General features: G+C 51.1%; 57 protein-coding genes and 4 tRNA genes. 21 read left to right on the top strand and 40 right to left on the bottom strand.

What is annotated here, in order from left to right; all coding sequences use genetic code 11:
• The first annotated feature begins 81 nt into the window (after window positions 1-81).
• A complete protein-coding gene (locus Q8P05_00305) occupies window positions 82-396 on the top strand; it encodes a carboxymuconolactone decarboxylase family protein (GenBank protein ID MDP2665933.1) in 315 nt (104 codons plus the stop codon).
• Here Q8P05_00305 and Q8P05_00300 read toward each other — a convergent pair.
• On the bottom strand, window positions 390-956 hold the full coding sequence (locus tag Q8P05_00300; GenBank protein ID MDP2665932.1) for a hypothetical protein: 567 nt from the start codon (window positions 954-956) through the stop codon (window positions 390-392). The genes Q8P05_00305 and Q8P05_00300 overlap by 7 nt on opposite strands.
• Window positions 957-1,004: 48 nt before the next feature.
• On the opposite strand from Q8P05_00300, the gene Q8P05_00295 reads away from it, so the two are divergent.
• Window positions 1,005-1,193, top strand: a complete 189-nt coding sequence (locus Q8P05_00295; protein MDP2665931.1) for a hypothetical protein — start codon at window positions 1,005-1,007, stop codon at window positions 1,191-1,193.
• 62 nt (window positions 1,194-1,255) lie between these two features.
• On the opposite strand, the gene Q8P05_00290 is transcribed toward Q8P05_00295, so the two are convergent.
• The 5 genes from Q8P05_00290 to tgt all read right to left on the bottom strand — a co-directional run bounded on the left by Q8P05_00290 (window position 1,256) and on the right by tgt (window position 5,670).
• Window positions 1,256-1,966, bottom strand: coding sequence for a hypothetical protein (locus Q8P05_00290; GenBank protein ID MDP2665930.1), 711 nt, complete (start codon window positions 1,964-1,966; stop codon window positions 1,256-1,258).
• A gap of 243 nt (window positions 1,967-2,209) precedes the next feature.
• A complete protein-coding gene (locus Q8P05_00285) occupies window positions 2,210-2,590 on the bottom strand; it encodes a hypothetical protein (GenBank protein MDP2665929.1) in 381 nt (126 codons plus the stop codon).
• Between the two features lie 4 nt (window positions 2,591-2,594).
• Window positions 2,595-3,329, bottom strand: coding sequence for an FAD-binding oxidoreductase (locus Q8P05_00280; GenBank protein MDP2665928.1), 735 nt, complete (start codon window positions 3,327-3,329; stop codon window positions 2,595-2,597).
• 24 nt (window positions 3,330-3,353) lie between these two features.
• On the bottom strand, window positions 3,354-4,499 hold the full coding sequence (locus Q8P05_00275) for a CBS domain-containing protein (GenBank protein ID MDP2665927.1): 1,146 nt from the start codon (window positions 4,497-4,499) through the stop codon (window positions 3,354-3,356).
• Between the two features lie 34 nt (window positions 4,500-4,533).
• Window positions 4,534-5,670: a tRNA guanosine(34) transglycosylase Tgt gene (gene tgt, locus Q8P05_00270; GenBank protein ID MDP2665926.1), complete on the bottom strand. Its 1,137-nt coding sequence runs from the start codon at window positions 5,668-5,670 to the stop codon at window positions 4,534-4,536.
• 50 nt (window positions 5,671-5,720) lie between these two features.
• On the opposite strand from tgt, the gene Q8P05_00265 reads away from it, so the two are divergent.
• On the top strand, window positions 5,721-5,987 hold the full coding sequence (locus Q8P05_00265) for a hypothetical protein (GenBank protein ID MDP2665925.1): 267 nt from the start codon (window positions 5,721-5,723) through the stop codon (window positions 5,985-5,987).
• A gap of 12 nt (window positions 5,988-5,999) precedes the next feature.
• Here Q8P05_00265 and Q8P05_00260 read toward each other — a convergent pair whose 3' ends face one another.
• The 3 genes from Q8P05_00260 to Q8P05_00250 all read right to left on the bottom strand — a co-directional run bounded on the left by Q8P05_00260 (window position 6,000) and on the right by Q8P05_00250 (window position 8,937).
• Window positions 6,000-7,106 carry a Glu/Leu/Phe/Val dehydrogenase gene (locus Q8P05_00260; GenBank protein ID MDP2665924.1) on the bottom strand — a complete coding sequence of 369 codons (1,107 nt, stop codon included), beginning with the start codon at window positions 7,104-7,106 and terminating at the stop codon, window positions 6,000-6,002.
• An 82-nt stretch (window positions 7,107-7,188) separates the two neighbouring features.
• Window positions 7,189-8,133, bottom strand: a complete 945-nt coding sequence (gene trxB / locus Q8P05_00255) for a thioredoxin-disulfide reductase (protein MDP2665923.1) — start codon at window positions 8,131-8,133, stop codon at window positions 7,189-7,191.
• 120 nt (window positions 8,134-8,253) lie between these two features.
• Complete coding sequence (locus tag Q8P05_00250) at window positions 8,254-8,937, bottom strand: hypothetical protein (GenBank protein MDP2665922.1); 684 nt, start codon at window positions 8,935-8,937, stop codon at window positions 8,254-8,256.
• A gap of 156 nt (window positions 8,938-9,093) precedes the next feature.
• On the opposite strand from Q8P05_00250, the gene Q8P05_00245 reads away from it, so the two are divergent.
• Window positions 9,094-9,930, top strand: coding sequence for a winged helix DNA-binding protein (locus Q8P05_00245; protein ID MDP2665921.1), 837 nt, complete (start codon window positions 9,094-9,096; stop codon window positions 9,928-9,930).
• Here the strand turns inward: Q8P05_00245 and Q8P05_00240 are convergent.
• From Q8P05_00240 to Q8P05_00205, 8 genes are all read right to left on the bottom strand, one after another.
• Window positions 9,917-11,110: an NADP-dependent malic enzyme gene (locus Q8P05_00240; protein MDP2665920.1), complete on the bottom strand. Its 1,194-nt coding sequence runs from the start codon at window positions 11,108-11,110 to the stop codon at window positions 9,917-9,919. The two genes, Q8P05_00245 and Q8P05_00240, sit on opposite strands and share 14 nt — an antisense overlap.
• Window positions 11,111-11,515: 405 nt before the next feature.
• Window positions 11,516-11,962, bottom strand: a complete 447-nt coding sequence (locus Q8P05_00235) for a metal-sulfur cluster assembly factor (protein ID MDP2665919.1) — start codon at window positions 11,960-11,962, stop codon at window positions 11,516-11,518.
• Window position 11,963: 1 nt separating this feature from the next.
• A complete protein-coding gene (sufC, locus tag Q8P05_00230; protein MDP2665918.1) occupies window positions 11,964-12,710 on the bottom strand; it encodes a Fe-S cluster assembly ATPase SufC in 747 nt (248 codons plus the stop codon).
• Between the two features lies 1 nt (window position 12,711).
• Complete coding sequence (locus Q8P05_00225) at window positions 12,712-13,134, bottom strand: iron-sulfur cluster assembly scaffold protein (GenBank protein ID MDP2665917.1); 423 nt, start codon at window positions 13,132-13,134, stop codon at window positions 12,712-12,714.
• A 1-nt stretch (window position 13,135) separates the two neighbouring features.
• Entirely contained in the window at window positions 13,136-14,362 is a 1,227-nt protein-coding gene (locus Q8P05_00220; GenBank protein MDP2665916.1) for a SufS family cysteine desulfurase, read from the bottom strand.
• Window positions 14,359-15,516, bottom strand: coding sequence for a SufD family Fe-S cluster assembly protein (locus Q8P05_00215; protein ID MDP2665915.1), 1,158 nt, complete (start codon window positions 15,514-15,516; stop codon window positions 14,359-14,361). Before Q8P05_00215 ends, Q8P05_00220 begins: the two co-directional genes overlap by 4 nt.
• A gap of 11 nt (window positions 15,517-15,527) precedes the next feature.
• Complete coding sequence (gene sufB / locus Q8P05_00210; GenBank protein MDP2665914.1) at window positions 15,528-16,976, bottom strand: Fe-S cluster assembly protein SufB; 1,449 nt, start codon at window positions 16,974-16,976, stop codon at window positions 15,528-15,530.
• Window positions 16,977-16,978: 2 nt separating this feature from the next.
• Window positions 16,979-17,359 (bottom strand): PadR family transcriptional regulator, encoded by a 381-nt coding sequence (locus Q8P05_00205; GenBank protein MDP2665913.1) that lies wholly within the window; start codon window positions 17,357-17,359, stop codon window positions 16,979-16,981.
• A 114-nt stretch (window positions 17,360-17,473) separates the two neighbouring features.
• On the opposite strand from Q8P05_00205, the gene Q8P05_00200 reads away from it, so the two are divergent.
• Together Q8P05_00200 and Q8P05_00195 are read left to right on the top strand one after the other, a co-directional pair.
• Entirely contained in the window at window positions 17,474-18,316 is an 843-nt protein-coding gene (locus Q8P05_00200) for a hypothetical protein (GenBank protein ID MDP2665912.1), read from the top strand.
• Between the two features lie 35 nt (window positions 18,317-18,351).
• A complete protein-coding gene (locus Q8P05_00195; GenBank protein ID MDP2665911.1) occupies window positions 18,352-19,809 on the top strand; it encodes an aldehyde dehydrogenase family protein in 1,458 nt (485 codons plus the stop codon).
• On the opposite strand, the gene Q8P05_00190 is transcribed toward Q8P05_00195, so the two are convergent.
• Complete coding sequence (locus Q8P05_00190; GenBank protein MDP2665910.1) at window positions 19,806-20,288, bottom strand: hypothetical protein; 483 nt, start codon at window positions 20,286-20,288, stop codon at window positions 19,806-19,808. The genes Q8P05_00195 and Q8P05_00190 overlap by 4 nt on opposite strands.
• Window positions 20,289-20,363: 75 nt before the next feature.
• On the opposite strand from Q8P05_00190, the gene Q8P05_00185 reads away from it, so the two are divergent.
• The gene (locus tag Q8P05_00185; protein ID MDP2665909.1) at window positions 20,364-21,608 is read left to right on the top strand and encodes an aminotransferase class III-fold pyridoxal phosphate-dependent enzyme; all 1,245 of its coding nucleotides are present in this window, start codon (window positions 20,364-20,366) and stop codon (window positions 21,606-21,608) included.
• Between the two features lies 1 nt (window position 21,609).
• Window positions 21,610-22,641 (top strand): M42 family metallopeptidase, encoded by a 1,032-nt coding sequence (locus tag Q8P05_00180; protein ID MDP2665908.1) that lies wholly within the window; start codon window positions 21,610-21,612, stop codon window positions 22,639-22,641.
• Between the two features lie 233 nt (window positions 22,642-22,874).
• Here the strand turns inward: Q8P05_00180 and Q8P05_00175 are convergent, their stop codons facing one another.
• The 3 genes from Q8P05_00175 to Q8P05_00165 form a co-directional block, all read right to left on the bottom strand.
• Window positions 22,875-23,117, bottom strand: a complete 243-nt coding sequence (locus Q8P05_00175; GenBank protein MDP2665907.1) for a glutaredoxin family protein — start codon at window positions 23,115-23,117, stop codon at window positions 22,875-22,877.
• A 52-nt stretch (window positions 23,118-23,169) separates the two neighbouring features.
• On the bottom strand, window positions 23,170-23,685 hold the full coding sequence (locus Q8P05_00170; protein MDP2665906.1) for a hypothetical protein: 516 nt from the start codon (window positions 23,683-23,685) through the stop codon (window positions 23,170-23,172).
• A gap of 87 nt (window positions 23,686-23,772) precedes the next feature.
• On the bottom strand, window positions 23,773-24,648 hold the full coding sequence (locus Q8P05_00165; GenBank protein MDP2665905.1) for a thioredoxin domain-containing protein: 876 nt from the start codon (window positions 24,646-24,648) through the stop codon (window positions 23,773-23,775).
• 241 nt (window positions 24,649-24,889) lie between these two features.
• On the opposite strand from Q8P05_00165, the gene Q8P05_00160 reads away from it, so the two are divergent.
• Together Q8P05_00160 and lysS are read left to right on the top strand one after the other, a co-directional pair.
• Window positions 24,890-25,627 carry an ATPase domain-containing protein gene (locus Q8P05_00160; GenBank protein ID MDP2665904.1) on the top strand — a complete coding sequence of 246 codons (738 nt, stop codon included), beginning with the start codon at window positions 24,890-24,892 and terminating at the stop codon, window positions 25,625-25,627.
• A gap of 91 nt (window positions 25,628-25,718) precedes the next feature.
• Complete coding sequence (gene lysS, locus Q8P05_00155) at window positions 25,719-27,185, top strand: lysine--tRNA ligase (GenBank protein MDP2665903.1); 1,467 nt, start codon at window positions 25,719-25,721, stop codon at window positions 27,183-27,185.
• 1 nt (window position 27,186) lies between these two features.
• Here the strand turns inward: lysS and Q8P05_00150 are convergent, their stop codons facing one another.
• The 9 genes from Q8P05_00150 to Q8P05_00110 form a co-directional block, all read right to left on the bottom strand.
• A complete protein-coding gene (locus Q8P05_00150) occupies window positions 27,187-28,086 on the bottom strand; it encodes a hypothetical protein (GenBank protein ID MDP2665902.1) in 900 nt (299 codons plus the stop codon).
• A 33-nt stretch (window positions 28,087-28,119) separates the two neighbouring features.
• Window positions 28,120-28,193: transfer RNA gene (locus Q8P05_00145), tRNA-Phe, on the bottom strand.
• Window positions 28,194-28,298: 105 nt separating this feature from the next.
• Window positions 28,299-29,528: an ABC transporter permease gene (locus Q8P05_00140; protein MDP2665901.1), complete on the bottom strand. Its 1,230-nt coding sequence runs from the start codon at window positions 29,526-29,528 to the stop codon at window positions 28,299-28,301.
• A complete protein-coding gene (locus tag Q8P05_00135; GenBank protein ID MDP2665900.1) occupies window positions 29,528-30,751 on the bottom strand; it encodes an ABC transporter permease in 1,224 nt (407 codons plus the stop codon). The genes Q8P05_00140 and Q8P05_00135 overlap by 1 nt, the downstream gene beginning before the upstream one ends.
• Before the next feature lie 18 nt (window positions 30,752-30,769).
• Entirely contained in the window at window positions 30,770-32,002 is a 1,233-nt protein-coding gene (locus Q8P05_00130; protein MDP2665899.1) for a hypothetical protein, read from the bottom strand.
• On the bottom strand, window positions 31,999-32,724 hold the full coding sequence (locus tag Q8P05_00125; protein MDP2665898.1) for an ABC transporter ATP-binding protein: 726 nt from the start codon (window positions 32,722-32,724) through the stop codon (window positions 31,999-32,001). The genes Q8P05_00130 and Q8P05_00125 overlap by 4 nt, the downstream gene beginning before the upstream one ends.
• Before the next feature lie 64 nt (window positions 32,725-32,788).
• The gene (locus tag Q8P05_00120; protein ID MDP2665897.1) at window positions 32,789-32,977 is read right to left on the bottom strand and encodes a PspC domain-containing protein; all 189 of its coding nucleotides are present in this window, start codon (window positions 32,975-32,977) and stop codon (window positions 32,789-32,791) included.
• A 99-nt stretch (window positions 32,978-33,076) separates the two neighbouring features.
• Complete coding sequence (locus Q8P05_00115; protein ID MDP2665896.1) at window positions 33,077-33,628, bottom strand: Hsp20/alpha crystallin family protein; 552 nt, start codon at window positions 33,626-33,628, stop codon at window positions 33,077-33,079.
• Window positions 33,629-33,972: 344 nt separating this feature from the next.
• Window positions 33,973-34,046: transfer RNA gene (locus Q8P05_00110), tRNA-Lys, on the bottom strand.
• Between the two features lie 63 nt (window positions 34,047-34,109).
• On the opposite strand from Q8P05_00110, the gene Q8P05_00105 reads away from it, so the two are divergent.
• A complete protein-coding gene (locus Q8P05_00105) occupies window positions 34,110-34,913 on the top strand; it encodes a slipin family protein (GenBank protein ID MDP2665895.1) in 804 nt (267 codons plus the stop codon).
• Window positions 34,914-35,186: 273 nt separating this feature from the next.
• Here the strand turns inward: Q8P05_00105 and Q8P05_00100 are convergent.
• From Q8P05_00100 to Q8P05_00090, 3 genes are all read right to left on the bottom strand, one after another.
• A tRNA-Lys gene (locus Q8P05_00100) sits at window positions 35,187-35,260 on the bottom strand.
• Window positions 35,261-35,301: 41 nt separating this feature from the next.
• Complete coding sequence (locus Q8P05_00095; protein ID MDP2665894.1) at window positions 35,302-36,096, bottom strand: hypothetical protein; 795 nt, start codon at window positions 36,094-36,096, stop codon at window positions 35,302-35,304.
• 9 nt (window positions 36,097-36,105) lie between these two features.
• Entirely contained in the window at window positions 36,106-41,328 is a 5,223-nt protein-coding gene (locus tag Q8P05_00090) for a hypothetical protein (GenBank protein ID MDP2665893.1), read from the bottom strand.
• 79 nt (window positions 41,329-41,407) lie between these two features.
• Between Q8P05_00090 and Q8P05_00085 the strand changes: the two genes are divergently transcribed.
• From Q8P05_00085 to Q8P05_00060, 6 genes are all read left to right on the top strand, one after another.
• Window positions 41,408-44,179, top strand: a complete 2,772-nt coding sequence (locus Q8P05_00085) for a hypothetical protein (protein ID MDP2665892.1) — start codon at window positions 41,408-41,410, stop codon at window positions 44,177-44,179.
• A gap of 22 nt (window positions 44,180-44,201) precedes the next feature.
• Window positions 44,202-45,032 (top strand): hypothetical protein, encoded by an 831-nt coding sequence (locus Q8P05_00080; protein MDP2665891.1) that lies wholly within the window; start codon window positions 44,202-44,204, stop codon window positions 45,030-45,032.
• Window positions 45,029-45,577 (top strand): tRNA (cytidine(56)-2'-O)-methyltransferase, encoded by a 549-nt coding sequence (locus Q8P05_00075; GenBank protein ID MDP2665890.1) that lies wholly within the window; start codon window positions 45,029-45,031, stop codon window positions 45,575-45,577. Before Q8P05_00080 ends, Q8P05_00075 begins: the two co-directional genes overlap by 4 nt.
• Before the next feature lie 18 nt (window positions 45,578-45,595).
• Window positions 45,596-46,135: a hypothetical protein gene (locus Q8P05_00070; protein MDP2665889.1), complete on the top strand. Its 540-nt coding sequence runs from the start codon at window positions 45,596-45,598 to the stop codon at window positions 46,133-46,135.
• Between the two features lie 125 nt (window positions 46,136-46,260).
• A tRNA-Met gene (locus Q8P05_00065) sits at window positions 46,261-46,335 on the top strand.
• Window positions 46,336-46,714: 379 nt separating this feature from the next.
• On the top strand, window positions 46,715-47,119 hold the full coding sequence (locus Q8P05_00060; GenBank protein ID MDP2665888.1) for a hypothetical protein: 405 nt from the start codon (window positions 46,715-46,717) through the stop codon (window positions 47,117-47,119).
• On the opposite strand, the gene Q8P05_00055 is transcribed toward Q8P05_00060, so the two are convergent.
• From Q8P05_00055 to Q8P05_00040, 4 genes are all read right to left on the bottom strand, one after another.
• On the bottom strand, window positions 47,099-47,695 hold the full coding sequence (locus Q8P05_00055) for a hypothetical protein (protein MDP2665887.1): 597 nt from the start codon (window positions 47,693-47,695) through the stop codon (window positions 47,099-47,101). The two genes, Q8P05_00060 and Q8P05_00055, sit on opposite strands and share 21 nt — an antisense overlap.
• A 116-nt stretch (window positions 47,696-47,811) precedes the next feature.
• Window positions 47,812-48,126: a PRC-barrel domain-containing protein gene (locus Q8P05_00050; protein ID MDP2665886.1), complete on the bottom strand. Its 315-nt coding sequence runs from the start codon at window positions 48,124-48,126 to the stop codon at window positions 47,812-47,814.
• A 266-nt stretch (window positions 48,127-48,392) separates the two neighbouring features.
• Window positions 48,393-49,274, bottom strand: a complete 882-nt coding sequence (locus Q8P05_00045; protein MDP2665885.1) for a tyrosine-type recombinase/integrase — start codon at window positions 49,272-49,274, stop codon at window positions 48,393-48,395.
• Between the two features lie 38 nt (window positions 49,275-49,312).
• Window positions 49,313-49,555: a hypothetical protein gene (locus Q8P05_00040; protein ID MDP2665884.1), complete on the bottom strand. Its 243-nt coding sequence runs from the start codon at window positions 49,553-49,555 to the stop codon at window positions 49,313-49,315.
• 162 nt (window positions 49,556-49,717) lie between these two features.
• Here Q8P05_00040 and Q8P05_00035 point away from each other — a divergent pair, with 162 nt between their 5' ends.
• Both Q8P05_00035 and Q8P05_00030 read left to right on the top strand, forming a co-directional pair.
• Window positions 49,718-49,873: a hypothetical protein gene (locus Q8P05_00035; GenBank protein ID MDP2665883.1), complete on the top strand. Its 156-nt coding sequence runs from the start codon at window positions 49,718-49,720 to the stop codon at window positions 49,871-49,873.
• Between the two features lie 69 nt (window positions 49,874-49,942).
• Window positions 49,943-50,392: a hypothetical protein gene (locus Q8P05_00030; GenBank protein MDP2665882.1), complete on the top strand. Its 450-nt coding sequence runs from the start codon at window positions 49,943-49,945 to the stop codon at window positions 50,390-50,392.
• Between the two features lie 19 nt (window positions 50,393-50,411).
• On the opposite strand, the gene Q8P05_00025 is transcribed toward Q8P05_00030, so the two are convergent.
• Both Q8P05_00025 and Q8P05_00020 read right to left on the bottom strand, forming a co-directional pair.
• Window positions 50,412-54,143, bottom strand: coding sequence for a hypothetical protein (locus tag Q8P05_00025; GenBank protein MDP2665881.1), 3,732 nt, complete (start codon window positions 54,141-54,143; stop codon window positions 50,412-50,414).
• Between the two features lie 46 nt (window positions 54,144-54,189).
• Complete coding sequence (locus tag Q8P05_00020; GenBank protein MDP2665880.1) at window positions 54,190-54,453, bottom strand: hypothetical protein; 264 nt, start codon at window positions 54,451-54,453, stop codon at window positions 54,190-54,192.
• A gap of 51 nt (window positions 54,454-54,504) precedes the next feature.
• Here Q8P05_00020 and Q8P05_00015 point away from each other — a divergent pair, with 51 nt between their 5' ends.
• Window positions 54,505-54,876 carry a hypothetical protein gene (locus Q8P05_00015; protein ID MDP2665879.1) on the top strand — a complete coding sequence of 124 codons (372 nt, stop codon included), beginning with the start codon at window positions 54,505-54,507 and terminating at the stop codon, window positions 54,874-54,876.
• Window positions 54,877-55,219: 343 nt separating this feature from the next.
• Here Q8P05_00015 and twy1 read toward each other — a convergent pair whose 3' ends face one another.
• A complete protein-coding gene (gene twy1, locus Q8P05_00010; protein ID MDP2665878.1) occupies window positions 55,220-56,332 on the bottom strand; it encodes a 4-demethylwyosine synthase TYW1 in 1,113 nt (370 codons plus the stop codon).
• Window positions 56,333-56,409: 77 nt separating this feature from the next.
• Between twy1 and Q8P05_00005 the strand changes: the two genes are divergently transcribed.
• Window positions 56,410-56,553 carry a hypothetical protein gene (locus tag Q8P05_00005; GenBank protein MDP2665877.1) on the top strand — a complete coding sequence of 48 codons (144 nt, stop codon included), beginning with the start codon at window positions 56,410-56,412 and terminating at the stop codon, window positions 56,551-56,553.
• Window positions 56,554-56,629: the final 76 nt, after the last annotated feature.

The following is a 56,629-nucleotide window of genomic DNA, read 5'->3' as shown; positions in this document are numbered from 1 at the left end:
ACCTGTCAGGCCCATAAATACCCTTGCTCAAAGGCACCCATAAAAAGAGGAATTGAGTTGAGCCAGAAGGTGAATCTAAACATGAGCGAATTATTCTATGAAAATTATATGAAAGCTTCCGAGAAATTCAAGCAACTGGCCCAATCCAGCCAGGCCTATGCCGCATGGAAGAATGCCGCGATGGCCGCGGGGGCCCTGGATAAGAAGACGAAGGAATTGATCGCCTTGGGGGCGTCATGCGCCATCCAATGCGAATACTGCATCGATTCCCACGCGCAGAAAGCCAAGGCCTATGGGGCCACGGAGCAGGAAGTCACCGAAGTCATCCAGGTGGCAACTGTTGTGAAAGCTGGGTCGACCATATCCTATGGGATCAAGGCGCTCGAGCACTACTGACGGCGTTTTCTAATAGGAGTGGTGTACGCGCGGAAATAGCGGTAAAAATGGAAGAGGAATAATCGGGCCTCCAACGGTTTGAAATAGGGTCGGAGCCTATCGAGAACGATCCTACGAATCTGGCGGGGAGATTTACCCTCATAATCACGGTGGGAACGCGGAGTAGGAATTGGTGACGTGAACAATTCTCCATTGTATTTTTCCGGGATGAAAATGATCTCAGATAGTTCGAGTAGTCCTATTTCATTGATTTTTTCGCGAGCCGATTGGGGAAGCATGGAGATTGCCTGCAACGCAGCTCCATGCCTTGCCGCGACGGTGTAATGGGCCTGGACCCTTCCACGTCTTTCCGCGGTTATCATTGCGAGACGATCTCGGACATCCGAGATGAAGGTGTTTAACCGCGAAAGGCGTATTGCTTCACTGGGAGAATCCCAACGTATCTGATTGATCTCACTACGTAATTCCGCCAATCTGGTAGCCGTTACATGACGATCATCCCGCATCACGCGTTTGGTGGATTGAATGGCATCCAATTTCATTCGTCGGCGTTCTTCCATGGGAATCACGGGCTTTTTCACATGAGAGGCTAATTTGACCCAGCTTTGGTGGGGCTGTTCCTGTTCGCGTTCATCGCGAGCGTGAGCGCGGCGCCCATTCGGATGGAAATCACCGCCTCGAATCCTTTACCGAATTTGGAAGTGTTGATAACCGTCATGCCATTCATTCTATACAGCGTGTTGCTGGCGGGTGGGTTTGTGGTGTCTCAAAGGAATAGAAACCAAATAGAGAAATAAATCCTTTTTATCACCGGCGGAAGCCGATGTATTCCTTTTTTTAAATTATTTTTTTCGTTTCGTCATTGGGCCAGCACGGAATAGAATTTCTGGAAACGCCGGTAGAAACGGCGCGCCCCGAGAGGGCCTAGGATGGGAATCAGTCGTTTGATACTCTGTAATCGGGAAGCCGCCACCACGCGTTTGTCGATTTTGTGTGTGGATTGGAAGGGATCTTGGGCGAACAAATGAGGCGCCTGTGTGATTATAGATTCGCGGATGACCTGATGCGCCGGTTTTTGGAACCCGAACCCCATCCAATCGAGCGCCAGATGAGCCGCTTCCATTCTCGCCGAGTACTCATACGTAAGATGGAAAAAGGGTTGCGTTAATTCTCTGATTTGCCGATTAATATTATTTTTTTTTTGCACTGATCGTTGAAGTTCCGATAGCCTTTCTCTATAAACGTCGGTACCTCCTCTCATGGATGAAAGGGCATTTGTTATACCTTCTATTTTGTCAGTCAATTTTTTCCTTTCTTCTACCAGCTCGCGGGCAGGGGACATTGCTTCTACTGATTCAGAAGCATGTTTTCTGAAATTTTCCCGCAATAAAATAGCTCCCGGATCCTGGCGTTGAACAATCTTTCGAGCCTTATCATGTCGGGAAACATCCCTCCCGCTCCAGCGCAATATCGCGCGATGCATTTCTTTCCCCACTCTTTTTGGAAGCATTCCGCGGCCAAGGAGCCTGGCTTTATTCGCCCACCGAGACCCCCACCCTTTTGCCGGCATAGGTTGAGAGGAGTAATATCCAATATAAACGAAGACCTTCCCGGCTGAAAGGCGGGGCATCACTTTAGTACAAAGAATCTCATTCGGCCTACGTGCTCGCTCGCCTAAAATGGGAGATACAAGCCACCCTAAAAGAAGAAGTATTACCCGTTTTTTGATGAAACTTTTTTGTAAAAAGATTTTTTGATCAAACTTTTTCCTAAAAAGTTTGTTTTGATGAAACTTTTTTGTAAAAAGTTTCCGCTACTTGTACCGGAGAACTTTGGCCCCTGCCTTGAGGGGGGCCGCATTGGAAACGGCGTCCAAGGAATAGATTTCAATCACGGGTTCTTCATAGGGATGAATTGATCGGATGATGCGGAGGATGTCTGCCGATTTTTCTTTGGGACACGTGGTCTCGATCCGGACTTCCTGAACCATTTCGCGACGGTTGAGACGCCCTTTGAAAGGCTTACTCCCCTTGAGCGCGATCCATGTGCCATGTCCGAATGTGAGGAAGGCGCGTCCTTCGTATTTGCCGCCGTCTGATTTCCCGCAACCAGTCTGATGCAATGCCTCGAGAATAGGATCAACATGCGTTTTGGGGGCATACACCACGAGCTTCATGAAAAAGGGTTTGGCCATAAATTCACCATTTCTCGATGTGCACATTGGCTGTGGGGAAATGAAGGGTTTCCTGGCAAAAGGTGACCAGTTCCTCTGCGATAGCGGGCTTGCCGCAGATGTATACTTTCGCCTGATTGGATGAGGGAGAATGATAGTCTTTCAACACATCTTGGATGTGTCCTTTAGCAAACCCCCACGAGTCTTCTGGACGAGAGGCAATGGGATAGTAATGAAAGTGGGGATATTGTTCCTGGAGCGCCAAGAGTTCCTCGCGATACATGAATTGCCCGGGAAAACGGAAACCGAAATAAAGAGAGATGGGAACCGTTTTCCCTTTGGCCAGGAGGGTGCGCGTCATGGAGATGATGGGAGCAATGCCCGTGCCCGTGGCGAGCATAACATATTCGGGTGCGTCCTCTTCAAGAATGAATTTACCAAAAGGGCCGCGGATAGCTATCTCTTCCCCTTCTTTGGCCTGCATGAGCCGGTGCGTCACCCCCGTGGGGGAGCCTCCACCGAGGCAGAACTCCAATTTTTCATTTTGGGTGGGGGAAGAGGAGATGGAATAGGACGCCCATTTGGTTTGGGTGGGGTTGGCTAGTAATTTGACTTCCGGATGGGAAATCATGGCGAATTGACCAGGGAGGTAGGGCATTTCAATTCCATCCGGAATGGGACACTCGAACACGCGCGTGGCGCCATTCTCGGGGGCGGGATAATCCAGGATGTTGGAAATTTTGGTTTTGAATTCCACCATACCCATGAGCCGGGATGAATGCTTTTAAACTGCCCTATTCTTGCGGGAGGAATTGGATCTAAATGCCCGTAAAACCTCTTTCTCGATGGTTTTACACGCCTCTACGGTAGCGAGGCGGACCTTCCAATCCGTGGCTTCGGCATGGTAGGAGCGACCCGCGCCTTCAAGGGACAATCGGACATTGGTTCGGGCTCGCAAGCCTGATTTTTGAACCTGCTTGTAGACAGCATGCAAGTGATGATCGCTTTTCAGAACGCGCATGAGCTTCTGGAATGTCCGCTCCAAAGTCTGCTCGATGAACCCTTGATCAATCCCATCCACATCCGGGAGATGAGAGATGGCGATGGGCAGGGTTTGAGGAAGAAGCGCCGCCAGATAATAGTTATACACATCCTGCGTCGCGATGAGCATGTTGTGCTTTACCAGGACGGCCGGATTGTTCTGTTTGGCCATCTGTTTTAGGACATCCCGCATCCGGGCCTCGGGATCCACAATCACGGGGAGATCTTCCATGATGCCCGCGACCTTCATGCTCATAGGGGAGGGTTTGGATATGGATTGGGCATCCTTGCCCATCCGGAAATATTTATCGGGGCCCGTATCCATCTTGGCCAGGATATCACCGGCCAGATCCTCCAGTTTTATCAACCCCACTGGAAGGCCCCGCGCGTCCGTAACGGCAAGTTTGCGCACGTGGTTATCGCGCATGATAGTGAGCGCTTTGCCGAGGTCATCATTTGGGGATACTGAATAGGGAGAAAGGGTGGCCAACCGGGACGCAGTCACTTGGTCAAAAACAGGATGTTTGATGAGGGCTTTCAATATATCTCTGGCGCGCACGATCCCCACGACGTTTCCTCTAACCATGACAGGTAAAACCCGGACATCCGCATCCCGCATGAGGTGAATAGCCGTTTCAAGTGAATCCGAAAATTTTAAGGAAGGCGTTTTCCGGAGGAGGGTGGAAACCTTTGTCCGGGAGGCATTCACATTCCGAAGCAACTCGGAGGCCGTTACGAGGCCGGCGAAATCCTTCCCTTTGAACACGAGAGCAGGGACACCCTTGCTCTTCCCCAAAGCAGTATATAGGGACGTCACCGGCGCGTCGTGCGCCACGCGCTGGAAATCAGGAATCAGAATATCTTGGATTTTGGGAGCTGTGAATGCCATGGAACCACCTTCCCATAACTCCTGTTTCGAGTGTTTATAACTGTGAGGGCACCTGCCCAGAGTGGAAGGATTGGAGGAATTGCGTGGCAAAGGAATGGAATTCGTTTTCACGAATAGCCGTGCGGGCCTCTTCCAGGGTGCGCTGGAGGAACGCGAGATTATGATGCGTTAAGAAACGGGCGCCGGACTCCTCATTATTTTTTGAAAGATGGTGCAGGAAAGCGCGAGAATGGGAATGGCAGATGAGGCATGAACAATCCAAATCAAGTGGGGAAAAATCGGAAGCGTACTTGGAATGGCGGATAGAAATCCTTCCACTGGAAGTGAGGGCGAGGCCATGACGGGCGGTTCGGGTTGGAAATGCCGAATCGAAAATGTCTGCCCCATTTGAAATGGCCTGGATGATATCTTCTGGAGTACCCAACCCCATCACGTAGAGGGGCATATCCGCCGAAATGGTTTTTCTACCCAGGGATATAATGCGTTGCATCGTGGGTTTGGGTTCGCCGATGGCGAGGCCCCCCAAAGCCATCCCGTCGAAACCCATTTCTTTCAAAGAGTCTAAACCCTTTTTTCGCAAATCCAAAAAAGTTCCACCCTGAGAAATACCAAACAACAACTGTTTCTTGGATTCATGCGAGGAACGACAGCGCTGGGCCCACTGCAACGTTCGCTGGAGTGTTTCCGCATAAAACGGTTTACCCTTATCCTCCCCAAACCGGGGAACATCATCCAGACACATGGCCACATCGCTGCCCAAACGCATTTGTACCTCCATGCATCGCTCGGGAGTAAACAAGTCCGGCTTTTTGGTGAAGGGATTGTTGAGCACCACCCCCTCTTCCGTGCGGGCGCGGAGAAACCCTTCGTCCAGGATTTGGAAACCCCCGGAATCGGTGAAAAGGTTGTGCTTCCAACCCATGAACGAATGAATACCCCCCGCTCGCTCAACCACGTCCAGGCCGGGGCGGAGATAGAATATGAAGGCATTGGCAATCAGGCACCGGTAACCTATCTGGGAGGCTTCGTTGATAGTGAGGTGCTTCACGCTTCCTTTGGTGGCCACGGGCATGAAAAAAGGGGTTTCGACCTTCCCATGGGAGAGATTCAATTTCCCTGCACGCGCAGAAGCTTGCCCATCTTCATGGGCAAGAGAAAAGGGAGAAGGCATATCGAGTAAAGGCATATACTATTTTATATCTCCAGATCCTACCGCTGGATATGCCAAAACCCAGAAGATACCGCAAACCTGAAGTAAACAAACAAGGCCCACGACTTGATTCATCTTTTGTGATAGGATTTGGTCTTTTAGGAATGCCCCGGCAAGAGATCGCAAATGGCCTTGTTAAAAAATTAATGGACCAAGGAGTAACAAAGGCAGCCGCGAAAAAACAAGCAGAATCTTTTATGAAAGAACATTACGATCCTATTCGATTACGCCATCCTCGTCCTCGAAGCGGCGGCCCCCATAGTCGAAGCTGGGATTAAAAAAGAACCGAATTACACCTTAGGTCCTTTCCATTTGCCCTGCTTTACTCGCCGGATGGCGAGGCGCATGGCGGCGTCGCGTGGGGATTCTTTATTACGATGCTCGTGGAACATGGCTTTCACGTTCTTCTTGATCTTGGACTCCACCATCCGGAACATCTGGTTTTGGGTGCCCCCGATATGCTCCACATAGGAAGAAATAACGCCTCCCGCGTTGGCCACGAAATCGGGAATGACATACGTGCCACGCGCGTGGAGACGCTTCTCCACACTCAAGGACATGGGGATGTTGCTCCCTTCCACGAGGAGGGAATGTTTGACCTGGGAGATGTTTTCCATCGTCACCAGATCGGGGATGGCCGCCGTGACTAATACGTTGGCGGGCGCGGTGAGGATGTTGGAAGAAACCCGGGCGTATTTCCCTTGGTATTTGGTCACGCTCCCCTGTTCTTTTTTAATTTTGATTAGGCGCTCATAATCCAATCCCCGGTTATCTGAAATGACCCCTTTGGAATCGGAAGCCGCAGTCACCATAACTCCCCATTCGGATAAGTATTGGTGGACGAACGTGCCCACGTTGCCATACCCTTCGATGGCCACGCGTGCCTCCTCGGGGTTCATCCCTATGTGATGAATGCCTAATAATGTGGCATGCGCCACCCCGAAGCCAGTGGATCCTAACTCATGAGGGAGGCCGCGCATGGAAAAGGGTTTACCGGTAACGGCCTTCCGGTTTCCCACGGACTGAACAATCCAGGCCATCTCTTTCTCGGCCATGTTCATGTCGGGCGCCCCGATATACAGATGGGGGGCCATTCCCTTAAGGGCGCGGCCGAATGCTTCGACGATTTGCTTCTTTTTTTGAGGGGAATGGGAATGAGGATCAAAGATAATACCAGATTTGGCCCCTCCGAAGGGGAGATCGGCCATGGCATTCTTCCATGTCATCGTGCGGGCGAGGCGCATCACTTCCTGGAGACTCACACTTCCCGTCATGCGCGTGCCCCCTTTCCCGGGGCCGCGAGCGGTGTTATCAATTACGATTACCCCGCGCATCCCGGATTTGGGATCGTACAACTGGATGATTTTCTCGGGACCGAATGGATCATAAATAGTCATGGAAGGTAATCCCCCCTTCGGGTGATAGCGAGGGAGAAAAATTGAAGTTTAAAAGAAGGATGGGACACGAGTCGAATGGAAATCAGGACTCATATTTACCCTCCGCTTTGAGATGTTCAATATACCATTCGGCTTCAAGCGCGGCCTGGCACCCGGTGCCAGCGGACGTGATGGCCTGCTTGTAACGGGGATCCATCACGTCACCCGCCGCGAACACCCCGGGTTGCGAGGTCTTCACCCCCTGCGTGATGATGAAACCATTGGCATCCAGGGTCAAAAAATCTTTGAGGAAATCCGTGTTGGGAATATGCCCAATGGCGAGGAACATGCCATCAGCGGGGAGAATGGTTTCCACTCCCGTCTTGAGGTTCTTTATCTTCACCCCTGATACCAATTTGTCACCCAGCACCCCCATAGGAACCGAATCCCAGAGGACGGTGACCTTATCCTTCAACCCCACCATCCGGTCTTGCATGATCTGGGAGGCGCGGAAGGTATCTCGGCGGTGGACGATGGTGACTTTCTTGGCAAACTTATACAAGGCCAGGCTTTCCTCCATCGCTGAATCCCCACCCCCGATGACAACCGTTTCTTTCCCCCGGTAGAGGGCCGCGTCGCACACCGCACACGTGGAAACGCCGCGTCCGAAGAATTCCTTTTCTCCCGGAATACCCGTGACACGGGCATCCGCCCCCGTGCTAATGATGACGGTGCGAGCTTGGAAAATTCCTTCGGTCGTGGTCACTTCAAAAAAGCCATTTGGAAGACGTTGAATGGCGGTGGCGCGACCGCTTTGGTATTGCGCACCAAACTTTTCAGCCTGCTGACGCGCATTCGTCACGAGATCAGGACCATTAATCCCATTAGGAAAACCAGGGAAATTCTCCACAAGCGTGGTCAATGACAGTTGGTCAGGTTTCTCCCCTGAAATGATAAGAGGCTGCAAGGCGGCGCGAGCTGAATAGAGCGCCGCGGTGTGGGCGGAGATACCACCACCCAGAATGATGACATCGCGGGGGGAGGGCATGAGAGGATAGAGAGGGTGGATTGATTAAAAATGGGTATTAGACTATGGGATGAAAAAGAGAGAGGAGATGCGGGGGAAATACTAAAATGGGTTTCTTCACCCATACACTTTCCAGCTAATTCAACGGGCTTGCACGACATCTTGCGCGAGCGCGCGATAATCTTCCAGGAAGGATTGGAGACGAGTGATGGAACGCCTCAAGGATTCTTTGGCTTCCCTAATGGAGGGGTCCTTGTTCTGGGAGGTGGCGGCGGCCTCTAATGCCTGGGCGGCCTCGGCGTTCTGAGAACTGATTTCGGCCCACTCAGTCCTAAGTGCCTGGTAGCGGGCGTCGTACGAGGGAACCTGCACCCCCCCGGCGCGCTTGCGCGCATATAATGTGTCGAGGCGGAGCGTCGCTGTTTCCATCCGCTCGGTGAGGAGATTAGTCTTATGATAGATGGTGATGAGGGAATTGAGGATGGCCCCCATGAGCAGCGCCCGGCTATCACTATAGGATTGAATGGCCTCGCGGCGTTCGGACTGGGAAGCATTGGCCAGGTTGGCACGGGCGGCCGCATACGTAGATCGAGCCACCACCTGTTCATTCCTCACGACCTGGCCTTCGGTCTCGACATCAATGAGGGTAGTAGGACCCGAATGAATAGGAAGGGGGGGCGAGATGAGGGATACTGTTCCATCTGGAATACGAGAGGAAGAACTGATGCGGAAGGAGGAAGGGTCGTATTTATTTTCAGCCACGACCGGGGAGAGGGGAAGGATGATTACTAGGAGTAGGAATGAGAAGGCAAAGAGCAGGCGCATGAAGGGTTATTCTCTTTTTTCTTTAAAAGCATTCTTCATGAACCTCGCCAAAGAGTGGTAAAAAAAGTGTCGAAATGCTTTATCTGCCCTCGGATGAAAAGATAAAGGTCGGATTGAGCCGCATTCTTTTAAGGAAGGATAGAGCAAACATAGAGCATGGACTCATCCATTATACGGCACGCTGGACTCGTGGGGCTATCCTTTTTCCTCATCCTTGGAATGGTGCACGCGGCCACGATCACCGGAACGGCTTATGACGGCCTGACCCTAGAGCCATTGGGGAATACCGTCATCACTATTGACACCCAGCCCGCGCAAACCAAGCTTTCCAAGGACGGACAATACGCCTTTACCATTGGACCGGGAGACTATACCATCCGGGCCTCCTATAGCGAGCGGGGAATTTTACTGATGGATACCAACCAAACCATATCCATCACCGGAGAAGGGACATTCGTGGTTGATTTGATCATGCTCCCCACTCTCAATGGGTTGCCTGATGACCCCCTGCCGGACGATGAACCATTAACCATGTGGGAACAGGTCATGCAGACCCCCCTCATCTGGATGGGAATTGTGGGAACCCTCATCCTGGGGGCGGGGTATGCGGTGTTACATGTGAAGCAGAGCGGCAACATCCCCAAATCATTACCGGAAACACAGGATTTGACTCACGTCGAACGGTTGACGGAACAGATGGAACAATGGCCTAAACCATTTAGTGTGGAAGCTTTGGATAAGTATGCGGTGGAAGTCATTCATCATCTTCGACGCGGAGGAAATAGGATGACGCAGAAGGATTTGCGCAGCCACATCACTATTGGAGAAGCCAAGGTATCATTGATCGTGTCGGAATTGGAATCCTATGGGTTGATCAAGAAGATCAAGAAAGGACGGGGGAATATTTTGATATTGACGGAGAAAGGAAGGGAGTTGGAAATGGCCCCGCCGCCTCAAACGGAAACGCCGTCCCAACCCCCTATGGGCGCGTGACATTCTCACGAAGCGCTTGGGCTTTCACCGCGGCTGCCACGACGGCCGCCACATTCTTGTCGTGGAGTTCGGGGAGAATGGATGCTTCCGAGGGGTTAGTCACCATACCCGCCAATGCTAGGGCGGCCGCGGCATTCATGCTTTCCGTAATCCGCATGGCCCGCGCATCCATGGCCCCGCGAAACACCCCTGGAAAGGCGAGGGCATTATTCACTTGATTAGGAAAATCACTCCGCCCCGTGGCCACGATACCTGCGCCCGCGGCCTTAGCCACATCGGGCATGATTTCGGGGGTGGGGTTGGCCAGGGCAAAGATGATGGGTTTTTCATTCATGTTAGCCATCCATTCGGGTTTCAGGGCGCCCGCCACCGAGACACCGATGAATACATCCATGTTTTCCAATGCCTCCCTCAACTTTCCCTCCCGTTTTGAGGGATTGGTCATCCGCGCCAGGGCCTGTTTATCAGGATCCATGTCGTTTCGGCCATCATACAGGATGCCCTTGGAATCCACCACCACCACTTCCTTCACGGATGGGAAGGTGTCGGGAGAACCCATGCCCAAAAGCATTTTTGCCACGGCGTGGCCCGCGGCCCCGGCCCCATTGATGCATACTTTCAATTGGCTGAATGATTTGCCCATCACTTTAGAGGCATTGGTGAGACCGGCATAAACGACCACCGCGGTCCCATGTTGATCATCATGGTAAACCGGAATACCCAAATCCTGGAGGGATTTCTCCACTGCAAAACATTTGGGAGCGACGATGTCCTCCAGGTTGATGGCACCGAAAACAGGGGAAATCTCACGGATGACCCGGATGAGTTCTTGGGTATCCTGCGTGTTGATGCAGATGGGAAAAGCGTCGATGCCTGCGAGCTCCTTAAACAGAACGGCCTTCCCCTCCATCACGGGAATGGCCCCCAAAGCCCCTAAGTTGCCTAAGCCTAAAACTTTGGAGCCATCAGAGATGACGGCCAGGGCATTCTTTTTGAGCGTTAAGTCGAAAGCGCGCGCGGGATTCTTATGAATTTCGAGACACACCTGGGCGACGCCCGGGGTGTAGGCTAACGACAGGTCGTGTTGAGATTCTATTTTCATCTTGGAATACGTGCCCAGCTTTCCCCCCAGTCTTTCATGTAACGCGATGGATTCCTTTCCAATGTCATTTGATGTCATGTCATCACCTTCCGACGCGTATACCTGGGGGTGGCGAAGGATTAAAAACGAACGATTTGAAAGTAAGTCACGAGGGGAGGGATACCATGCCCGATAAGAAAAAAGCCAAAGACGAGAAAAAGGCAAAGAACAAAGACGAAATTTGCGAATTCTGCTAAACCCGCTGTGGCGGGCGGCGGTGATGGGATACGTCGCGGGATTGGAAATTCGGAGGAGGGCCGGGGAGCCTTTTGTTGTGGGAAGTTTATTATTTCCACTCCAGCGTAGTACGTCCGTGAGATTCTGATAATCCCGAAATGAAGTGGATCAATTTTTACAAGGGTTTATTTTTGTTGATGCCCTGCATTAACTATATTCCCCTAAAAAAAAGTTCTCTCTTACCACTTAATACTCCCTAAAGTTTGTTCACAATAGCCCCATCATCGCCTTCAGGTCTTCGGAGGGTTGCCAGGGGGGTTCGAATGAGACTTGTACGTTCACTTGCTTAACCCCTTCAACCTTGGATACGGATTGGCGGACCATCTCCACGAGCATGGGACCATAGGGGCAGGCGATGGACGTCAGAGTCATAGTGATGTCCACGTGGCCGTCATGGATTTTTACATCGTAGATCAATTCGAGGGTCAAAATGTCCACGTGCAACTCGGGGTCCTCGACTTGGGATAAGGCCTTTTTGATGGCATCCAGGAGGGGGTCTCCGGTGGGTGTGGCATCCACGAAAGGATGCGTGGATGCGGGGCCAGGGGAGACGACGGATGCATGAGAGGTTTCGGACTGGGTTTCCGGGAAATTATTGGGGGAGTCCCCCGCATCGGGAGAACGGTTCTCCGGTTGGTTTTGGTGCTCGGGCATATTATACAACCTCCTTCAATACGGTTTCGAAACCGTCCTTCTCGATGGCCTGTGCCAAATCCATTCCCCCAGATTTCACTATTTTACCCTGGTGCATGATGTGCACGCGCGAGGGGGATACATAATGAAGGATTCGGTTATAGTGGGTGATGATGAGGATGCCCATGTCTTCTTTATTAGAAATGGTGGTGATGCCCTCGCCGATGATCTTCAATGCATCCACATCCGTGCCGGAATCCGTTTCATCCAACACGGCCATCTTGGGGAGGAGCATGGCCAATTGCAATATTTCCATGCGCTTCTTCTCGCCCCCTGAAAAACCTTCGTTCAAATAGCGGTTGACGAGCTTGGGATCCACCTTCAACAAAGCAATCTTCTCTTTCAGACGCAAGGCAAACTCGGAAATCTTCAAGGGTTGGGAAAGATGAGTATTGAGGGCGGTGCGGAGGAAATTGGAGACCGTGACGCCTGAAATCTCCGCCGGATACTGGAAGGAGAGGAACAACCCGGCACGGGAGCGTTGATGGGGTTTCATAGCCAGGAGATTTTGGCCCAGGAATAGGACGCTCCCTTTGGTTATCGTGTATTTAGGGTGGCCCGCGAGCGCAAAGGCCAGCGTGGACTTGCCCGAGCCATTCGGACCCATGAGGGCGACAATTTCCCCGCGGTTAATATCCAAGGATATGCCTGAGAGGATTTCTTTATCCCCCACATTCACATGCAGATCGCGGATTTCCAGATCGGCCATGCTATTTTCTCCCCCCATATTCTTCACCAATTTTGATGGCATTCTTAACCGTGTCCAATGACAGCATCGCGCACTTCAAGCGCACCGGTCCTAAAGGGATGCCGAGCAGGTCGAGGATAACCTTCTTGTCCATGTGTTTGATTTGGGGGATGGTCTTGCCTTTCACCTCGTCAGACAAAAGGGAAGCGGAAGCCATGGAGATGGCGCACCCGTGACCGGAGAAACGAACATCTTCCACTTTTCCATGCGCATCCATTTTCAAGGTAAAGGACACCATGTCCCCGCAGACTGGATTCAACTCAGTGTGGGAAAAGGTGCACCGCGTGAGCGCCCCGAAGTTGCGGGGATGTTGGTAATGATCCAGGATGTGCTCGCGGTACATTCCGGCGCCTGCAAACTCTTTTTCGAGGGTCTCGCCATTCATTTCATCCCCTCGCGAAAATCCCTTGGGCTTTTTTCACTCCGCGCACGAGCGCAGCGACATCGGAAGATTGGGAATAGAGTCCCAGACTCGCCCGGACGGAGGATGACAAACCTAAGGCGCGGGTGAGGGGCATAGCGCAATGGTGACCTGCGCGCACGGCAATGCCATCGTGGTCCAAGAGGGAGGCCAGGTCATGAGGATGCACCCCATCGACGTTGAAAGCCACTAACCCCACCCGCTTGGAGGAAGATGGTCCATAGGTTTGGATGGTTGGAATCTGTGCCAAGTCATCGAGGAGGGTTTTCACCAACTCCTTTTCATGAGAACGAATTGGGGCCATGCCAATATCGGATAGGAATTGCACGGCCGCGTCCAGACCAATGGCCTCCGCAATGGGAGGCGTGCCGGCCTCGAAGCGCCAAGGAAGATTATTCCAGGTCGCGGTTTCATAAGTGACCTCGCGCACCATTTCCCCACCGAATGACACGGGGGGAAGGGTTTCCAGGTGCTCCTTTTGGCCATAGAGCACGCCAATTCCCGTGGGACCATACATCTTGTGGGATGAGAAAGAGGCGAAATCGACCCCTAATGCATGAACATCCACGGGAAAATGGCCCACGCTCTGGGCCGCATCAAGGGAGACATAGGCCCCCACGTCATGGGCGCGTTGAGTTATTTTTTGGATGGGAAGAATTGTACCCAAAAGATTGGACGCATGAGCGATGGAAACGATTTTGGTTGTGTCATCGATTAATTGGGAAAATGCGGATTCATCGAGCGTGCCATCCTTTTTGTCGATGGGTAGTATGCGGAGTTTCGCCTTTTTAGCGCGCGCAAGCTGCTGCCAGGGGATGAGATTGGAATGGTGTTCCAACCCAGATACGACGATGGAGTCTCCGCGTTTGACTTGGGAAGAAAGCATGCGAGCGAGCATGTTGAGCGAATCCGTGGTGCCTCGGGTAAAAACAATATTTTCCATGCGGGGGGCATTGATGAAATGGGCAACGTGCTGATGCGCTTCCTCATAGCGGATGGAAGCCTCCTCCGAGAGTTGATGAATGCCACGGTGGACATTGGCGTTGTGGTGGAGGTAGAAATCAGACATGGCATCGATAACCACGCGCGGTTTTTGGGTGGTGGCCGCATTGTCTAGGTAGACCAGGGGTTTGTTATCCCGAATCCTTCTCTGGAGAATAGGGAATTGGTCCCTAATCTTAGGGGAGATCATGCCACGACCTCTGGGGAAATAGGAGCGGGATGATGCAAGTGGAGACGGGAATCGATGATATGCTGGCAATCGGCATGGAAAAAAGTGTGTGGGAATTGAGATAAAATATGTTCTAGAAAACCCCGGATGTAAAGAGCACGGGCCGCATCCTCGTCCAGGCCGCGGGAGGCGAGGTAGAAGAGACGCTCCTTGTCCAGGCGACCCACCGTGGCGGCATGAGAGCAACGCACATCACTCCCCTCTATTTCGAGCGCGGGAACGGGATCGGCTTCCGCATGGGGGGAAAGGAGAAGGACATCCACCCTCTGATTCCCTACCGCCCCGCGGGCTTCCGGACGCATATTGAGGAGACCCTTGTAGACGTTCTTGGAATAATCATCCAAAACCCCCCGGGCCAGGAGGTGGCTGTGGGTGTGGGGGGCGCGGTGGTAGGCGCGGGCATCAATATCCATGGATTGGGAGCCCTTCTCCACGAAGACACCGATGTTTTGGGTGGAGGCGTTCGCCCCTTCCAGAAAAGATATGACATCCAGTTTGGTGAAGGCGGAACCGAATTCGGCCCAATGCCAATCCACGCTGGCATCCTTTCCTATGCGGGCCCGTTTGAAAGAAAAACGATGATCGACCCCCGAAAAATCCTGGAGGGATGAATAATGGATACGCGCCCCTTCCTCAGCGACCATTTCCACGGCTGAACTCCGGAAAGATTTTTGGCCATCATCATTTTCGGGGTGGAAAATAGTGGCGGATGAATGGGGGGAGGCATAGATGAAAAGATGCGACACCGCGTCCGGGAGTGAGGGGATGAGGATGGGTTCTTTCACCTGCACATGCGGGGGGAGGTAGAGGAAAAAACCATTTTTGATCATCGATAAGTGGAAGGCCTCGAATTTATTTTGGGAAGATAACAGAGAGCCGAGGTAGGGCTCGATGATGTGGGAATGGGTGTGCATCGCGGTGGGGAGGTCACAAAAGATTGCTCCATCGGGAAGGGGATGTAACAAAGGTTCTTGCGGGATAGAAGAAGCACGCATATGGGTTTCCACCGGCAACGCTAGAGTGGAACGAATGTCCAAACCATATGTGAAAGTGGGATAAGGGAGCGCGGAAAAACCATTGGCGGCCTGCTGCTGACGCATGGAGAAAGAAGTCATGATCATGTCTCCTAATGGGATTCCATCTCCAAAGCGATGAGACGATTTAGCTCCACCGCATACTCGAGAGGAAGCTCCTTCACAATCGTCTCGATGAATCCCGCCACGAGGAGCTGCATCGCCTGCTCCTCATCCAGGCCGCGGGACATCAAGTAGAACAGATGGTCGGCGTCAATCCTCCCTACCGTGGCTTCGTGCGCCACATCGACCTCGCTGGTGAGGATTTTGAGATAGGGAAAGGTGTTGGAAACTGAGGCGTCGTCCATCTGTAACGCGTCGCACTTCACAGAAACCTTGGCATCCACAGCCTCTTTGTTCACCTTCACATGACCACGGAAGGCGCTGATGCCCCCATCCTTGGAAATGGATTTGGCACGGATGATGGAAGTGGTGCGGGGGGCGAGATGGTAGACCTTTGCGCCCGTATCCTGGTGTTGATTTTTTCCAGCGACCGCGATGGAAATATGATCGGCTTTGGCATCCGCCCCTTTGAGGATGGAGCAGGGGTAGAGCATGGTGACCCCGCTCCCGGTCTGGGCGGAAACCCATTCCATGAGGGAATGCTCATCCACGACCGCGCGCTTGGTGTTGAGGTTATAGGTGTTCTTGGACCAGTTCTCCACGGAAGAATACCGCATGCGGGCATTCTTTCCCACATAGATTTCCACACACCCCGCGTGGAGGGAATTGGGAGAGTATAAAGCGGCACTACAGCCTTCAATATAGTGAAGCTCGGCCCCATCTTCAACGATAATTAGTGTATGTTCAAACTGACCACCCGATTTAGCGTTCATACGGAAATAGGCCTGCAAGGGGAGATCGACTTTCACTCCCTTGGGAACATAAATGAAACTCCCCCCGCTCCACACCGCGGCATGGAGCATGATAAATTTATGGTCGGTGACCGGGATGCAGCGCGTCATGAAATATTTTTTGACTAATTCGGGATATTTTTGCAGCGCTACATCCATGTCTTCGAAGATGACTCCTTTTTTAGCCAAGTCTTCACGGAGGTTGTGGTAAACTACATTTGAATCATATTGCGCCCCCGCGCCAGCCAGATATTTTTGTTCGGCTTTCGGAATGCCCAGGCGATCAAATGTTTTTTTAATATCGGCAGGAACTTCATCCCATTTCTCACTGTCACTTTTTGCATCAGGCCGGGCATAATAAATAATTTCATCAAAATTTAATGCCGATAAATCCGGACCCCAAGTTGGAACAGCTGTTTGTTGAAACGCACGCAAGCCCTTTAGTCTAATATCCAACACCCATTGTGGTTCGTTTTTCTGCTTTGAAATTTCGCGCACGAGCTCTTCGCTTAATCCTGGTTTTGCCTTGTAAATGTGCCGCTCTTCATCCGCGTGATCAAAAACATCCCTATCCAATTCTACTAATGTTTTGGCCGTCTCTCGCCCTTCAATTATTTTGCTCTCCACTGTTTGGGTGTTCGAAGACATAGCTAATGCTCCACCTTATGGGAAACTTCCATGATGCCCAGTCTTTCCTTATCATGCAAAAAATGCGCACACGCGGTACAATGATACTTGGTATAAATCCCATCAAATGTCTCGATGAACTCATGGGATAGTTTGTCGAGGAGGTTTTTCCCCTCATGGGTTAAAGCATACACCTTCTTCTCCCGCTCCCCGGTTGCTGTCACGGCGATGAGGCCCTGCTTCTCGAAGCGGGCCAGGAGAGGGTACAATGTCCCGGGGGTCAGGGGGGACGAACGGTGTTTGGAAAGATCCTGGATGAGGGCATATCCATGCGCTTCCCTGGTGAAAAGGTGCCAGAGGACCTGAAGCTCAAGCATACTGATGGACGATATATCGACAAGCATACTATTTAATTGGGCCTATTGTTTATAAAGGAGGGCGCAATGGGGGAAAAAACACATAACTTGAGGGGGGTGGGGATATGGTATCCTTAAAACCATGAAGCGCGTGAAGAGCCTATGCCATCCTACTCCCACCCCACCAAGAATCAGTCTAGCCTATTTTTCAATGCCCTCGTGCTCTTCTGCGCCGTCCTGGGGATCCTGCTGGTGATCACATTGCTATTCTCATTAGGGTCATTGGCCAACACCGCCAACCTCTCGGCCATCGCATCTGGGAATAGCGTGGGGGTTATCGCCACGGATGACGTGACGCGTGAGGAAGGGGCGTTCGGCAATATCTCCTCGAATGTGGGAATATTCACCGTCGTACGAAGGGGAAGCACCGTGGCCCCATTACGCGTGGATTACGCCTTGACGGGCACAGCCAATAATTATGGGGATGGCATTGACTATGTTCCCCAAACCGGGTATGTTATCATCCCCAGTGGATTTCAATCCGCAGATGTCATCATCGCCCCCATCAAAGACACCGCCACCGTGGGATCGGGGTTCACGGATTTAGTCGAACACCAGGAACAGGTGCAATTGACCATCCTCCCTGGAAACGGGTATACGACAGCTTCCCCCTCCCGGGCTGTGGTAACTATTTTAGAGAACTCCCCCATCCCCAATGGATTGAATCCCCCGGATGGATTACGTGTCACCGCGCAGAACATCCCATGGTCCATTACATTAGGGTGGAACGACAATTCCACCGCAGAATCACGCTTCGAGATATGGCGGGGAATCGAAGCATTGAACCAAGGACAATTCAGGATATGGGACGTGCGCCCGGCCAACGCCGAGGCGTGGACTGATTATGGTATCTCCCCCAGCCAGACCTATTACTATCGCATCGCCGCGCACAACCAGAGCACGGGCAAACGCACGTTCTCGGAAGAAATCATGGTACGCACGTGAGGCGGGTATAAATAGGGAAACAGTTTCCCCTCCGCATGCCGGCATACCTAAACTTCATCGGGGGAAAATGGGTGGCTTCCACTAAGGGGCGCCCATTCCCATCATTGAACCCCGCCACAGAAAAACCCATTGGGACATTTCAAGCGAGCCAAAAGAAAGACGTGCTGGCTGCTATCTACGCCGCGGAATCCGCTTTACCGGGATGGGCAAGCACCCCGGCCCCCAAGCGGGCCGAATACTTGTTTGAAATCTCCCGATTGATGAAGAAAGAAAAAGAAGTCCTCGCGCGGCGCATGAGCGAGGAGATGGGAAAAGTATTGACCGAATCACGGGGGGATGTACAAGAAAGCATAGACATCTTCGAATACATGGGGGGTGAAGGGAGAAGGTTGTATGGGCATACCACTCCGAGCGAACTCAAGCATAAGTTCGCGGCCACCGTGCGTAAACCCGTGGGGGTGGTGGGAATCATTACCCCCTGGAATTTCCCCATGGCCATCCCATCTTGGAAATTGGCGCCCGCGCTCGTGTGCGGAAACACGATCGTGTTCAAACCCGCCTCCGACACCCCGCGAAGCGCCATCGACCTGGTTAAAATAATAGAAAAGGCCGGAGTGCCCAAGGGGGTGGTGAATCTCGTCACGGGAAGCGCGGGGGATGTGGGAAAGGAAATTGTGGAAAACCCCCGGATCCGGGGCCTATCATTCACCGGAAGCCAAGAGACAGGAAAATGGATCACCCAACACGCCGGAATCAAAAAAATAGGATTGGAATTGGGGGGGAAGAACGCCATTATCGTCATGGACGATGCGGACTTGGAATTGGCCGCCGAAGGAATTATCTGGGGGGCGTTCGGCACCACGGGACAACGCTGCACGGCAGCCTCTCGCATCATTGCCCACCAAAAAATTGTGGGGGAACTGGAACGGCTCATTGTGCAAAAGATGAAACGATTACACGTGGGGGAGGGAACAGACAAGAAGACGGATGTGGGGCCGCTCATCAATGGGTCTGCGGTAACGAAATGCGAACGGTACTGCGCCATAGGAAAAAAGGAAGGGAAGTTAGTGATGGGAGGAAAACGAATGGGCGGAAAGGGATTTTTCTTCGAACCCACCTTGTTCACCCATGTCAAGCCGAACGCCATCATTGCGCAGGAAGAGATATTCGGTCCCATCACCTGCCTCATCTCTGTGAAGAACCTGGAAGAAGCCATCCGCGTGTGCAATGGCATCAAATATGGGCTGAGCAGTAGCATCTATACGAATGATGTGGCGAATGCCTTCCATGCCATTGATACTATCGAAGCGGGCATCACCTACGTGAATGCCTCCACCATTGGAGCCGAAGTGCACTTGCCATTTGGCGGGGTCAAACAGACGGGAAACGGCGCACGCGAAGCCGGCATCGAAGGCATCCTCGAATTCTCTGAAACCAAAACCATCTATGTGGATTATTCAGGGAAACTGCAGAAGGCTCAGGGAATCGACTAATCATTCTTTCCTTTATCACTTTTCAATTTATTTATCAACCACCGAATCTCAGCCGTCGCGATACGATCGCGCCCCATCCCGAGAAAGGATTTCCAATTGGTTCCTGTTACCTTCGCGTGGCGGTTCACCAGGATGTACTTTTTAGATTGCAGGAATGTAAACAAATTGGTATCTGTTTTGGCAGCTATGGCCAGTTGCCCGGCGATACTGGCGCGGGCCAGCTCCAATCCTTCAATAAATGCGGCCTCATTTTCCTTCAATTCCCGCAATACCTTCAAATCCACCCCTGTCAAGTGGCGACGGCGCGCATCCACCGATAACCCATTATTCCTCCGGCGGGCATAGTCGGCTACGACACGCTTCGCACCTGAAGGCAACTGGTACACACGGGGACGGCTCCAGGGGAAGGGTTTACCTATTCGGACGCCGGCGTTAACAGCATGATTAGCATTCCGTTTGTTGGGGGTTGAAGCCGGCATGGCGAATAGAGGAGTAAACTCCCATTTAAACGATTCGGGTCGCGTGTTTTTATAGTTGAAATCCGCCCTCCCAGGATGAACGCGCGCATCCGCTCGGCATTGCCGGGGCCATTATCCAAACGGATACTGGAACGATTGAAAAAAGTGAATGGGGGGTATAATATCGACCATCCCTTCGTGCATTCCGGGAAAGGACGTGGGAGCCATTTCGAGGATTTGGACGGGAACTGGTTTCTTGACTTCGGAAGCCAGATCGCGACCAACCCCCTGGGGTATAATCATCCCACCATGATGAGGGTGCTGAAAACATACGCGGGACGCGCCCCCATTAAATTTGGGGGGCAGGATTTCACGGTGAGAGAACATTTGGATATCATCGAGGAACTGCTGAGGATTGTTCCCAAAAAGCTGAATGCGGCATTCCTCATCAACTCAGGGGCGGAAGCCAATGAGAATGCCATCAAGATCGCGGTGCGAAAGAATCCAGCAGCCAAAGTAGGGGTGTCCTTCGAAAACGGCTGGCATGGACGGACCACCGGTGCTCTGAGTCTTACCAACTCGCGAGCCGTTCAAGTGAAACATTATTTTAGGGTTCCCGCGCGACGGTTGCCCTTTACTGAAGCGGCGGGAGACGCGCTCGAAGATATGCTGCGGCGGGAATTCGACGCGAGCGAAATAGGTTTTGTGATCATGGAATGCGTCCAAGGGGAGGGGGGGTATTATCCGGCCCCTCAGGGAATGGTGAAAAGCATTCGGAAGACGACCAAAACGCATGGGATCCCCCTCATCGTTGACGAGGTGCAAGCGGGAATGGGACGCACGGGAAGGTGGTGGGCTTACCAGCATTATGGGGTTGAACCCGATATCCAGACGTGCGCCAAAGCGCTGCAGGTGGGGGCTACCATTGCCAACACGCAGATGTTCCCGCCAGAAGGGAGTGCCATCTCCTCCACCTGGGGCGGGGGACACATTATTGATATGGCGATGGGAGCTGCGATTATCCGGGAGATTAAGAAAAAGCGGTTGATGGGAAATGTGGCCAAACAAGGTAAAACCATCCAGAAGGGAATCGAAGGAATGGCGGGAAAATTTGGGGTTATCCAAAATCCTAGGGGATTGGGATTGATGCAGGCGTTCGATTTGCCCACTGTTAAAATGAGAAATGCCTTTCGGGACGCCTGTTTCAGGGAAGGATTGATTGTTCTGGGTTGTGGGGTCGCGGGAATTCGCCTGGCCCCGGCGCTCACCGTTAAAAACCAGGACATCCAGGAAGGGTTGAGCATCCTTGAAAGAGTGGCTGGCCGGATGAGAGGGGATTGATATGGGGAAACCGGATTTCAAAATACTGCACGAACTCATCGATCTGAACGGCACGTCGGGAAATGAGCAGTACGTGCGCGAATATATAATGAAAACAATCAAACCCCACGTGCAGGAGATGAGGATTGACAAATTGGGCAACCTGATCTGCCACAAGAAAGGGAAAAAACCCACTCTCATGATTGCTGCCCATATGGATGAGATTGGGTTAATCGTCAAGCGTATCGAGGAGAATGGACGCATCTTCGTGAGCGCCCTGGGCGGGGTGAACACGCTGAATGTGGTGGGGCAGACAGTAAGCCTATATGGAAAAAAAGGGGTCGTGAAAGGGATTATTACGACGAAGGAAATAAACAACGATTACGAGACTACTCAACTACCGGAGATCAATGACATTTTTGTTGATACGGGAATGGGCAAGAAACAATTGCTCGCCGCGGGGGTGCAGGTGGGAAATTACCTGGGATTAGAACGCACCGACCATGAAATGGGAAACCCTGATTTCATCTCGGGAAAGGCATTGGACGACCGAGTGGGCTGCTTCGCTTTAATCGAGGTGGCCAAAAGGATGAAGCACTCGACCCACGATCTGTATTTAGTCTTCACCATCCAGGAGGAAGTGGGGTTATACGGGGCGAAAGTATCCGCGTACGCCATTGACCCAGAACTGGCGGTGGCCGTGGACGTGTCCAATGCCAATGACGCGAACGATGAGCCCACGAAAGTAACGGGAAAAGGACCGGTGCTCACCATCAAGGATGATGAACTCATCGGGAATCGGTGCCTCAATGATTATTTTGAAGAAGTAGCCAAAAAGAAAAAGATACCCCTGCAGCTCGAGGTGAGCAATTTCGGGACCACGGATGCTATTACCATCTCCCTGTCAAAAGGAGGCGTTCCCGCGACCGCGCTGGGGGTAGCCGTGCGAAACATCCACACCACGCACTCCGTGGCCTCAATGAAGGACATCACCCAGCTCATTGATATGCTTGAAGAATTCTGCCAACACCCCCCCTTGAAATGTATCGAATAGAAATATTGAAGTGACTTCCTCCCCACCCTAAAGGGTGGGGTATCCAACAAATAGAAAACGTCACCTGCTCGCGTGATCGCTCGCCAAACAATGGGGACGAATGTCGCCGGCCAGTTTCGGCTGGCCGCTGCGATTTTGGTCAACCTTTTCCTAAAAGGTTGAGGGCGAGGAATCCACCTTTTTCCCCGGGCTTTTTTCTAAAAAGCCCGATTGAATAAAAAAAATAGAAAAATTTAGGTGAGCTGCAACGCTTTTTTGAGAGCGGGCTTGTCGAAACCCACAATGAAATGACCATCCACCTCAATAACGGGAACACCCGCCTGCCCTGATTTTTTAATCATATCCTGGGCGGCCTCGGCGTTGGCCGCCACATCGATTTCCGTGTAGGTAATGTGATTTTCCCTAAAGAACTCTTTGGTCAATCGGCAATAAATGCAGGTGGGGGTGGTGTAGATCGTTACTTTGGGATTGTCCATAATGCATCTGGGGTGGGGAAGAATATAAAGAATGGCCCAATTCTGAAGGTCATCAGGGGAATTGGGTTTCCTGCAACAACCGCTCGATCACGGCCTTGAACTCCGCGGCCTCCGCATCCACATCGTTCTGCGTCTCATACGCGTTGCCCACGCGAAAATACTTGCAGCCGAAGACGAATGTTGGGACTGAAAAATTGGGGTTGAAGCTTTCGAACAATTTGGTTTCTTCGGGAGGCACGGCCCCATCAAGACCAGGGGTGAACTGGTCATTCCGAGCATCTACATCCCAATGCATGGCCACAATCTTCCCGACATTCATGTATTCATCCATCACCCCATTGAAGGTAGAATTGATCCAACGGCAGTGGGGGCAGGTCGTGGTGGAATAAAGGCGGATGATGGGCTTCCCGTCCTGGGTGCATATTTCCGCGTCCGCGCGCACATTGAAGGTGCGAATGGATGAGGGTTCAATCGAGGAAGTATCCCGCGTCTGATACGGAGGGGCAGTACAGCCGGCGATGAGAATTAGGAAGAGAAGGGCGAATAAGAGGAAGGGTTTTGGGTTCATGGTGATGGATCAACTCGAAAAGAAAATAAAAAGGGGAAGGGTGGGGGCATGGCCCCACCCTGACTGGTTCATTATATCATACCTGGTTCAGGAGGTGACCACGGTGCAGGAATTGGGGATTTGCTGCCAATCCTTGCCCTCGCGGATAGCGTTGATGGCCGTCTGGAACGCATCGAAGGGACACGCCCCCACGATGAGTTGTCCGGGCTCGCCGCGCAATCCTATGACGAAAGAGGGAGTGCCAGAAACACCCAAGGATTGGCCCTCCGCGAAATTGGCCTGGACCTCTGATGCATAGGTGTTGGCATTGAAGCAAGCGCCGAACTGGGTTTCATTCAAACCCACGCTCGCGATCCAGGGTTGCATGGTTTCCATTGACACCGCCGACCCGCTGGGGAGGGGATTGGTGAACATGGCATCATGCATCTCCCAATATTTCCCTTGATCCCCCGCGCACCGGGCGGCCCGCGCCATGGGTTCAGCTTGGGGGTGGATATTGGCTAACGGAAAATCCTTATAGGCGAATTCCACGATGCCCGTATCCACGAACGTGGAGAAAAATTGACCCTTCGTGCTGGTAAACCAGCGTTGGCAGAAGGGACATTGGTAATCGGAATACTCAATAACCACAATATCAGCCGAAGAAGAACCATCCGAAGCGGGGGCATCCGCGAGGAGTGCGGTCATCGTCTCATTCGTCAAGCGGGGAGGGCCCAAGTCACCCGCGTCCGGGGCGGGGGGATTCACATTTCCCGTTGAGTCACCGGTAAGAGTGATAAGACCCGAAAGAGAGTTTTCTAACGCGGCGCCGGAGGACATGACAGCCCATGCCACGATGAGGGAAGCCAGTAGAATGCTGGCCGGGAGAATGTAGGGGGACACATCCTGCTTATGGTGCGTCGTGGTATGGACGTGGTGCGCCTCAGAATGATGCGCATGGTGTCCCGTATCGGATTCGGACATGATGATTACCTCCATAGATGGAACAAGTATACCGATACCATGGACCTGTATGTTTAAATATAAATGGAGATCGCCAGGTCAAAATAACGACCTCCGGAGGACGAAAGTAGGGATTTCCACGCGGAAGGAAAAAAACAAACCAGGTCAGGGGATCGCTTGCCAAAGAATGAATGGCACTTTCACCCTAACATGGCCCAATAAAAAAACGCAGGCTTTTAATGCGAAAAAGGGTGGATAACGCATGAACCGCGTGCCCACCGGGATCCAAGGGTTGGATACGCTCATCCAGGGGGGGTTGCCGGAAGGGCGGAGTTTCCTCGTGAGTGGGGCTACGGGAACAGGAAAGAGCATCTTCTGCACCCAGTTTGTGTATGCGGGAGCGACCCAATTCCGCCAGCCCGGAGTTTATGTGACACTGGATGAGCGACCTAATTTGTTGCGCGAGGACATGCTGAGCTTCGGATGGGATTTGCGCAAACTAGAAGATGATCATCTCCTTGAAATCATTGATGGATCCGTGGCCAAAATAGGTTTGCCGAGCGAAGAAGAATTCGCCATGCCCACGGGGTTCGACCTCGACAAGCTGTTGCTGGAGATCGTGCGCACCACCCGGCGAATAGGAGCAAAACGATTGGTCATTGATAGCCTGCCGGCGCTGGGTTTCAATTATGATAACGCCAACGATGTGCGAAAGGCCATATTGAAGATCTCATACATGCTGGAACGCACCGGCGTCACCAGTTTATTGGTGAGCGAAATGGACGAAGGAGCACCCGGGTTCTCGCGATTCGGAGTGGAAGAATTCGTGGCGGACGGAGTGTTTGTCATGCACTACTTGGGAGTGGGAACGCAATCCAATAGGACACTCCATATTAGGAAGCTAAGAGCGACCCACCACTCGGAACAACTGCACCCGCTCGAGATCACGCCCAAGGGCATCGTAATCAAGGGCTCGGATACTCAACTGATGGACGTATGAGAAAACGGGTTAGGAAATCATGACCCAAAATATAAATTTTTTTGGTGAATCAAGCCTCTCTTTTTAAGCCCGCCCGCGTGGAGAAATCTCTATGGCGACTTATGAAGAATTGCGGGCAAGCAAAATAGCTAAGCTGAAGGCCGCGCGGGAGAAGGGTATCAACCCCTATCCGTATGCGTATGAACGCACCCACCTGGCACGGGCCATTCAGACGGACTACGCCTACTTGAAAGAGGGGGAAGCATCCGGAAAGAAAGCCAAAGTGGCCGGAAAGCTCATGAGTGTCAGGGGATTTGGAAAACTGGCCTTCTTGGATGTCCATGATGATTCTGGAAAGATACAGATACAACTGAAACAGGAAACGACTCCTAAAACGGCCTGGGAAATCCTCTCCCTCTTGGACGCCGGGGACTATATCGGGGTGGAAGGGGAAATCGTGCGCACCCAGCGGGGGGAATTGAGTGTGCTGGCGGGATCATTGACGTTGCTGAGCAAGAGCATCGCTCCCATGCCGGATAAATGGCATGGGATCAGCGATATTGAAACGCGTTATCGGCAACGCCATATTGATTTGTTCATGAACCCGGAAGTGAAAAAAATATTCCTGGAGCGGAGCAAGATCATCCAAACCATGCGGCGCGTGCTGGATGAAAATGGGTTTGTGGAGGTGGAAATCCCCACCCTTCAAAGCAGTTACGGGGGGGCGAATGCCAAGCCTTTCATCACGCATTCCAATGCGCTGGACCAGGACCTTTATCTGTCCATCTCGCCTGAATTGCAACTGAAAAAATTGCTCATTGGGAATATGGAAAAGGTGTATACCATAACCAAAAACTTTAGGAACGAAGATATCGACAAAACGCATAATCCGGAATTTACGACTATGGAATGCTATGCGGCGTACTGGGACTATACGGGGATGATGACCCTGACGGAAGATATTTTTAGGGAGGCCTGCATTGCGGTACACGGAACAACCACTTTTTCGTACCAAGGGAAGGAATATGATCTGAAAGGGAAATGGGAACGGCTACCCATGAAAAAGGCCATCAAGAAATATGGAGACGTGGATGTGGATGCGTTATCCGATCCGGAAATGCTTGCCATAATCGCCAAAACGGGAAAAAAGATGGAAAACCCCCCTTTGAGGGGATTGATCATCAACGAGCTGTTCGAGGCGGTCGCGGAAAAGCATTTAATCCAACCCACGCACCTCATTGATTATCCATTCGAGACAACCCCCTTATGCAAACCACACCGAACGGAAAAGGGATATATCGAACGGTTCGAGAGCTTCATCAATGGGTGGGAAATGGGCAACGCGTACTCGGAACTGAATGACCCCATTGCGCAAAGGGAATTACTTGAGCAACAGGCGGAAGAAGGCCGCGCCGGCGGAGAAGAGATGCCTGTGGATGATGATTTCCTCCACGCCATGGAATATGGCATGCCCCCCGCCGGGGGATTAGGAATTGGAGTGGACCGAATGATCATGCTCCTGCTCGACCAACCCACGATACGGGATGTCATTTTCTTCCCGCAGATGCGGGACAAATGAGTTATGGAATATATTTATTGATATTGATGTCATTTATGAATGGCGTATAATTGCAATCTCTTGGTGTTTGATTTTCATCACAGATTATCCTCTTTGCTTGATGGGACAATATTTCAACTGGTAAACCGCATTCAATCGTTAAAACTTTTCTAATATCTTGCGCGCACTCAACAAAAATTTTTGTAACAATAACAGTATCCTCTTTCTTGTTAATCACTGAAAAATCGAGTTTTTCATCTGAATGATTAATTATTTTAAAATGGGAAAATGATTTATTAAGTTCGCCTGCGTAACCTGGTAATAAGAACAAGGTAGCTGCAAACCACACCAACAAAAATAACAGAGCCCACTTTTTACCATAGCCTGAATCCAATTTTAAATATATAATTATTAATATAATTCCATAAAATATGTAAGGTAAAAATAATAAGACATTGTTTGGATTGGGCCAATTAATCAAAATAATAAAAAAAATAAATACGCCCAGTATAATACTTATCCAAGGCGAATATTTTTTAAAAATTGCCCCATTCAGTTTGGCCCAGTTTTTTAATTTATTACTAAACCATTGGTTAATTTTTTTGAAATAATCCAATAGAAATTGAATTTTAGTTACATATTCAAATAAAATTTTAGTGACAAGTAAACCTAATAAAATTATAAAACCAAAAAGGCTTGCAAATAAAGACAAATCTCCTGGGCTGATGGAATCCCACAAATTTGGTAGAACACTAATTATAAAAATAAAGTTTATGATTGACCATATAGCCCCATATCCTAATGAGTACATGGATCGGGCTAAACCATCTTTCACCTTCTCATTTTTTAGGTGGAAAAAAATTGAACCAGCGAGAAAACTTAGTATCATCGATATGGGCAAGGCTGTGAAAATTTCAATCATAACATAATGAAATCAATTAACTATTTTATCTTATGGGGCGGGCGAGATTTGAACTCGCGACACCCACGTCTTCAGCGTGGTGCTCTCCCAGGCTGAGCTACCGCCCCGGGATACGGAATGGTTGACAGGAAAGAAGCGTTTCCTTTCGAACAATCCGATATCCAAACACGGGCTAAAACGATTATAAAGCAACCATTGGACGGAAAACCTTTTCATTTCGTCCCCCGCAGGGCCTCCACGGGATCCATGAGCGCCGCTCTTCGGGCGGGGAGGAGACCGGATAGCATTCCCACGCCGACTGCGAAAATGAGCGCCCCGAGGATGACCAAAATATCTATCCGGATCAAGAGGGCGAAGCCGGAGGAGGTGGCGATAACCTGGATGAGGAAAGCCAACGTGTAGCCAATGACGAGACCAATAATGCCCCCCACGAGGCCGATGAAGCCGGCTTCGAGGAGGAAGAGAAACATTACGAGCGTGTTGGTGGCGCCCACCGCTTTCATCACGCCTATTTCTTCTGTCCGCTCCATAATACTCATGACCATGGTGTTGGCGATGCCTATTCCCCCGACTAATAAAGAGATAGAGGCAATCCCCACCAAAACAAGTTGGATCACCGCCACGAGATCCCCCACTTGCGCCTGCAATTGTTCGGAGGTGGCGGCCTCGAACACTTTCTGGTCACGCCCGAATTCCTTTTCCAATAGACGGTCGATTCGTTCCTTGGCAAGAGGAATATCCTCCACCGTGTTGGTCTTGACGATGAGAAAAAGGGGATCCGTGTTGGCGAACAGTTGGGAAAACCCTTTCGAGGGGATGAACAAGGCATTATTGGCGGACGCAGGGTCACCGGCGATGGCTTGGGTGGGTTTGGTGATGCCAATGACGGTGAAGGATTTTCCCTCTATGTAAACGCGGGAACCCAGACGGATGGACTTGGTAAAAATATCCTGATCCACATACTCGTTGCCTATAATCACTGAAAATACGTCGCGGTCATCGAACAATCGGCCCTCGCGGAGCTCCATGAAACCGGAATCCACATAGAGCTGGGCATCCGAGGGGGAGATAGCGAGCACGTAGGCCTGCGCCTGTTCACGGCCCACGGATAACGTGCCGAGGGAGTAGACATTGGGCAAGACGTATGACACTTCAGGAAGAGAACGGATTTTTTCAACGAGAGAAGGCGGGATAACCTTCACATTGGTGAATGAGGTGGGAGAAGAACCCTGGAAAAGGGAGGAGGGCGTGACATAAATCGTATTGGCCCCCAAGCGCTCAAATTGCTCGTTCACGGCATTGCTCAACCCCGCCCCCAAGGCAAACAGGGTGACAATAGAAGCAATACCAATGACCACCCCCAAAAGAGTGAGATACGAACGCAACCCTTGATGCGTGAGATTGCGCCACGCGTAATGGGGAACCTCACGGAGAGGATTCATCATTCCACCCCCCGCAAAGCGATCACTGGATCCAACATAGCCGCCCGTCGGGCGGGAATCAACCCCGAAAGCATGCCCACCAGCATGGCAAAAAGAATGGCCCCCGCCATGAGTAATGGATCTGCAACGACGTTGAGAGCGAGGCCTGAAGAGGTGGAGATGTGGCCCACGAGGAAGGCCAGGGCATATCCCAGGAGCACCCCGAGCGCGCCCCCGATGGCGCCAATGAAACCGGCCTCCATGAGAAAGATGGACAAAACTAAAGCGTTGGTAGCCCCCACGGCTTTCATCACCCCAATCTCAGCGGTACGCTCCAAGACCGCCATGATCATGGTGTTCATGATACCTATCCCCCCGACTAATAAAGAAATGGAGGCAATCCCCACCAAAACGAGTTGAATGAGACCCAAAAATTGGGAAATCTGTCCCAACAATTGTTCCTGGGTGGCCACGACATAAAACCCTTGATCCCTTCCCCATTCATCCTCGAGAAGACGCTCCACTTTTCGTTGTACGATGGGTACGTCCTCCTGGCGGTGGGTCTTGATGAGCATGAACACGGAATCCGTCTCCGTGAACAAATGGGAGAAACCCTGCTTAGTGATGAAAAGGGTGTTATTGGTGTTGGGGCCCCCTCCATAGGAGCGGGCACTCTCCTTGGTAATACCGATGACCGAAAATGATTTTCCTTCAATCGTTATCCGTGAACCTAGGCGGATGTCCCGTGAGAACACGTCATGCGCGATGCGATGGCCCACGATTACGGAGAACGTATCACGGGTGGTGAAGGATCGACCCGCCTCGAGTTCAACGAAACCGGTTTCCTCAAACGTCTCCGCTTCTTCGGAAGTAGTGGCGATGATACTTCCCTCGATATTCTCGCGGCCAAAAACAATGGTGCCTGACGCGGCGACCGGGGCCAGTGTTGATTCCACTTCGGAAAGGGTTTCAATGCGGGAACGGAATGATGGTGTGAGGGTCTTGAAATTGGTGAGGGGACCTCCTCCCTGCTGGAAGCGAGCCGAGGGGGTGAGAAAGAGGGTATTGGAACCCAATGTCTCGAATTGTTCTTCGGCCGCTTTATTCAACCCGGTGCCAAGAGAGAATAACGTGACCATTGCGGCGATACCTATGACGACGCCTAAAAGAGTGAGGTATGAGCGCAGACCCTGCTGCGCGAGATTGCGCAAGGCATAATGGGGAACCTCCAGGAATGGATTCATGGGAAATCGTAAAGAAAATCACTTTTTGATGGGAGACTTCCGGAAGCGGAACCACCAGATGATCCCGGCCGCGACAGCGAGGAGGACTAGCCAGACGAAAAAGTCACTTGATCCATTCGTCTGAGGAACTTGAGAGGGATGATATACTTGAATGAAAACGGTTTCCGTCACCGTAGAGGGGTCGCCGAATTCGTTCCTGAAGGTGAAGGTGATGGGCAAAGGATACGTGCCGGGCGCGAGGGATGGAGATACCGTTCCCTCCAGGGTCAGGGAATCGAAATCATCGGATTCGATCGTGCCGATGAAAAAACGCGTCGTGGATAATTCGAGAAGATTCGTGTCCACCTGGGCCGTCAGGGATTTGGCGGGACCAAGCCCTTTGTTAAAGATGTCCAATACGATACGCGAGGGGTTGCCGGGGGAGAGGAGAGGATTGGCCTCCGCGAACAACAACCCCAAATCAGGTTCGCCGGTGACCTTCAGGCCGATGTAGTCGGTAATGGAATATTGGGTCTTGTTGGCATCGTAGTATTCTAGCGTGACGGGAACAAAATAAGGTTTGGAGGAAGCGGATGGGTTCACCAAGATAGGGATAGTAAGCGAGGCCGTTGACCCCACATCCAGAGTCGCCAGATAGGTGGTTGACGCCCCCAGCGGGATGATATCGCGCTCCACCACAGCCCCCCCGGACGTGACGGTGCGATCCTCCTTGAGACTCACCAGGATATCGCGTGCGGGAGACGAACCGGTGTTCCGGAGTGTGAGCGTCAAACTAGCCGTCGCCCCGAGGGAGATGGAAGAAGGGATACTATCAATGATGGTTACGATGGGCTTGCGCGCGAGAATTTGTATGGAAACAGGAAGGATGGCACCTGCCGGATTGGAAGCGGATGAGGCGCGGAGGGTGAGGGTGTAGAATCCATCCAGGGCATCCGGGGCCACGCGGATACGATATTGAACCTGGATGGTTTGGTAGGGCACGAGCGTGCCCAGGGGTTTGGAAAGTGAATCAGTTGGTTCGATTGCAAACGGGTGGGGGGTGTCGAAAACATCCTCGCCCAATTGGAGGGTGAACTGCGCGTCTGATACGGGGACGCCGGAGTTGTTGTATACGTATGCGTAAAGCGTGAACACCTGACCAGGGATTACGGGGGAGGGGTCAATATTATAGGAGGAAATGGTAAGGCCTTGGGCCTGGACGCTAACCCCTAAACCAATGATGAGAAAAATCACGAGGAGATAGCGGGTCATCGGGAAGGCCTCCGGGGGGCACGGAGCTTATTCCGCACCGTCTCAGGCTGTACGATGAGGCCATCTTTAATATGGATGATGCGGGATGCCCGCTGGGCGACCTGCTTATCATGGGTGACCACCACTATGGTTTTACCTTTAGCGTGAAGGGCACCCAAAATGGAAAGAATATTGGCTCCCGAGAGGGAATCCAGATTGCCGGTCGGCTCGTCAGCGACAATGACATCCGGATTCCCCGCGAGGGCCCGGGCAATAGCCACCCGTTGACGCTGACCCCCCGAAAGTTGATTGGGAGTGTGAAACAAACGATCTCCCAACCCCACCTCCCCCAATACGCTTCGGGCTCGGGACTCCCGCTCGGCGGAAGGCATGCCCTGGAACCAGAGGGGGAGCATCACATTTTCCAAGGCCGTGAGACGAGGGATAAGATTGAAGGTCTGGAAAACAAACCCTATCGTCCGACCCCGGACCAGGGCCAGGGCATTGTCGTCCATACCCGAAATAGGATTTTGGTGGATGAATACCTCACCGGAGGATGGGCGGAGCAACCCGGAGAGGATGTCGAGCAGCGTAGTTTTCCCTGAGCCGGAGGGCCCAATGATGGCCACATATTCCCCTTGAAGGATGGCGGCATCAATTCCCTTAAGCACTTTCAGGGGAACGTCACCCATTTGGTAAGTTTTTGTGATGCGTCGAGCCTCGATGATGGCAACCCCTTTCATGCACGTATATGCAGGGAATTGGTATAAAAGAAAGCCCGGTGATTCCCCATCGAGGGGGGATGCATTATCCTCTCTCGGGGATGATGATCCAGGCCGCCAAGTAGAGAAGGATGCCCGCCCCCATGCTGACGAAAGTGAACACCACCCAGAGCAAGCGGATGAGCGTGGGATCCGTGTTCACGTATTCGGCGATACCCGCGCATACTCCCCCGAGCATGCGATTGGTTGAACGGTACAAACGTTTTTTGTGCATAACGGGAATAGGAGAAAGGGAGTATTTAATGACACCCTCATCGACCTTGGGGAAGGATTTCCACTCTTTTGGAAATGAGGGATATGGGAAATATCCTCCTCACTTCACGTCCAGCTTTTTGATGCCTGTTCCCTTGTCAGGATGCTTGGGCAAGCGAATGCGAAGAACCCCATTTTCATACTTGGCATCCGCGTGCGCGGAATCAATTCCATGGGGAAGGGAGAACGTGCGAAAGAAGCCCGCGTAGCTGCGTTCCATGCGGTACATACTCTCTTTTTCTTCCTTGGATTCATGCTTCTTCTCCGCGCGCACCTCGAGGCGATCGGGATGGATATTGAGTTCGATATCCTTCTTGTCCACCCCTGGAAGGTCGATATCCAACCCCACTTCTTTGGGCGTTTCCCACATGTTGGATAAGGGTTGCATCATCCGGGATTGGGAGGAAAGGAAACGGGAGACGGGAGAAAGCATGCGACGGGAATCCAGGAGAGGGTCTGACCTCCAGAAACGGGAAAACATGTCATCCATGCGGGATTGCATGTCACGCATCTCTTCCAGGAAAGGATCCAGCATGGGAGAAGGTTTCCCTGAAACGGCGATATCCTTTGAATGATCATCGAATGATTTTTTCCTTGCCAATCGCTTGGGCATATTCAACCACCTCCATCCTTATACCTAACGTGCGGCGCCCAGAGTTTAAAAAAATAATTATTGGGAGAAGGGATTAAACCAAACATTTCGGTCGCCGGGAGGGTGTAACCCTCCCTCGTCCCTCGGCACGCACGCTCGAAAACGTGCAGCAGGACGAAGCGGACTATATTTTTTCTTCAGGGGTATCGCAGATACCCCGAGTTCGGGGCGCACGCTCGAAAGCGTGCGACGAGGCCAGAGGGATATGAACGCACCTTTTGGAAAAAGGTGCGCGAAAAACAAAAGTATGGGGTCCTGAAAAAAAAACAGGACCCCTAACCCCGGTTGGTCCAATGGGAAATGGACGAGGCCAGAGGGATTTGAACCCTCGACACGCGGATTAAGAGTCCGCTGCTCTACCAGACTGAGCTATGGCCCCAATTCTAAGAAAGAACCCCCAAACAACGGTTAAAAAAACAGCGCATTCTCGACAGGTTTTTAGATGAAGGGGGTCGAAGTAGGGTATGGGGAGGAAGTGAATATGGCACTGTTGGAAATCATCATTATCGGCGTAGCTGCGATCGCCCTGCTGTTGTCGAGCATGCGCCTCATCCAACAATACGAAACGGCCATCGTATTCCGATTGGGCCGGCTTAAACGCACATTGGAACCGGGATTAAACTTCATCATCCCCCTCATCGATCGAAGCGTTACTGTCGATATGCGCGTGTTGACAATGGACATCCCACGACAACAGGCTATCACGAAGGACAATGTGCCGGTGGCTATCAATGGGGTCGTATATTTCAGGGTAGAGGACCCGAAAAAAGCCATCATCAAGGTGCAGGATTACACGTATGCTGTGTCACAATACGCCCAAACGGCACTGCGTGATGTGATCGGGAACATGGACTTGGATGACGTTTTGGCAGAACGACAAAAGATAGGAGAACAAATCGCCATTATTGTGGGGAAAGAATCCGGGGAGTGGGGATTGGCCGTGGAAAATATCAAGATGCAGGATATCGAGATGCCGGAAGATCTGAAACGTATCATGTCCCGGCAGGCGAGTGCCGAACGCGAGAAGCGGGCGAACATCACTAAGAGCGAAGGAGACAGGCTTGCAGCGAAAAACCTCGCGGAGGCCGCGCGCATCATGAACGGAACGCCGGGAGCCATTCAGCTACGCACATTGCAAACCATTGATGGATTGGGACCAACCCCCTCAAATACCGTGATATTATTCCCGGTGGATTTGATTGAGGGATTGAAAGACCTGCTTGGGAAAAAGAAAATTGGGAAATGAGCCCAAAAAATGGTTGGAAACCCTGCGAGTGGATGTAATCCAAATTAATGGAACGGTTTTGATAAGAGAAAATAGGCAACGCCTAGCCCCGTTCATTACGGCCGCCGGGGATTCGAAGAATCCCCTCGTCCCTCGGGGCGCACGCTCGAAAGCGTGCAACGAGGCCAGAGGGATATGAACGCACCTTTTGGAAAAAGGTGCGCGAAAAACAAAAGTATGGGGTCCTGAAAAAAAACAGGACCCCTAACCCCGGTTGGTCCAATGGGAAATGGACGAGGCCAGAGGGATTTGAACCCTCGACACGCGGGTTAAAAGCCCGCTGCTCTACCAGACTGAGCTATGGCCCCACTAGACAGAAATCCACGCGAAAAGCATTATAAAAGCCCATTCATGCGGGGGAAACAATGAGGTGGAAAGCCTGACGCGACCCCACGTATTGGGTGAGGGGGAAATAGTAGGGCGCATACGCTTCTGACCAGGTGAGAGCATTTTGGGTGGTGGGAGGAGCGGTGTGGAATTGGATTACCAGATCTTCTGGAATGGCCTGGGTGGCAGTTACGCGGATCGTCACGGGATGCACCCAATTGGGATGGAATTTGGGAAAGGTGGGGCCCAGGAGGAAGCCGGTACGGGAAGCTGGATCCAATTCGATTTGAACGAAGGAAGCAGAGGTGGGGTCCTGAAAACGGGGAAAAAGCTGACCTCCCTGGAAACCGCGCACCCCGAAACCCGCATGGAAGAAGACGCGAACCATCTTGGTCTCCCCCGGAGATAACGAAATTTTTTGAGAGGAAGGGAAGGCACCGAAACCGATGGCACCGTAGTGGGCTGGGGATATGTTTTCCCAATACGCGAACCCTTCTTTGGTGAATGAGGGAAAGAATTCGGGTTGGAGGTAGTAGGATTCGTCGAAGAATAGAAAGTCGTTAATTTCCTTTGAACTGATGGCAGCCGCGACCGTGCCGAGACAAGAGGGGATGTCGGGGAGATACTCGAATGCGGAGAGGGGAATAGGGTAGGATGCGCGGGAGATGTCTATGCATGATTCATCAATGGAATTGGAATCTGGTGGTTGGGGGGAAGTTGTTGAAAAGAAAAAGAAAAGGAATAATATGCCGAGGAGGAGAAGGCCAGCTACTGGGAGGAAGGGAAAGGATTTTTTGGGATGAAAGGACGGACGCATAGATATCATTCACGGCGATTGCGCGGTACTCCCCACGTTTCGATCCACATTGCCATCGGGGGCGCTGGTGAAATCGGCCCAGAAAAAGATGTTGAGGTCCTGCGTCCCCGCGGAATAGATGGCCGTGCCGACGGATTTCTTGGTCGTGGAAAGGGTCACGCAATTATTAGCAGGATTGCCGGAGCAAGTGGATTGATACCCGCTTTTTGAATTGGATGCCTTGAACACGATGGTACCGGGGAGCGCGGCATTGAGATCGAGGAACACATTGAAGTCGGAGGAAGTAGTGCTCTGATTGTCAAGGACGAAAAAGGAGATGGTATTATCGACATCCTGTCCTTCGGGTTGCACCTGGGTCTGCGTGTCGCTCGTGGCCCCCACCCACCCCCGCTGGCAACTCGTGCCCCCGGAGAAATTGCCTTTACCATCCGTACACCCATCAGCAGGGAGAGAGAGAGTGAAAGAATAGTCCAACCCCACGTCGAGGAAACGGTAAACATCTTCAATCCGATAGAGCACTCCGCTCTGAGGCTTGCCATTGATGTCCGCCTGTACGGAGGTGAGAAAAAGATCGAGGAAGGAATCCCCATCCGAATCCAACAAACGGAGGCCCGAACCCCCATATTGGGTGGAGCCCAAAAATAGGTTGGCATCGCCCCCGGAATAGCGTTTAAGGTAATTAGTATTCGTATCTAAATCGATATTGCCTGATTTGAAATCCACATCCTGGATGATGTAAACGGAACCCGCATCCTGAAGAGTAGTGTCGGCGCTCGCGGCCGCGAGGACGAGGTCATTGGAGTAAGCATTGTTGTCCAGATTCACCATCCAGGTTCCTTGGCCCCCTTGAATGGTGTAACCCAGATAGTCCTCGGTTTTCCCCCCGTTGAAACGCACGCTGTAATTGGCATCCGTATCCAAGATAATCTGGCCGGAGAGGGTGTTGATGTCCTTCATGACCCATACCCCCCCGGCGTTTGTCTTGGAATTAATGTCCGCGCGCACCGCGGTAACAATGAGGTCATTGGTAGCTATACCATTATCGAGATTCACTATTTGGATGCCGGGACCCGAATTGTTGGTGTAACCGAAATTGTCGTCGACCGAAGGAGGGGACCAGCGGGCGGTGTAATTGGATGATGTAGCCAAAGTGAGCGAGCCGGAGAAGGAAAGGAGGTCGCGCACAAAATATACTGCGCCCGTTATTCCGGGGGAAGTGGTAACGGCACGGGAACCGAACACCAGGTCGTTGGCTAGTGCATTGCCATCGGTGTTCACGAGCTGAACAGATTGGCCGGATTTCCCAATGTCACCAATACGGTCGTAGTTGGTAGCGCCATAGAAACGGAGATAGTAGTTGGAGGAAACACTCAGGGCTTTGGCCCCGGAGAGGGTGTTGATGTCTCGAAAGATATAGACGGTGCCATTCTCCAGGATGCTCGCGGTGTTGCAGCGGGCACACGTAACAATCATATCATTGGCGGCCACATTCCCATCGAGATTTACGACCTGGGCCCCCAAACCCCCGCCCGCGGTGTAGCCGAATTGATCCAAATTAACCATGGGGGTCCAATACACATCGCTCGTGGTCAAATCCGTGGCCGCGGTACGGAGATGGGCATCCTTGAATAAGTGGATGGACCCATTGTCGGTACGAGAATTGTCGCAGAGGATGCAGGTGATGAGGAGATCATTCGCATTGGCATTGCCATCAGTATTCACGATCTGAGCGGTGAGATTGCTGTCATTGCTATACCCCACATTGTCATTGTCCAACTTGCCATTGAATAATGGGAAAAACACCGAGGAAAGATCCACATCCCCGGTTCGCGTGTTGAAATCGGGAATGATGTAGACCCCCCCATTGTCATTGAGGATAAAAAAAAAACCTTGAAGGAGGTCCGCGAAGGGAGCTACGAGCACCACATCGTTGGCGGAGGCATTCCCATCCATGTTGACGATTTGGTAGCCTAATCCCCCGTTTAAATCGCCCCCAATCTTATCGGAGGCGGTCGCGCCGTGATAGGCCACGGTATACGAGGAAGAGGACGAGAGGGGATTGATGCCCGAGCGGGAGGTGACATTGTTGATGAGGTAAAGCGCCCCGTTATCGGTGCGGGATTGGGTGTCCCCGAAAGGGAGGGATAATACCAGGTCATCCAGGATGCCATCGGCATCCACATCATACACGTCGAAGGCATCCCCCGAATACCCGGTCCATCCCAACCTGGAATTAGATAACCCGTCCCAGCGGGCGGTGAAATTGTTTAGGTTGTTCAGATCGAGTAAACCCGATTTGGAATGGATGTCCTGGATGAAATAGAGAGAACCCGCATTCGCGCCCGTGAAGGTGGCACTCCCCGCGACCACGAGCAAGTCATTCGTGGAGCCATCGCCATCCGCATCGAATACTTGGAACCCTTTCCCCACTTGGGTGGGGTATGTGAGCATATCCCCCGCTCGGGAACCGGAGAAACGGGCATCGTATGAGGACGGGGTGTTCATGTCGAAATTTCCCATGCGCGAATCGATATTCAATACCATATACAGCGCCCCCGCATCGGCCTTGGAATTGGTATCCGCGAGAGGAGCGGCGATAAGGAGATCATTGGCATAGGAACCATTGTCGAGGTTGAGGAGTTGGACGCCTTCGCCGGGGGCATTGGGAACATTCTCTGTCGTCAAGGCGTTGAGGGCCCCCAGGCGATCGCTGGCGATTCCCCCCGACCAGCGAGCGGTGTAATTAGCGGAACTGGAAAGGAAATAATGGGGGTCCAGGAGAATGGATTGACCGGGAAGGAGAGTTATTTCGAGAAGGGTGTCTATCACGGTTTCTTCCGCCTTGCGGTGCACGACGACTAATGGGTCGAAACCCCCGGTGATCAAATCAGAAAAATCATAGAAACCAATTTGGGAAACGTCCTCATCGAGAAAGCGAATAGTGGAATGGGAGAAAGGAGAAGTGTCAGGGGATGGATACACCAAACGATACAAAGGACTTGGGAATATATTTTCGGTTTCGGAGAGAATCGATGGGAAAGGGGCATGGAGACGGATGCTGATTATGCGGGTGCGGGGTACGCTATCATTATTGGCTAAGACAAACTGCTGCTTGAGGGCGTTATCCGAACGCCCGATGAAAATTGAATTGGGGGAATCGCGCGGGGAGAACTGGGGGTCAAAATAGTTACGCAGGGAAATCCCGCCGCAAGACAGAATGTCTTCGCGCTGACGCCAGCCCGGAGGGTTTGGAAAATGATCTTCCCAATCATTGGTATAGAATAGGGGGGAACCGCGCGGGGGAAACGAGGGGTTTGATGGGGGGTTGGAGGAACCGTTTTCCTCGCCGTCCGCGTTGGAAGAAGGAACATGGTCTTGACTAGAAACATCTGGGGGAGTTGAAAGAGGATTGGATGATGGAGGGGATGGGAAACCCTCGCGGGGTGATGGATCCACTATCGGGGTGGTGGCATCCTGCTGAATGAAAGGAGCAGGGGATGGACATTCGAGATTAATCTCAACTTGGGAAAAAAGGGTTTCCAAAGAGGAATAGGAAGCGCGAGCATCATCGGCATAAAAGAAACGCTTGCCCGCATGAAGACGTTGCAACCAGGCGATGGCCCGATCCAGGTCATCCGATGACGCGTTAATGTCGGGAATAGTAGGCGTGGCGCTAATCTCCTTACGAGTGAATCCAAAGACATTTACCCCGGGTTCTAGAACGGGGGATGGGGACGCGACCCACTGACCCCCACATGAAAGGGTGTCGGTCGACCAGCGGGTGCAATAGTTTATGGTTTCCTCAAAAATTTTGTCGAGACGGAAATCCCAGGAATCAAAATTAAAACCCACGTCGAAATGGAAAATGTCAGTGATATTGCGATCGATGGCATCCGGGGAGAGGGGGATAGGTTGAGAGGTGAACACGGTGCCGGAATGGGAAATATTCACATCTTCTAAACGAACGACGGAGAGGGGGAGGTCGTGGAAATGGAGGCGCGCAGTATATCGACCTTCCTCCACGTCTACCATATTCCCGTCAAACGGACCTAATTTTTTGGGGGGTTGAAGAAGAAAGAACTCTCCGGGGGCATTGGAGAGGATGATTGAATGAATAGGTAATGGGTCTTGGATTTTGGTCTGGGGAATCCCATATACAATCCAATTCTCCTGTGAGAGGGAAATGAGCTCAAATCTGTTTTTTGAGACCGGAACGGGTTGCCAGGTGACGCGACAGGAATTAGATAAGGAATCGGGAGAGGAGCAGTAAAAGAGATTTCCATTCTCCCGCTTGGCCCACGCGAGGATCGCCCGCTCGAAAGGAAAACCGAATGACAGGGAATAAGCGGCCTGGACGTTGTAATTGATATCCTTGATGGACAAGATAGGGGGGGACGATAATGGGGTTATCTGAAACAGTTGCGCGTCCTGGTCCACGGAGAAGCGCTCCAAAGCGATCGAAACCAAGGGGTGTTTGGGGATAGTGACATGCGCGTTATAGATGCCTGAGGGCAATTGGAATTGCTCCCCGCTTCCACGGAGAAGCGTATTTGTATCCGCGCGATTGCGGATTTCCACTAATGAAAAAACATTAGGTGGAAAAATGGTGAACAACGGCTCCGGCGGGAGAGGGGGAGGGATTTGCGGAGAGGGATCCGCGGGAGAAGGAGCGGGGATAGCCACCTGGCGTCGGCGCACGCGGTCTCCGGGAACCGGGGGAATGGGTTTCTCGCTGGGTTCGGGGGTGAGGGATTCGAATTCCGATTCGCTTGGTGGTACAATGGGAGAGGGAGGAGATGGGGGTTTATCATCGCGTATGGGCGGGGCGGTCGCATTGGCGATGTGGAATATCTTGGAACGGGAGAGACAGATATCGGCCTCGCAGGCTTCGACTACCACTTGATAAGGGCCATCGGGGGCGGAAGATGTATCCCATTCCGCTTGTCTGGAAGAGGGGTCAATGGAAAGGGTGACGAGCGGGACTTTTTCACCCGGAGAGGAAATGGTGGCGGCGGCGCGGGTTATTTGGTCATCGGAGTGGAGCAGGAGAAGAAAAGTGCCGGACACTTTCTCCCCATCCAAGGGCGCGACAATGGTGAAGGAAAAATCGAGACGGATTTTAGATGACGCCACATCACCCACCCGCTCCTGCGCCACCACGAGAAAAGGAGCCATCACGAATAGTATCAGGAGGCCTAACCAAAGAGAATGACGGGTGAGCGCAGAGAACATGCATCCCCTACGCGAACCGGGTTTTAATGGATGAGGGCATGCTGGGCAGCTTTATTAATTTCCAGGACGTTGAACCCCCATGCGCTATTGGATTAAAGGGGGATTATTGGGGGGGTGGATCATCCTGCTCGCCATGGGGATGGCCTCCGCGGCCGGGGCGGGGGGAATGGAGGATGAAAGAGATGGAGGAATTTTGCCGATCCAGGAGGAAGACGTTTTTTTTTATCCCCCTGAAACGACGCCTGCGCTCACTATTTTGAATCCGCAGGAAAACCCTATTATCCACCGAATATGGGAAGTGCGTTTGAAGGTGGAGGGAAAAGCGGACCTGCGGATTGCCCCGGCGGGAGAAACCAAATGGTTTGATGGACTGAGAGGGGATTTGACAATGGAGGGGGTTTATTGCGGGGATGAAAAATTGGAGGAAAAATGGGAGGGGGATGAATGGGTTATTCCAAACTTCGAATGCGACGAAACCATATATGAACGGAGCCGGGTGGAAAGCTGGGGAAAGCATCAATTGGAATTTTCCTTCGGGGAAGTGAAAGAGTATGCCTACAATCAGACGGCGGATTTCCATATCCAGAGAGGAGAAGCCGTCATCCCAGTGAATGTGGGCACGGTGACCATTACCGCCGACGTCAATTATGATGCCCCGGCGGACATCAACAAAGCATTCATCCGGCACACCGCGACCCGACTCACGGCGAGCGGGAATCAAATCGGGCAAACCACCCAGAACCCGGCTTATCTCTTTACATACGTTTCAAATCCCCAAAACCTGTTGAGCGCCATTACCTTCGCCCGCGAACAGAGCAGTGGGACCCTGAACACCACCATTACTTGGGAAATAATTGAATACGTGGGACCACCGGGAGGGGATAATGAGTTTATTGTGAGGGATTCCAGCGTGGCCACGGCGGCCAGTGGTAATCTCACGGGGGAAGCCGTCGGGGTGGTGGCGGATGATAATAAAGTCGCCATATTTATCACGGGACAATCCGCCGACCAGACGGCCAATGGGACGGGGGATCGGGCATTATTCACCTCGGCCTGGACGGATTCGACTAATACGCCTACCTTCACACGGGGGGATACAACGGGAACCGCGCACGTCAGTTACGCGGTGGTTGAATTCATTGGGCAACATTGGGCCAATGTGCGGCGGGTGACGCATACGTATTCGGCCGCTGGATCTGAAGAAACTGAGACCTTTTCCCCCACAGTAGGGGATATCAACAAGACATTTATCGAATCCCAATTGCGAACATCGAATGGCGGGTTAGATGAATTGGGGCAATTGGCTTATCTCAAGGACACCAGTACGCTATCATTTCAGTTGAAATCCGGGGCTAACGTGGCCCACGATGCAGTGGTATGGATCATCGAGAATACGCAGGGGGATGGAAATAAAATGAGTGTCCAAAGACGGGGGGGGAGCCGGGGGACCGGGCAGAGCGAGCCGGACACCTGGACGGAAACCATCGACACGGTATTTGACCTGAATCAATCTTCCGTGTTTGGGGAAACCTCCACGAGCACTGGCACCGGGTTTGCCCTTCCGCGAGGGCACATCAACCTGCGTTTGACGGCCACGAATACTATTACTTTATGGCGATCGGATACCGGGCAATCAATTGAATATCGATATGAGGTTATCGAATGGCCCACCGCCACCATTCCGCAGGCGAAAGATACGGCAACAACCCTATTCATATTCAATGTGGTGTCGACGAGCGGACATACTATTACTTATGGAGGGAATTGCACGGCCAGCGCCTTCTTTTTTAATGAACATGATGCGGTATTCGACCCTGACGCCGATGGGAATGCGGCCAAAATAAAGCCGCGACCTATCCGGTTCGACTTCCAAACATTCACCCAAGACCAGAATTTTGACGGGGTTTCGGAACCAAGCTCAACGCACGTCGGGTATAAGAGCAATGTCACGGAAAAACCACCGTTTACGAATGACACCCCATCCGTGGAATTCACCACCACCAATTATTCCAATATATCCGCTGATGATACATCATACTGGACTCAGTCTGAGACAACGACAACCGTGTACCCCGCGATGCGTGCGGTATTCCGACCCACCTTCACCGACGTTCAACGCATTGTGGATATTAATGTCATGTTCGTAGGAAACAGTGGAACCGGCCCATTGGGTTCAATCTGCGGAACATCGACATACAATCCGGCCGACCTAAACATATTCATCTGGAACTACACACGCAACCTATACGAAACGATCGCTTCCCTACCCGGAACAGGAGATGGGTCACCCGGGGGAAGGAGCATTAGTGGAAACACAAGCAACTATATCCCTCAATACGTGTCCACCGACGGGAATATCACCCTTCTCGTAACCGGAGTGCCGGCCTCGACTGACACCGGGAATAAACAAAGCTGTATGACGATCGACTACCTCGATCTGAATCTCACCTATTACCCCACTTCCACCAATTTTTGCCAAAGCGAAACCCTATCTCCTTTTACTATTACGAACGTGGGGGGGAGCAGCGTGGACTTAGATGGAAATTTCAGCAGCGCCTTCACCGGAACGGATTTGAATATTGTGCTGAAGGTATGGCAGGGGACCGGAAGCGGGTGCGGGAGTGATGATAATGGGTTGGGAGGATGGGAAAAGGACTGCAGCGTGACGGGAACCACTACCCCTCCAACCGCCACGACATGCCGGCAATACAACCAGAGTAATGCTATCACCCCCGCCCGGTTGGTTACCGGCCTGGGGGGAGGAGACACTAATCAATTGTGTTTCAGCGGGGATATGAATATTTTCGTTAATGCGGGTGACCATAATAAGAATTTCGAGACGAGGAATTGACATGTGGCGATGGGGGTTGTTAATGATTATGATCCTAGCCGGGTGCGTAAGCGACCAAATAGTGGAAATTGGAAACCCTGACGGGGTGGATGATAATAGGAAGGACCAGCGAGGATTGATTAGAGGTTATGCCCACCAACAGGGGGTAACGGTTGAGGAAGCACGGGCTTTCTTCGCCCAAGTCTATGGGATAGAGGAAGAGAATGATATCACGGCTAAACTCCCGCCCGTCCCCAAAGACTTCGACCAATGGAAGGAACGCGCCTACTCAGGGGAAAAAGGGGTAGTGGGAATAGTGCCTGAAACCATATACACTCAACCTGAATTTTACCCGACATTCGAGACAGTGGGAAAAGCATTCTGGGTGGGGGGGGATGGGAGCATTCCCTATAGCGTTGGGATAATGGGCACTCCGGGAAAACAGGAAGCGACCATCACCCGGGGAGAAACAGAGACTGAAGGATATTTACTAATAGGAGCTTCATGGGGGGTCACGCAGCGACAAGGAATGGGGTTGAGGTATGAATTGGATTATGAACCCGCCACTCCTGACGAGGTACCGCGGTTCAATCTCAATGATCTGGAGAAAATCGTCCGTATCCGTTTCACCCCACAAAACCTATTGATTGGTAAAAATTTTCCCACCTTCGATGCGGATTGGGTGCAACGCGTGAAAATAGAAGGGATTGTATTACCTACCGCCCCCCCTGGAATATATGTCGTGAGAGTGTTTCCCACGGCGCCTGATCCCGAATTGGAAAAAGCTTGGGGCGGACAAACCTATTTTAGGGAGACTGAAACCTTTTCCTCGGGAGAGGGTATTGCTACATTCACCCTCCGTGTGAACCCATGAAACCGAATATTATTGTTGTACGGCTGAGCGAGCGCGGGTATAGAGACCTTCGAATTACTACCCATTGCGCCTTGGTGGCCCGGGCCTTCGGGGCTGAACGCATCATCCTCAGCGACTCATTGGATAAGAATATTCGGAAAACAGTGGAAAAAGTCAGGAAGAGATTTGGGGGAGCATTCGAAGTGGCGTATGAAAAAAATATCATTCAAAGGATCCGCCAGCTAAAAAAAATGGGATGGATCATCATCCACCTCACCATGTATGGGGAAGAAGCCCCTAAAACCGTGCGATGGATCAGGAAAAAAAGAAACAAGAACGTGGTGGTGGTTATTGGGTCGGGAAAAGTCCCAGCAGAGGTGTATACTATAGCCGATCGGAATACCAGCATCACGCGGCAACCCCATTCGGAAGTGGCGGCACTGGGGGTATTTCTACATTACTTAATGGATGGGGGAGAAGAGAAATTAGATTTTCCTGGGGAAAATATTTTCATCTTCCCCAACCCCAAAGGAAAAGATGTGCGGCTCCATCCATTTAAAACCTAATCTAGGGCTAATGATGATATGGGAAAGAGTGGGGACATATTAGGGTATAAGATAACACAAGATTTTCTCAAGACAGTGGGGGGCGACGAAGCTGTTGATGTGGTCCGGATTTGCATGGACCGGAATGGGGATTGTTTGGATGAAGATATCGAGAAAAAATTGAAAAAACTCAAGATAACCGAAATAAGAAGCATCCTGAATCGCCTTCATTACCGGGGGATCGCCTGTTATAATAAAACCAAAAATAAGAATTCAGGGTGGTATACCTATACGTGGGAGATCAAGAAACGACGGATTGTGGAACTTATTATCGAACAGCATTCGGAACAGCTTCAGAAATTGGAACAGAAAGCGCGATTCGATAAATCACATGAATTTTTTGCCTGCGGGAAGGAATGTGAGGAGACGGCTTTTGAGATTGCCGCCCAATATGAATTCCATTGCCCCGAATGTGGGGATATGATGCAACCCATTGATTCCGCTAAAAGAAATAAAAATATCCAAACTCAAATCACCTTTCTCAAAAGGGAACTTGGAGCGTTGCAAAAGAGTGTATGAGGGTTGCAAAACACACATTTTAGGACAATCCAAAATATTAAAATACAAATGATCCTAAGATTAATTGCCCTGAAATGGCCTAATAGATTCAACATACGATTAACGGAATAACGTTAATACTTAATAGCGGGGCGGGGCAGCCTGGAGTGCCCGTCGGGCTCATAACCCGAAGATCGAAGGTTCAAATCCTTCCCCCGCTATCCCTTTTTTCTGATTATAATCCAGATCACTGAATTTTAGATCTCTCAATATTTTCCACCTTTCCTTTTTTGGGTAAAATAACTGAAAAAAGACCCCTCGTTTTCAATTTTTTACCTTTTTTATTAACGTTAATTACAATTTATTAATATATTAACTATATTTTATGATTATTTCAGACTCACTGAATGAAATTCAACCCCCTTATTAACAGATTTGGTAATTACCAACTTTATATCTCATTATTTTATATGTTTTGGTAATTACTAGTAATTACCATACAGTTTTTAAGTAATTACGGTAATTACTATCATTACCATGATAAAAAATGTCCTACGGTCCCTTTTCAGAACCATACGAAAGATAGAACAATGGGTCGATATGGAACCTATTACTGAGAGACCACAAAAAGGAACCCAGACCACTATTTTAACCACTCAAATAACAGAAGAAAATGTTAACCATTCGCCACGTTTTAGGATAGTCAATTTATGGGACTATTTGAAGTTCCGAGAGGATACCCAAGCCTACCATATCAGCCACGTGCTATCTTTTGATGAGTGGACCGCCATGGATGAAATACTTCGTCGCGTGAAAGAGTTATTTCAAGTCGAATATAAGAATGAGAGGAGTCTATACCCTTATTTGAAGACATTGGTTGATTCTGGGTTACTAGAGGTAAATGTTGCGGGGGGAAAAATGAGATGGCGAAAAAAAACGTTGATGATCAGTCTGGAAGAAGAGGAAGAAGCGGTGGTTCCCGCTTCAGCTCAATCCCTTCAATAACTTAACTTTGTCATTGAATTCAGTTAATAATTTTGATTTGGTGTGCGATATCCGGAACCATTCATGGGATGTGATGGTTTGAGCCTCTTGAAGAACGATTTTTTTGCGGGTTTCATCAATGTTTTCTTGGAGGCGGTGCTTGTCCAACAATATGCTCATTTCATCATTTATTTTTAATGGATTCTTGCCAGTGGGGGATAAATAGGTCCTCTCGAGCAAATCCTCCATAGCAGCCAGGATTTTGGTGTCATCCACCTCTTTTTCATCCATGTAATAGACTGCCTTCCAATCTCCCTTTGAACGCCAATTGTGAGATGGATTTTGACCTGTCATAAAAAAATTTTTAAATTTTGAAAAAGCGTTGGGGTGAATAATTACAGTATTTTTCCCAGGGCGATAATAGGGGGTGTCTGATAAAACCCCTTTACGGTGGTAGTGGTAGGTTTTTCCATTAGATTTGGTAACATTTTGAGTATATCCATATATGGCTCTGAATAATTTTTGATAGGTGTATGTGGAATGTTTTACATTATCAGGTAAGATGAATTTGTATTGAATGAAATATCCTTTTGCCATAATAGACCCCCCGTAGTTCCGGTAATGGATGATAGATTAGTAGAGAGTAATCTCTTATGTAGTTAGATAAGACATAATAGAGTTTTTAATTATAGGTGATATCCTGGTGCTGGATATCATCGCCGTCGATAAGCCGTATAGGGTGTTCGACGTGGAAGTTCGGGTTGTGCATCCGATTCTTCCGATCGAGGCCTGGATCGGGTGCCTACAATTAAAATATCCTTGGCGGATAAAACATTCTGATAGGGGATGCTGCGTTCGGAAATGATTTTGCGTGCTTCCTGTTTGGTGCGCACCTTTAATGGTTCGGTTGTCATGGTTTCAATCTTCCCTTTTTCAAGATTGATTACGAGATCGAAAATTTTTCCTTTGTATTCGGCGTTATCAGTATAGATATCCATCCCGAATAGCTTTGAAATGCGTACAGTCATAACAGCCCCCCTGAATCATTTGAAGTGATGCATAGAATCGTAATCGAATATTTAAGCTTTTAGGAAAAAATGGGTGTTTTCATCTTGAATGACCCCTATTTTTTCTTTTCTGATTATTTGGGAGTAGTGGAAGTGTGGGGGGGTTAGGTTGAGTTATGTAATCCAAAATAATTAGTTATGTATAAATTTACTACATAATATGGATTTTGATTAGGCTATTTAATGTATTATGTTGAACCTGGTTACGCCTGAAACACATTCTTTCCTTATATCTTATCAAACGGGCTCTGCACCCGTTTAAGCTCCTCATTGGAGACGTGGGTGTAGATGGATGTCGTACTCAGGTTAGCATGGCCCAACAGAATTTGAATTTTTCGAATATTTTCACCACCTTCTAATAAATGAGTGGCAAAGGAATGGCGTAGGACATGGGGGGTTACTCGTTTAGTCAAACCCCCTTTTTGGGCGGCTTGCCTCACGATGCGTTCAATGGTATCCGTCGACAGCGATTTTCCATTTTTCTTGGAAAACAAGAAGGGGGTGGGTACCTTCTTTCGATTCACATAGGATTTAGCTTTTCCCACCCATTTCTGAGAAAGGATGAGAATTCGATCCTTATTTCCTTTCCCGCCGCGCACGTTGGCCACTAAATTATCAAAATCCACCTGGTCTACCTTCATACCGACGGCTTCGCTGACCCGGCAACCGGTTGAATATAGGAATTGAAGTAATAACCTATTTCTCCCAGGGGGGGTGTGTTTGAAGATAATCCTAATCTCAGGAATAGTTAACACCACTGGGAGCTTCTTAGCCTTCTTAGGAATGGAAATCTCTTCAATGAGGTTCAAGTTGAGGTGCCGTTTATAGTAAAAGGTCAAGGCCGCATGCATCAACGCCAAGGTGGCATTGGAGGTAGTGGCAGTCCTGGCCCGGGCGAGAAAGGTGATAATATCGTGTTTAGAGGCCTCTTCAGGGGGTTTTCCCAATATTAATAATCCTTCCAAGTATTTTCTAACATACAGCGTATACATGCGAATGGTTCTGGGAGAATACCCCCCCACCCCAAGTTCGTCCCTCAGACGGGTTACTCGCTCCTCCACCCAGGTGGGAGAAAAATTTTGTTTTTGGGGTGAAATAGAAGGGTCCATTCCCCCTTATTTATTTTGCGGGATAAAAATGGGATGGGTCATTCCCGGGTGTTTTCAATAGGCTGGGCTTCGGCTTCCATTTCCTGGAGGACTTTCCCCTTTTTTCCCTGTTTGACTTCCTCAAAATCCTGCACCAATTCTTCCGCTTCCTCATCATCCAACCCCAATAAATGGAGCTTCTCCAGATGATCCTCCTTGGAGAGCTGGTCAAACTGCTGACGCCAAATCTTGTCTTCCGGCTTCACTATTTTACCATCTGAATGGCTTTTTCGTAATGGCATATCCATTACACCTACCCCGTGACTATAAAAAGCATTCTGAAACAGCCTTACCTCCTTTCCTCATGAAAATGTTTAAATACAACATAAGACCCATATATAGGTTCCTAGCTGCATTTTTGGCGTTTGTCGAATGCATCACGAGTGAGCACCGAGGGGGTCCTTATGAAGTTCGAAGTCACAGAAGAGATGCGCCTCAAGCTTTTGGCTGAGGAGTTCGAGCTCCGCGCCAAACAGCCCACCGCGTGGACCAAAACAAAGTTCCGTCCCTATGCCAATTTTCGTCGGCCTAAGGTGGAGCAAGCCGAACAAGCTAAATAAATGCGGCTTGTTTGGAACTTTTTTTTTTATTTTACTCACCCTTAAATATTCGAATTTTATCCTATCCTCATGGAACTCAATCGCATCATGCTGGGGGTGGGGATTCTCGCGTTATTAGGACTAGGTCTATTCCTTTTCCTCAATCCAAACCTGGATGCCACTGGACTTGTGTCGGCCCCCTTCACCTCATCCAATCCGTTCTCCGGAAAACTCACCACAACCATTGAAAATCTCTTCCGAAACAAACCCCAATCCATCATCGAGCAGGATGGGCGCATCGGCATCCTGTTGCCCGGAGGAAATTCTGTACAATTCACTCGGGACGCACGCACAACGAATCAGGATGTGGTCATCATCCTCAACGCACGCACCACCAAACTGGATCACTTCAATGAGTATCCCACATTCGTGGAGAACGAATTCACATTTGTTCCACCTAAAGAAATAGAGAAAGAGGATCCTTATGTGCGGGCCCAATATCCGGATGGATTATATCTCATGCCCGTGAATGTGGAGTAACTATCGTTTCACTTTTTCTTTATAGCGGCTTTTGGGAAGCTACAGCCGGGGTTTCTTTCGTGCTTTCCCGGGAGACCGGACGCGGAAATGCCATTTTAGTATTTCCTTCCACCTTTTCAGTTGACGATGCGCGGGGCAACCGCTTAGGGATGACCACTTCCGGGTGTTTCCGTTTCCAATACCGGTACACTAATCCTCCCCCCGCCAATATTCCAATACCAATCACGGGAAGGCTTTCCGGGGGAAGGGTCGCTAACCCCGATCCGGCGTTCCACTCTTCCAAATAGCGCCGAATATTCTCGCCAATATAGATGGCTTTTCCCCACTCCCCCGCAGCCAGGGCCACTTTCCCCTGCTGGATAGCATCCACCACACGTGGTTCATCCCACTCGGTGTTTATCACCCGATTCATGGATTGCTCTCCCATCTCCCGAATGAGTTGCCGGGCTTCATCCACACGTTGAGACGCCCGATCCAACACCGCCTCAATTTCCTCCGCATCCCTATCCGAAACCGAATCCACCCCTTTGAATTGTTTCATTAAACTTTTCATCTCGTCTCCCAATTCCTTGATCTGCTTCTCATCCATGGGGCACACATACCCCACCTCACCCAATTTGGGGCACGTGATCCCCAATTCCTTCTTATAGGCCGTGATGGCATCTAAAATAGATTGGGCGCGGGCCGTCCACTCTTCTATTCTGATTATTCCACTGTCCGTCGATTCCTCTTCCATGGTTGGGGAATCAACAACCTTTACCGCCAAATCCACCTCCTCCACGATTTCTTTCGCTCGGGTCAAATCCCTCTCACGGATGGCGGTTTGCATGGCCGCGCGCCACGCGGCCAACCGTTCAGGTTCGAGTGTCGCGGTTGGCTTGTCCTCAAACTCCCGCCAGACATATTCAAATTCCTTTTCCTCCGCCTGATGGTCAGCCCACAAGGTATCTAAACGCTTTCGAATACCTGGGAGGGCCGCGGCGATCTTCTGCCGATCTTCCCCCGCCAACAATTTCAAAAGATCCTGGCGCAAGGCATCCACCTCCCACTTCTTTCTCTCACCTAGTTTCCCTTCCAACAAATCCAATTCATCCAAAAGTGATTGGATATTAGCCCTCCACACCCCCAAATCTTCCGGAGCGACAATCGTGATGTTAAACGTCCGTTCTCCCCCAGGGGCCAATGCGACCATTTCCAGGATGACCTGATTTCCCCGATCAACCATATATGCCACCTCGCGTCCCCCCTCATCCACGCGCACGGCACTCGTGAACAGGGGTTCGGCTTGAATACTCGTGGGAATATCCGTGGCCACCGCGAGATGCGCCGTATTCTTGACGTGCCATTCATATGTGCTGAACACCTGCCCCAAATGGGTGCGTTGTTCCACGAGTCGAGTTTCATGGGGCAACCCCCCACGAATGATGTAGGATATCTCCAAAAAGTCCTGTTCATCCTCCACATTCATCCGCAGAACCATCTCCCCTTGTTCCAGGAGCGCCTCCACATTCCCTTTTCCATTCCGCGCACTCAGGAATACTGCTTTGGGATGAGAAACCTCCCACCCCAAAGCGATGGAAACCGGGAAGTAGGATCCATCCCAGGTCATGTGTTGAATCACCCCCACATCTTCCCCCACCACTTCGACCACGCGTTCCTCTTTTTCACTCCGGATAAATGTTCCATCGCTCGTACCCCGCAGGATAATACCATCTTTTCCCACCTCCCGGATGGGAATCAAAAGTTTCCCCCCGTCCTCCAAAAAACCGGTGCTGTTCAATGTGATAAACCCCGGTTTGTCCACTCGCGCCACCCATTCTTTCACCACCATTTCCCCGAAGGGGTTAGTTACTTTCCATTCCCAATCTACTTTTTCCCTTGGGTGGGATAGTCGGACCCCCGATAAAAGTTTCCAATGCGACCGTTCCGCGTGGGCTTGCCACATCTTTTGCATGGCCGAGTCTAACTCACCACGCATATCCCTTCCTTCCCTATTTTTCTTCGCCACGATGTCGAGAGAAATAATATCCTGGGGAGAGTCATCCAAAAATTGGGCCATCTTAGCCATCCATTCCCGCGCATTCCCTTCTTCCCCTACTTCCGGTCGCGTCATGACGATGAAAGATAGCATCTCCGCATACGTTCTCAATTCCTTTCGTATCATCATCCATTCCTGCACCACAGCATCCGACTCATACAACCCCATGTAATGCGCCAACCGGCTCTGGCAGGCGGCCACCGCGAGCTCGGATTCAGGATAGGCCTGCCACCATAACTCAACCGTAAAAGCAGACGTATCATCGCCCAGGGCGTTAGCATAGCGCACGACCCGTTCATTACATTCCACCAATGGGTCCTCTTCCCTTAGATCAACCAACTGGTTCGCCTCAGCCGCGAGGACCACTAGCAATCTTTCGCAAGAATCAACCAATTGTTTCGAATCCTCGCTCAATACCTCTTCAGCTGCCTCCTGCACCCCCACTATTTCATTTTCCCGCCACTCATCGGCCAGCGCTACACACGCATGGCCAACCTCTTGCAAGCGTTCCCTCTCACCCTCTATTTTTTCCGCTGCCGCCTCCACCTCGCGCGCAAATGTCCGCCACCGAACCACCCTCTTCCCTAGGGGAAGAGTGTTTCCCATTCGTTCCAGGCGCAAAATTCCATGGCGTTCCAGCAACGCGCTCCCCGGAAACCCATCTGATGAGCTCTCATCCCGTCCCCCCAAAGTGGCCCCAGTCCACGTGCGCAACGATTCCCCTATTTTTTCCCATGCGCGCCAATCCTCCTTCACTATTTCCCATTCCCCCTGGAGTAATTGGATACGCTCCCGTATTGTCGTTTCCATCTGAATCTCATCCGCTTCCAACCCCTCCACTCCCGTTCGCACGCGTTCCACGGTATGCAGCATCCGGGGTACAATCCCCCGATCCAACCCCACCCCATTCTCCACGCGCTCCATCATCTCGTCCGCCTCCAACTTCCCCACCAGGGAAAAGAGGCGCGTGGCGTCATACCCCTGCACCACCGCACTCAATAAACTCTGCCACACCGACGAAAAACGCAACACCTGCTTGGCGGCCGATTCGTCACTCCTTTTAAGTGCGGTCTCGAACCATGAAAAGGCGGAGGCCTGATTCACCGCATAGGATTCCACGCGGCTCCCTTGAATGGCTTCCCCAATATCTTCCAAATAGGCATTGTTTTCCTTCCACAACCGACCCACTTCCCCCGAAGCTGAGCCGGTTTGGATATCCTGCCACATCGTAAGGGCTTCCGCGTACGCCTGGAAGGCTTCCGAATCCCGCACCTCCTCTAGTCCTAATGTATGCGCATCTTCAATCACTTCTCGTAAGGCATCCAATGCGGCCAATTGGGCTTGCTCCACTTCATACAATGCTTTCTTCAAGTGATGGGCGCCTACCACCCCCTGGGTATAGGCTTCCTCTGCCTTTCCCGCCGCGCACGCGCGTCCGGTCTTTTCTAGTTCATCCCGCGCGCGATTGGCGAAAATCCAAGATTCAATCACCGATTTTTCAGCTCGTAAGGTGGCTGGGGAAAATGTTCCATTTCCCCCCGATGCTTTTTCCCAGGCGGCCGTGCAGGTCTTCTGATCATCACACCATGGGATGTGCGTCACATGTGTTTCGGTGCTCGCCAAACACAATTCTATTTCCGCTCCCGTGAGCTGGTAGTCCACGCACCCACTCAGGAAGACGATGACAAAAAGTAACCCCCACGCCATTTGCATACTCGCCTTCTTCAGGCGTGCGTCTTAAAATCATACGGAAAATTTTTCAGGTGCAAACTTCCAATGCCGTATCCGCTTTTCCCTGCCGGAGATGGTCCACCAGACAATCCACTTGGCCTTTCAACAATCTATTCTGCGTTTCCATCGTCCGAATCTGCTCAATCATATTGGCTCGGTTGGGGTTGATATAGGGTTCAGCCATCGGATACATCCATGACCCCACCACTAACCCTAATACAAATAGCACGACGGCCCACCCCGCTCTCTTTTTCCATTTTCCCTTCTTGGGGGTTGCATTCTCATCACTCATGGAAAAATAATACACCCCGCATTTATAACCTCTTTTCACGGGTTAATCCCTATGACCCCTCGCTGGTTTGCCCCCCTATTGAAAAATCCCCTCGGCGCGACCCGATTCGTGAGAACCTCTTTTCCCAAGACCACATTTTTCCTCGAACAACGGGTCACTCGAGATAACAACCTCATCCGCCAAATCCGATTTGATCTCGATGGCAAAACCATTTTGCGCGGGCGCGCCATCATCGACCTGGATAAGACGGACCCGCGGATCGTGCGTATTCTCCTGCACACTAAAAAGCCTATTGGGGAAATTCTCACGCAATACCCCGCCCGCCGAACCCGTCTTCGTGCCACCACGCGATCCAGGGAATTCCATTTCCACGGGGGCCTCCATGCCAAGGTTTGGGAACGATTCTATTTGTTAGCTAAATAAAACCCTTATCCGCTGGGGGGATTTGTGTTAGTCGATGGTCCGGATGAGTTCTCTTCCGCGCAAAATTGATTCTCACTACCGGGAGGTGTGGGAAAAGGGTCTCCGTCGCATGTGCAGTAATTAGAGCATATTACCACATACCGCCCCCCATCCCCGCAATATCCATTGCAAATACTCCCGGGGGGATCGCATGAAGGCCTTTCTCAAGAGCCGGCGAAAGGGGGTATTGGTTTTCCTTGTTTCGTATGCGCTGGTGATCTCCCTGGTGGGGGGAAAAAGGCCCGGCAATGGTGGAACACCCGCCGTGCACCCACCGTGCGTAAAAAGAAATGAACCCTTTTCCTCACTGCACGACCCCCACATCGCGGGGGCTTTCTTTCACTACCTCCACGCCCTTGGAATACCTATCTGCTTCCAAGTTGGGAGGGGATGGAATATCATTCACGCACGCGAAGAATTTATCGAAATCAATCCACGTTTTCCCATGGTATTTGGTCTTGGCCAACAAAATGACATCGCTGGGCACGTGCTCGCTGGCGAACGTATAGGTGTCCCCCAGATGGGATAACACCCCCAACCCGAAAGCTTTGACCTCCTCGAAGGTGGGCATGCGATCCCGGGACAACCGCTCCCGCGATTCCCCCACATGCATATACCCTTTCACTTCCACAAAATCAAAATCACCCATACGAATTAGCTCCGCATACTTCTCGGGGTGCGCATCATTGATTCCTTTCACCATTGTCAACCGTGCGCATTTCCGAAATTTTTTTTCCCCCGCATTCCGGATGCTTTGGGTATATCGCTCCCAATAATTTTGGAACAAGGGGACATCTAATACTTTCAGTATATCCGGATTAGGGGCATCCAAACTCAAATAGAGTTGGGTCACTGTTTTCAATTGCCGGATGGCTTCCGGGTATTGGGCATTCGTCACGATGAACGTGGATATGTTCCTCTGATGAAATTTTTCGCATAACTCATTAATCCTGGGGTACGCAATGGGTTCCCCCGTCAAGCTCAATGCCACGTGTCCCACGTGGTGGCTTTGCGCATACATCGGCGGAGCCACTTTCTCATTCCCCCCAAACCCCGCTAACAATTTATGGTGGGCTGCTAAACTCTCATCAATGATCTTATCTGGATCGTCAATCTCCCATTTCCATTCATCCGAAACCGGGGCTTTGTATCCCCGCCAGCAGAAGGAACACCGATTGGCACAACTCATATTAGGGGTCATCTGCATGCATTGATGGGAGCGGATTCCATAGAACTTGAATTTGTAACACCCCCCCTCCCCGCGCAGCATGTTCTTGGTCCACCCGCACACTTTCACCGCGGAATGATTCCCCACTAATCGGTATTGCTGGCGCTCGAGCTCTTTCTGATATAATGGGGAAACCTGGGGGGCTTTTACAGCAAGGGTATTTTCCCCCCTGCTTTGAGTAGTAAGCATACCTCATCCCCCCGCCAAACCGTTAAAAACAAGGACCGCCCCGCACCTTAATTAACTCCTATTGCATTATTTCTTTGATGGCCAACATCCTCTATTCTCCCGATCCCTCCAAGAAAAAGAAAAAAGGTTCCTCATCTTCCATTCGTCAAAAAGTGGAACGCGAGGCCCTGCGGGACATGTATCCCCCCTCCAAACCCCGGAAGCCCATCAAAAAGCTCTAAACCCTACATGATAAACGCCTCCCCCCGGAAGATTTTCGCCGGGGAGGACCATTGGGCTGCGGGCCACGGGTCAAGG

This window comes from Candidatus Diapherotrites archaeon, assembly GCA_030688545.1.
GTDB lineage: Archaea > Iainarchaeota > Iainarchaeia > Iainarchaeales > VGJJ01 > VGJJ01.
The sequence above is the reverse complement of the archived record's forward strand: the minus strand, read 5'-3'. Positions and strand labels throughout refer to the sequence as shown.

Excerpts from the sequence above, each read along its gene's own strand:
- Q8P05_00080 (MDP2665891.1), top strand. The coding sequence starts at position 44,202 with ATGATTATGATCCTAGCCGGGTGCGTAAGCGACCAAATAGTGGAAATT.
- Q8P05_00060 (MDP2665888.1), top strand. The coding sequence starts at position 46,715 with ATGGAACCTATTACTGAGAGACCACAAAAAGGAACCCAGACCACTATT.
- Q8P05_00260 (MDP2665924.1), bottom strand. The coding sequence starts at position 7,106 with ATGACTATTTATGATCCATTCGGTCCCGAGAAAATCATCCAGTTGTAC.
- Q8P05_00040 (MDP2665884.1), bottom strand. The coding sequence starts at position 49,555 with ATGCCATTACGAAAAAGCCATTCAGATGGTAAAATAGTGAAGCCGGAA.
- Q8P05_00305 (MDP2665933.1), top strand. The coding sequence starts at position 82 with ATGAGCGAATTATTCTATGAAAATTATATGAAAGCTTCCGAGAAATTC.
- Q8P05_00285 (MDP2665929.1), bottom strand. The coding sequence starts at position 2,590 with ATGGCCAAACCCTTTTTCATGAAGCTCGTGGTGTATGCCCCCAAAACG.
- Q8P05_00035 (MDP2665883.1), top strand. The coding sequence starts at position 49,718 with ATGAAGTTCGAAGTCACAGAAGAGATGCGCCTCAAGCTTTTGGCTGAG.
- Q8P05_00150 (MDP2665902.1), bottom strand. The coding sequence starts at position 28,086 with ATGATTGAAATTTTCACAGCCTTGCCCATATCGATGATACTAAGTTTT.
- Q8P05_00250 (MDP2665922.1), bottom strand. The coding sequence starts at position 8,937 with ATGCGCCTGCTCTTTGCCTTCTCATTCCTACTCCTAGTAATCATCCTT.
- Q8P05_00030 (MDP2665882.1), top strand. The coding sequence starts at position 49,943 with ATGGAACTCAATCGCATCATGCTGGGGGTGGGGATTCTCGCGTTATTA.
- Q8P05_00200 (MDP2665912.1), top strand. The coding sequence starts at position 17,474 with ATGCCATCCTACTCCCACCCCACCAAGAATCAGTCTAGCCTATTTTTC.
- twy1 (MDP2665878.1), bottom strand. The coding sequence starts at position 56,332 with ATGCTTACTACTCAAAGCAGGGGGGAAAATACCCTTGCTGTAAAAGCC.
- Q8P05_00165 (MDP2665905.1), bottom strand. The coding sequence starts at position 24,648 with ATGTCCGAATCCGATACGGGACACCATGCGCATCATTCTGAGGCGCAC.
- Q8P05_00265 (MDP2665925.1), top strand. The coding sequence starts at position 5,721 with ATGCCAAAACCCAGAAGATACCGCAAACCTGAAGTAAACAAACAAGGC.
- Q8P05_00160 (MDP2665904.1), top strand. The coding sequence starts at position 24,890 with ATGAACCGCGTGCCCACCGGGATCCAAGGGTTGGATACGCTCATCCAG.
- Q8P05_00095 (MDP2665894.1), bottom strand. The coding sequence starts at position 36,096 with ATGCGTCCGTCCTTTCATCCCAAAAAATCCTTTCCCTTCCTCCCAGTA.
- Q8P05_00085 (MDP2665892.1), top strand. The coding sequence starts at position 41,408 with ATGCGCTATTGGATTAAAGGGGGATTATTGGGGGGGTGGATCATCCTG.
- Q8P05_00175 (MDP2665907.1), bottom strand. The coding sequence starts at position 23,117 with ATGGACAATCCCAAAGTAACGATCTACACCACCCCCACCTGCATTTAT.
- trxB (MDP2665923.1), bottom strand. The coding sequence starts at position 8,133 with ATGCCCTCCCCCCGCGATGTCATCATTCTGGGTGGTGGTATCTCCGCC.
- tgt (MDP2665926.1), bottom strand. The coding sequence starts at position 5,670 with ATGCCTTCTCCCTTTTCTCTTGCCCATGAAGATGGGCAAGCTTCTGCG.
- sufB (MDP2665914.1), bottom strand. The coding sequence starts at position 16,976 with ATGTCTTCGAACACCCAAACAGTGGAGAGCAAAATAATTGAAGGGCGA.
- Q8P05_00070 (MDP2665889.1), top strand. The coding sequence starts at position 45,596 with ATGGGAAAGAGTGGGGACATATTAGGGTATAAGATAACACAAGATTTT.
- Q8P05_00050 (MDP2665886.1), bottom strand. The coding sequence starts at position 48,126 with ATGACTGTACGCATTTCAAAGCTATTCGGGATGGATATCTATACTGAT.
- Q8P05_00180 (MDP2665908.1), top strand. The coding sequence starts at position 21,610 with ATGGGGAAACCGGATTTCAAAATACTGCACGAACTCATCGATCTGAAC.
- Q8P05_00015 (MDP2665879.1), top strand. The coding sequence starts at position 54,505 with ATGACCCCTCGCTGGTTTGCCCCCCTATTGAAAAATCCCCTCGGCGCG.
- Q8P05_00130 (MDP2665899.1), bottom strand. The coding sequence starts at position 32,002 with ATGACCCGCTATCTCCTCGTGATTTTTCTCATCATTGGTTTAGGGGTT.
- Q8P05_00120 (MDP2665897.1), bottom strand. The coding sequence starts at position 32,977 with ATGCACAAAAAACGTTTGTACCGTTCAACCAATCGCATGCTCGGGGGA.
- Q8P05_00115 (MDP2665896.1), bottom strand. The coding sequence starts at position 33,628 with ATGCCCAAGCGATTGGCAAGGAAAAAATCATTCGATGATCATTCAAAG.
- Q8P05_00140 (MDP2665901.1), bottom strand. The coding sequence starts at position 29,528 with ATGAATCCTCTCCGTGAGGTTCCCCATTACGCGTGGCGCAATCTCACG.
- Q8P05_00300 (MDP2665932.1), bottom strand. The coding sequence starts at position 956 with ATGGAAGAACGCCGACGAATGAAATTGGATGCCATTCAATCCACCAAA.
- Q8P05_00275 (MDP2665927.1), bottom strand. The coding sequence starts at position 4,499 with ATGGCATTCACAGCTCCCAAAATCCAAGATATTCTGATTCCTGATTTC.
- lysS (MDP2665903.1), top strand. The coding sequence starts at position 25,719 with ATGGCGACTTATGAAGAATTGCGGGCAAGCAAAATAGCTAAGCTGAAG.
- Q8P05_00105 (MDP2665895.1), top strand. The coding sequence starts at position 34,110 with ATGAAGGGGGTCGAAGTAGGGTATGGGGAGGAAGTGAATATGGCACTG.
- Q8P05_00135 (MDP2665900.1), bottom strand. The coding sequence starts at position 30,751 with ATGAATCCATTCCTGGAGGTTCCCCATTATGCCTTGCGCAATCTCGCG.
- Q8P05_00025 (MDP2665881.1), bottom strand. The coding sequence starts at position 54,143 with ATGCAAATGGCGTGGGGGTTACTTTTTGTCATCGTCTTCCTGAGTGGG.
- Q8P05_00005 (MDP2665877.1), top strand. The coding sequence starts at position 56,410 with ATGGCCAACATCCTCTATTCTCCCGATCCCTCCAAGAAAAAGAAAAAA.
- Q8P05_00090 (MDP2665893.1), bottom strand. The coding sequence starts at position 41,328 with ATGTTCTCTGCGCTCACCCGTCATTCTCTTTGGTTAGGCCTCCTGATA.
- Q8P05_00045 (MDP2665885.1), bottom strand. The coding sequence starts at position 49,274 with ATGGACCCTTCTATTTCACCCCAAAAACAAAATTTTTCTCCCACCTGG.
- Q8P05_00215 (MDP2665915.1), bottom strand. The coding sequence starts at position 15,516 with ATGACTTCTTTCTCCATGCGTCAGCAGCAGGCCGCCAATGGTTTTTCC.
- sufC (MDP2665918.1), bottom strand. The coding sequence starts at position 12,710 with ATGGCCGATCTGGAAATCCGCGATCTGCATGTGAATGTGGGGGATAAA.
- Q8P05_00245 (MDP2665921.1), top strand. The coding sequence starts at position 9,094 with ATGGACTCATCCATTATACGGCACGCTGGACTCGTGGGGCTATCCTTT.
- Q8P05_00235 (MDP2665919.1), bottom strand. The coding sequence starts at position 11,962 with ATGCCCGAGCACCAAAACCAACCGGAGAACCGTTCTCCCGATGCGGGG.
- Q8P05_00190 (MDP2665910.1), bottom strand. The coding sequence starts at position 20,288 with ATGCCGGCTTCAACCCCCAACAAACGGAATGCTAATCATGCTGTTAAC.
- Q8P05_00020 (MDP2665880.1), bottom strand. The coding sequence starts at position 54,453 with ATGAGTGATGAGAATGCAACCCCCAAGAAGGGAAAATGGAAAAAGAGA.
- Q8P05_00125 (MDP2665898.1), bottom strand. The coding sequence starts at position 32,724 with ATGAAAGGGGTTGCCATCATCGAGGCTCGACGCATCACAAAAACTTAC.
- Q8P05_00240 (MDP2665920.1), bottom strand. The coding sequence starts at position 11,110 with ATGACATCAAATGACATTGGAAAGGAATCCATCGCGTTACATGAAAGA.
- Q8P05_00055 (MDP2665887.1), bottom strand. The coding sequence starts at position 47,695 with ATGGCAAAAGGATATTTCATTCAATACAAATTCATCTTACCTGATAAT.
- Q8P05_00185 (MDP2665909.1), top strand. The coding sequence starts at position 20,364 with ATGAACGCGCGCATCCGCTCGGCATTGCCGGGGCCATTATCCAAACGG.
- Q8P05_00290 (MDP2665930.1), bottom strand. The coding sequence starts at position 1,966 with ATGCCGGCAAAAGGGTGGGGGTCTCGGTGGGCGAATAAAGCCAGGCTC.
- Q8P05_00170 (MDP2665906.1), bottom strand. The coding sequence starts at position 23,685 with ATGAACCCAAAACCCTTCCTCTTATTCGCCCTTCTCTTCCTAATTCTC.
- Q8P05_00205 (MDP2665913.1), bottom strand. The coding sequence starts at position 17,359 with ATGCTTGTCGATATATCGTCCATCAGTATGCTTGAGCTTCAGGTCCTC.
- Q8P05_00195 (MDP2665911.1), top strand. The coding sequence starts at position 18,352 with ATGCCGGCATACCTAAACTTCATCGGGGGAAAATGGGTGGCTTCCACT.
- Q8P05_00280 (MDP2665928.1), bottom strand. The coding sequence starts at position 3,329 with ATGGTGGAATTCAAAACCAAAATTTCCAACATCCTGGATTATCCCGCC.
- Q8P05_00075 (MDP2665890.1), top strand. The coding sequence starts at position 45,029 with ATGAAACCGAATATTATTGTTGTACGGCTGAGCGAGCGCGGGTATAGA.
- Q8P05_00220 (MDP2665916.1), bottom strand. The coding sequence starts at position 14,362 with ATGATCTCCCCTAAGATTAGGGACCAATTCCCTATTCTCCAGAGAAGG.
- Q8P05_00225 (MDP2665917.1), bottom strand. The coding sequence starts at position 13,134 with ATGAATGGCGAGACCCTCGAAAAAGAGTTTGCAGGCGCCGGAATGTAC.